At 61.2% G+C, this 57,671-nt stretch carries 49 protein-coding genes (1 of these 49 cut by a window edge); 13 read left to right on the top strand and 36 right to left on the bottom strand.

Annotation, left to right across the window (positions count from 1 at the left end; all coding sequences use genetic code 11):
- The 28 genes from GX515_10605 to GX515_10740 all read right to left on the bottom strand — a co-directional run.
- Positions 1 to 652, bottom strand: the beginning of a protein-coding gene (locus tag GX515_10605; protein HHY33440.1) for an ABC transporter ATP-binding protein. It extends 965 nt beyond the left edge of the window; 652 of the gene's 1,617 nt are visible here — the first part of the coding sequence; its start codon is at positions 650 to 652; its stop codon lies off the left edge, out of view.
- Between the two features lie 178 nt (positions 653 to 830).
- Positions 831 to 1,874, bottom strand: coding sequence for a BMP family ABC transporter substrate-binding protein (locus tag GX515_10610; protein ID HHY33441.1), 1,044 nt, complete (start codon positions 1,872 to 1,874; stop codon positions 831 to 833).
- 365 nt (positions 1,875 to 2,239) lie between these two features.
- Complete coding sequence (locus GX515_10615) at positions 2,240 to 3,499, bottom strand: Glu/Leu/Phe/Val dehydrogenase (protein HHY33442.1); 1,260 nt, start codon at positions 3,497 to 3,499, stop codon at positions 2,240 to 2,242.
- Positions 3,500 to 4,008: 509 nt separating this feature from the next.
- Positions 4,009 to 5,376, bottom strand: coding sequence for a 30S ribosomal protein S12 methylthiotransferase RimO (gene rimO, locus GX515_10620; GenBank protein HHY33443.1), 1,368 nt, complete (start codon positions 5,374 to 5,376; stop codon positions 4,009 to 4,011).
- 5 nt (positions 5,377 to 5,381) lie between these two features.
- A complete protein-coding gene (locus GX515_10625) occupies positions 5,382 to 6,260 on the bottom strand; it encodes a diacylglycerol kinase family lipid kinase (protein ID HHY33444.1) in 879 nt (292 codons plus the stop codon).
- 430 nt (positions 6,261 to 6,690) lie between these two features.
- The gene (locus tag GX515_10630) at positions 6,691 to 8,022 is read right to left on the bottom strand and encodes a 2-oxo acid dehydrogenase subunit E2 (protein HHY33445.1); all 1,332 of its coding nucleotides are present in this window, start codon (positions 8,020 to 8,022) and stop codon (positions 6,691 to 6,693) included.
- 157 nt (positions 8,023 to 8,179) lie between these two features.
- Positions 8,180 to 9,469: a TRAP transporter large permease gene (locus GX515_10635; GenBank protein ID HHY33446.1), complete on the bottom strand. Its 1,290-nt coding sequence runs from the start codon at positions 9,467 to 9,469 to the stop codon at positions 8,180 to 8,182.
- A gap of 164 nt (positions 9,470 to 9,633) precedes the next feature.
- Positions 9,634 to 10,149 carry a TRAP transporter small permease gene (locus tag GX515_10640; protein HHY33447.1) on the bottom strand — a complete coding sequence of 172 codons (516 nt, stop codon included), beginning with the start codon at positions 10,147 to 10,149 and terminating at the stop codon, positions 9,634 to 9,636.
- A 125-nt stretch (positions 10,150 to 10,274) separates the two neighbouring features.
- A complete protein-coding gene (locus tag GX515_10645) occupies positions 10,275 to 11,261 on the bottom strand; it encodes a DctP family TRAP transporter solute-binding subunit (GenBank protein ID HHY33448.1) in 987 nt (328 codons plus the stop codon).
- 153 nt (positions 11,262 to 11,414) lie between these two features.
- Positions 11,415 to 12,386 (bottom strand): alpha-ketoacid dehydrogenase subunit beta, encoded by a 972-nt coding sequence (locus GX515_10650; GenBank protein HHY33449.1) that lies wholly within the window; start codon positions 12,384 to 12,386, stop codon positions 11,415 to 11,417.
- On the bottom strand, positions 12,383 to 13,429 hold the full coding sequence (locus GX515_10655) for a thiamine pyrophosphate-dependent dehydrogenase E1 component subunit alpha (protein HHY33450.1): 1,047 nt from the start codon (positions 13,427 to 13,429) through the stop codon (positions 12,383 to 12,385). Before GX515_10655 ends, GX515_10650 begins: the two co-directional genes overlap by 4 nt.
- 201 nt (positions 13,430 to 13,630) lie before the next feature.
- Positions 13,631 to 15,682: a sigma 54-interacting transcriptional regulator gene (locus GX515_10660; protein ID HHY33451.1), complete on the bottom strand. Its 2,052-nt coding sequence runs from the start codon at positions 15,680 to 15,682 to the stop codon at positions 13,631 to 13,633.
- Positions 15,683 to 15,740: 58 nt separating this feature from the next.
- On the bottom strand, positions 15,741 to 16,250 hold the full coding sequence (locus GX515_10665) for a PspC domain-containing protein (protein HHY33452.1): 510 nt from the start codon (positions 16,248 to 16,250) through the stop codon (positions 15,741 to 15,743).
- Positions 16,251 to 16,316: 66 nt separating this feature from the next.
- Positions 16,317 to 16,472 (bottom strand): hypothetical protein, encoded by a 156-nt coding sequence (locus tag GX515_10670; protein HHY33453.1) that lies wholly within the window; start codon positions 16,470 to 16,472, stop codon positions 16,317 to 16,319.
- Between the two features lie 218 nt (positions 16,473 to 16,690).
- Positions 16,691 to 18,058: a dihydroorotase family protein gene (locus GX515_10675; GenBank protein HHY33454.1), complete on the bottom strand. Its 1,368-nt coding sequence runs from the start codon at positions 18,056 to 18,058 to the stop codon at positions 16,691 to 16,693.
- A 121-nt stretch (positions 18,059 to 18,179) separates the two neighbouring features.
- A complete protein-coding gene (locus tag GX515_10680; GenBank protein HHY33455.1) occupies positions 18,180 to 19,838 on the bottom strand; it encodes a carbon-nitrogen hydrolase family protein in 1,659 nt (552 codons plus the stop codon).
- A 348-nt stretch (positions 19,839 to 20,186) separates the two neighbouring features.
- Positions 20,187 to 21,437 carry an aminopeptidase P family protein gene (locus tag GX515_10685; protein ID HHY33456.1) on the bottom strand — a complete coding sequence of 417 codons (1,251 nt, stop codon included), beginning with the start codon at positions 21,435 to 21,437 and terminating at the stop codon, positions 20,187 to 20,189.
- 247 nt (positions 21,438 to 21,684) lie between these two features.
- Positions 21,685 to 22,698, bottom strand: a complete 1,014-nt coding sequence (locus GX515_10690; GenBank protein HHY33457.1) for an alcohol dehydrogenase catalytic domain-containing protein — start codon at positions 22,696 to 22,698, stop codon at positions 21,685 to 21,687.
- Positions 22,699 to 22,708: 10 nt separating this feature from the next.
- On the bottom strand, positions 22,709 to 23,929 hold the full coding sequence (locus tag GX515_10695) for a pyruvate carboxyltransferase (GenBank protein ID HHY33458.1): 1,221 nt from the start codon (positions 23,927 to 23,929) through the stop codon (positions 22,709 to 22,711).
- On the bottom strand, positions 23,922 to 24,902 hold the full coding sequence (locus tag GX515_10700) for a C-terminal binding protein (GenBank protein ID HHY33459.1): 981 nt from the start codon (positions 24,900 to 24,902) through the stop codon (positions 23,922 to 23,924). Before GX515_10700 ends, GX515_10695 begins: the two co-directional genes overlap by 8 nt.
- Positions 24,903 to 25,044: 142 nt before the next feature.
- Positions 25,045 to 26,073 (bottom strand): alcohol dehydrogenase catalytic domain-containing protein, encoded by a 1,029-nt coding sequence (locus GX515_10705; protein HHY33460.1) that lies wholly within the window; start codon positions 26,071 to 26,073, stop codon positions 25,045 to 25,047.
- Positions 26,074 to 26,134: 61 nt separating this feature from the next.
- A complete protein-coding gene (locus GX515_10710; protein ID HHY33461.1) occupies positions 26,135 to 26,869 on the bottom strand; it encodes a FadR family transcriptional regulator in 735 nt (244 codons plus the stop codon).
- A 79-nt stretch (positions 26,870 to 26,948) separates the two neighbouring features.
- Positions 26,949 to 28,229 (bottom strand): DUF362 domain-containing protein, encoded by a 1,281-nt coding sequence (locus GX515_10715; protein ID HHY33462.1) that lies wholly within the window; start codon positions 28,227 to 28,229, stop codon positions 26,949 to 26,951.
- A gap of 232 nt (positions 28,230 to 28,461) precedes the next feature.
- Positions 28,462 to 29,331: a branched-chain amino acid ABC transporter permease gene (locus tag GX515_10720; protein HHY33463.1), complete on the bottom strand. Its 870-nt coding sequence runs from the start codon at positions 29,329 to 29,331 to the stop codon at positions 28,462 to 28,464.
- 188 nt (positions 29,332 to 29,519) lie between these two features.
- Positions 29,520 to 30,500 (bottom strand): branched-chain amino acid ABC transporter permease, encoded by a 981-nt coding sequence (locus GX515_10725; GenBank protein ID HHY33464.1) that lies wholly within the window; start codon positions 30,498 to 30,500, stop codon positions 29,520 to 29,522.
- 32 nt (positions 30,501 to 30,532) lie between these two features.
- Positions 30,533 to 31,228 (bottom strand): ABC transporter ATP-binding protein, encoded by a 696-nt coding sequence (locus GX515_10730; protein ID HHY33465.1) that lies wholly within the window; start codon positions 31,226 to 31,228, stop codon positions 30,533 to 30,535.
- Positions 31,229 to 31,278: 50 nt separating this feature from the next.
- Complete coding sequence (locus tag GX515_10735) at positions 31,279 to 32,034, bottom strand: ABC transporter ATP-binding protein (protein ID HHY33466.1); 756 nt, start codon at positions 32,032 to 32,034, stop codon at positions 31,279 to 31,281.
- A 388-nt stretch (positions 32,035 to 32,422) separates the two neighbouring features.
- Entirely contained in the window at positions 32,423 to 33,670 is a 1,248-nt protein-coding gene (locus GX515_10740; protein ID HHY33467.1) for an ABC transporter substrate-binding protein, read from the bottom strand.
- A gap of 675 nt (positions 33,671 to 34,345) precedes the next feature.
- Between GX515_10740 and GX515_10745 the strand changes: the two genes are divergently transcribed.
- Both GX515_10745 and GX515_10750 read left to right on the top strand, forming a co-directional pair.
- Positions 34,346 to 36,271, top strand: coding sequence for a methyl-accepting chemotaxis protein (locus GX515_10745; GenBank protein ID HHY33468.1), 1,926 nt, complete (start codon positions 34,346 to 34,348; stop codon positions 36,269 to 36,271).
- A gap of 413 nt (positions 36,272 to 36,684) precedes the next feature.
- Positions 36,685 to 38,619, top strand: a complete 1,935-nt coding sequence (locus GX515_10750; GenBank protein ID HHY33469.1) for a DUF2207 domain-containing protein — start codon at positions 36,685 to 36,687, stop codon at positions 38,617 to 38,619.
- Between the two features lie 223 nt (positions 38,620 to 38,842).
- Here the strand turns inward: GX515_10750 and GX515_10755 are convergent, their stop codons facing one another.
- Positions 38,843 to 39,559 (bottom strand): HAD family hydrolase, encoded by a 717-nt coding sequence (locus GX515_10755; GenBank protein ID HHY33470.1) that lies wholly within the window; start codon positions 39,557 to 39,559, stop codon positions 38,843 to 38,845.
- A gap of 288 nt (positions 39,560 to 39,847) precedes the next feature.
- Between GX515_10755 and GX515_10760 the strand changes: the two genes are divergently transcribed.
- On the top strand, positions 39,848 to 40,126 hold the full coding sequence (locus tag GX515_10760) for a hypothetical protein (protein HHY33471.1): 279 nt from the start codon (positions 39,848 to 39,850) through the stop codon (positions 40,124 to 40,126).
- A 16-nt stretch (positions 40,127 to 40,142) separates the two neighbouring features.
- Here the strand turns inward: GX515_10760 and dat are convergent, their stop codons facing one another.
- Entirely contained in the window at positions 40,143 to 41,015 is an 873-nt protein-coding gene (dat, locus tag GX515_10765) for a D-amino-acid transaminase (GenBank protein HHY33472.1), read from the bottom strand.
- A gap of 199 nt (positions 41,016 to 41,214) precedes the next feature.
- Between dat and GX515_10770 the strand changes: the two genes are divergently transcribed.
- The 3 genes from GX515_10770 to atpE (GX515_10780) all read left to right on the top strand — a co-directional run bounded on the left by GX515_10770 (position 41,215) and on the right by atpE (GX515_10780) (position 42,942).
- Positions 41,215 to 41,604, top strand: coding sequence for a hypothetical protein (locus tag GX515_10770; protein ID HHY33473.1), 390 nt, complete (start codon positions 41,215 to 41,217; stop codon positions 41,602 to 41,604).
- Positions 41,605 to 41,682: 78 nt separating this feature from the next.
- The gene (atpB, locus tag GX515_10775; GenBank protein HHY33474.1) at positions 41,683 to 42,342 is read left to right on the top strand and encodes a F0F1 ATP synthase subunit A; all 660 of its coding nucleotides are present in this window, start codon (positions 41,683 to 41,685) and stop codon (positions 42,340 to 42,342) included.
- Between the two features lie 6 nt (positions 42,343 to 42,348).
- Positions 42,349 to 42,942 (top strand): ATP synthase F0 subunit C, encoded by a 594-nt coding sequence (atpE, locus tag GX515_10780; GenBank protein ID HHY33475.1) that lies wholly within the window; start codon positions 42,349 to 42,351, stop codon positions 42,940 to 42,942.
- A gap of 369 nt (positions 42,943 to 43,311) precedes the next feature.
- On the opposite strand, the gene GX515_10785 is transcribed toward atpE (GX515_10780), so the two are convergent.
- Entirely contained in the window at positions 43,312 to 43,542 is a 231-nt protein-coding gene (locus GX515_10785) for a hypothetical protein (GenBank protein ID HHY33476.1), read from the bottom strand.
- 105 nt (positions 43,543 to 43,647) lie between these two features.
- On the opposite strand from GX515_10785, the gene atpE (GX515_10790) reads away from it, so the two are divergent.
- The 7 genes from atpE (GX515_10790) (at position 43,648) to atpC (ending at position 49,888) form a co-directional block, all read left to right on the top strand.
- On the top strand, positions 43,648 to 43,920 hold the full coding sequence (gene atpE, locus GX515_10790; protein ID HHY33477.1) for an ATP synthase F0 subunit C: 273 nt from the start codon (positions 43,648 to 43,650) through the stop codon (positions 43,918 to 43,920).
- A 30-nt stretch (positions 43,921 to 43,950) separates the two neighbouring features.
- Positions 43,951 to 44,466, top strand: a complete 516-nt coding sequence (atpF, locus tag GX515_10795) for a F0F1 ATP synthase subunit B (GenBank protein HHY33478.1) — start codon at positions 43,951 to 43,953, stop codon at positions 44,464 to 44,466.
- Positions 44,463 to 45,128: an ATP synthase F1 subunit delta gene (gene atpH / locus GX515_10800; GenBank protein ID HHY33479.1), complete on the top strand. Its 666-nt coding sequence runs from the start codon at positions 44,463 to 44,465 to the stop codon at positions 45,126 to 45,128. The genes atpF and atpH overlap by 4 nt, the downstream gene beginning before the upstream one ends.
- Before the next feature lie 6 nt (positions 45,129 to 45,134).
- On the top strand, positions 45,135 to 46,721 hold the full coding sequence (locus GX515_10805; protein ID HHY33480.1) for a F0F1 ATP synthase subunit alpha: 1,587 nt from the start codon (positions 45,135 to 45,137) through the stop codon (positions 46,719 to 46,721).
- 9 nt (positions 46,722 to 46,730) lie between these two features.
- Positions 46,731 to 47,684 (top strand): ATP synthase F1 subunit gamma, encoded by a 954-nt coding sequence (atpG, locus tag GX515_10810; GenBank protein HHY33481.1) that lies wholly within the window; start codon positions 46,731 to 46,733, stop codon positions 47,682 to 47,684.
- A 378-nt stretch (positions 47,685 to 48,062) separates the two neighbouring features.
- Positions 48,063 to 49,523, top strand: coding sequence for a F0F1 ATP synthase subunit beta (gene atpD, locus GX515_10815; protein HHY33482.1), 1,461 nt, complete (start codon positions 48,063 to 48,065; stop codon positions 49,521 to 49,523).
- Positions 49,524 to 49,624: 101 nt separating this feature from the next.
- Entirely contained in the window at positions 49,625 to 49,888 is a 264-nt protein-coding gene (atpC, locus tag GX515_10820; protein HHY33483.1) for an ATP synthase F1 subunit epsilon, read from the top strand.
- Here the strand turns inward: atpC and GX515_10825 are convergent.
- The 5 genes from GX515_10825 to GX515_10845 form a co-directional block, all read right to left on the bottom strand.
- Positions 49,875 to 51,641: a diguanylate cyclase gene (locus GX515_10825; protein ID HHY33484.1), complete on the bottom strand. Its 1,767-nt coding sequence runs from the start codon at positions 51,639 to 51,641 to the stop codon at positions 49,875 to 49,877. The two genes, atpC and GX515_10825, sit on opposite strands and share 14 nt — an antisense overlap.
- Before the next feature lie 64 nt (positions 51,642 to 51,705).
- Positions 51,706 to 52,755 (bottom strand): AAA family ATPase, encoded by a 1,050-nt coding sequence (locus GX515_10830; protein ID HHY33485.1) that lies wholly within the window; start codon positions 52,753 to 52,755, stop codon positions 51,706 to 51,708.
- Positions 52,756 to 52,812: 57 nt separating this feature from the next.
- Positions 52,813 to 54,159 carry a M20/M25/M40 family metallo-hydrolase gene (locus tag GX515_10835; protein HHY33486.1) on the bottom strand — a complete coding sequence of 449 codons (1,347 nt, stop codon included), beginning with the start codon at positions 54,157 to 54,159 and terminating at the stop codon, positions 52,813 to 52,815.
- Positions 54,160 to 54,167: 8 nt separating this feature from the next.
- On the bottom strand, positions 54,168 to 56,000 hold the full coding sequence (locus tag GX515_10840) for a sulfatase-like hydrolase/transferase (GenBank protein ID HHY33487.1): 1,833 nt from the start codon (positions 55,998 to 56,000) through the stop codon (positions 54,168 to 54,170).
- A 180-nt stretch (positions 56,001 to 56,180) separates the two neighbouring features.
- Complete coding sequence (locus tag GX515_10845) at positions 56,181 to 57,062, bottom strand: PHP domain-containing protein (GenBank protein ID HHY33488.1); 882 nt, start codon at positions 57,060 to 57,062, stop codon at positions 56,181 to 56,183.
- Positions 57,063 to 57,671 lie beyond the last annotated feature (609 nt).

Here is a 57,671-nt window from a genome sequence, read left to right on the forward strand (position 1 = left end):
GAACAGTGCCTACGACCCTGCCCCTCCGGAGCACGGCCACCCTGTCGCTTATCGCCATGACCTCCTTGAGCTTGTGGGTTATGAAGATGATCGACTTGCCCTGGCCTGCCAGGTTGCGCATGATCCCGGCGAGCTCTTCGACCTCTTGCGGAGTCAGCACTGCCGTGGGCTCATCAAGGATCAGGACCTCGGCGCCCCGGTACAGAGCCTTGAGAATCTCCACGCGCTGCTGCATCCCGACGGATATGTGCTCGATGCGGGCCTCCGGGTCAACCGCGAGCCCGTACCTGGCCGAGAGCTCCTTCACGTCCTTCACTGCTCGGGCCTTGTTGAGGACGCCGCCCGCGCCCACCGGCTCGGTCCCGAGCACTATGTTCTCGGCCACTGTGAAGGGCGGTATGAGCATGAAATGCTGGTGTACCATGCCGAGGCCAAGCGCGATAGCGTCATTCGGGTCCCGGATGACCACCGGCTTGCCGCGCACGCGGATCTCGCCGCGATCGGGCTTATAGAGACCATAAAGGACGTTCATCAGGGTAGTCTTCCCGGCGCCGTTCTCGCCGAGAAGCGCCAGGATCTCACCTGGATACACGTCGATGCTGACGTTGTCGTTTGCGACGACCCCCGGGAACGTCACGGTGATCCCCCGCATTTCAACCACGGGAGCCTCGTCTCGCGTTGACAGCGAACATACCCCCCTCTCCGAAGGCGCCAGATGCCTCCTGTACACGCGGCACCTGGCGCCTTCCTGCCTAGCTAGCCCGCCCCTTTGGGGCCAAATCACTCTTCCACGTCTCTTGTCACCATCGTCGCCCTTGTAGCGGCGTCGCTCAAATGGCTGGCGGGGTGAACGTCTCGAGCTCAGCCCTGGTGCCCGGGATCACGAGCTCGCCGGAGACGATCTTCTCTTTGTAGGCGTTGACCTTGTCCAGGACTTCCTGCGGGACGTGCTTGGAAGTCTCGTCGCATGGACCGACCCCGTCCTCTTTGAGGCCGTACTCATAGTGGGTAGCCTCGAACGTGCCGTCCTTCACCTTCGACGACACGTCATACACCGCTACGTCCACCCGCTTCATCATGCACGACAGGACGTTGTCGGGAGCCAAGTGGTGCTGACAGGAGTCCACGCCCATGGCCCAGAATCCCGGGCCCTTCTCTTTCGCAGCTTCGATGACGCCTATGCCGCAGGCGCCGGACGCGTGGTACACAATGTCAGCTCCCTGGCTGAACTGCGCAAGGGCAACCTCCTTGCCCTTGGCCGGGTCGTCGAACTTGCCGGTGTAGCCTATGAGCACCTTCACGTTGGGATTCACGCTGCGCACCCCTGCCAGGTAACCAACCTCAAACCTCTCTATGACAGGTGAATCCATGCCGCCCACAAATCCGACGGTTCCCGTCTTCGTCATGCTGGCGGCGATAATCCCGAGGAGGTAGGACCCCTCTTGTTCCTTGAAGGTGACGGACGCTACGTTTGGCTGTTCCACAACGCTGTCGATTATGCCGAACTTCAGATCGGGGTACTGTGGGGCCACGTTGTTCAGGGCGTCTGTCATGAGAAAGCCGATGGCCCATGTTATGTCATACTTCTGATCGGCGAGGCTGCGAAGGTTGGGCTCATAGTCGTCCATCTTCTTGGACTCCACCACGTTTATCTCCGCGCCCAGCTCGTCTTTGGCTTTCTGCAGACCCCGATAAGCCGCGTCGTTGAACGACTGGTCTCCGAGCCCTCCGATGTCAGTCACCATACCGGCCTTGAAGGCCTGCTGGGCTTCTTCGGCCTTCTTTGCTGTGGGAAGACCGCGCACCCCAAGATAAACCGCGGCGAGCACCACGATGACCGCCACTACCACGATCCAGGTGGTTCTCTTGGACATACCCGAAATGCCTCCTTTCGCATTCAGGGAACTACACGAACGCTACTTTAAAGGGAGACCGCGCACCACATCCCTCCCTTCAAGCGGGGATAACGGAACGACGCGAGAATCCCCACGGGATGGTCCGGTCGCGCCAGCCACATCCCGAATATTATGGATTCTACGTCCGCCCCCGCTCTTCCTTCCCAGTCCGGGGAATTGCCCCCATTTACACCCTGCATTGAGACGGCGCACAAAAACCCGCCCCACCCTGCCGCCGGGTGAGGCGGGCCAAGGTTACGCGCAAGCCAGCACCGGCCGCAAACGAGAGCGTCACGGGACACCCGCGGCCGCCCCGAGAAACGGTCGGGTCGGCTCCATGAGCTTCACGGATAGATCCCTCTCAGCTTCGCGGCCTCCGCGACCCTTGAGATCGCAAGCATATAGGCCGCGCTCCTCATGTGGACCTTCTTCTTCTGAGCCATGTCGAACACAGCGTCGAAGCTGCGATTCATGATGTCTTCAAGCTTCTTGTTGACTTCGTCTTCCGTCCAATAGTAAACCATGAGGTTCTGCACCCACTCGAAGTACGACACCGTCACGCCGCCCGCGTTCGCCAGGATGTCGGGTATCACCATGACGCCCTTGTCGAAAAGGATGTCATCAGCCTCTGGAGTCGTTGGACCGTTGGCCGCCTCGGCCACGACCTTCGCGCGGACCCGAGGCGCATTCTCCGCGGTTATCTGGTTCTCGAGGGCCGCCGGCACAAGCACGTCGCAATCAAGCTCGAGAAGGTCGGCGTTGGAGATTGGCTCGGTCCCCTCGGCTCCCACCACCGATCCTGTGAGCTTCTTGTGGGCGAGGACCTTGTCGGGGTCGAGCCCCTTCTCGCAGTACACTCCGCCCTTGGAATCCGATGCTGCGACGATCTTGCAGCCGTCTGCGTGAAGAAGAGACGCGGCCACGGAGCCCGCGTTGCCGTAACCCTGGATCGCGACCCTGAGCCGGTCCATGGGCATCCCCAGATGCTTGGCAGCCCGCCGTATGACGAACACGCACCCTCTCGCAGTGGCCTCATTGCGGCCCAGCGACCCGCCCAGTGGGATGGGCTTGCCGGTCACGACGCCTGGCACGAACTGACCCTTCTGGGTGCTGTACGTGTCCATGATCCACGCCATTACCTGGGCGTTCGTATACACGTCCGGCGCCGGAATGTCGGTATATGGCCCTATGAGGCCGCTTATCTCAGTAGTGAAGCGCCTCGTCAAACGCTCGATCTCGCCCCCGGACATCTCTTTGGGGTTGCACACCACGCCGCCCTTGGCTCCGCCGAACGGAATGCCAACCACCGCGCACTTCCAGGTCATCCACATAGCGAGCGCCTTGACCTCGTCGAGAGTCACCGCAGGGTGGTACCTTATGCCGCCTTTCCCCGGGCCTCTCGCCGTGCTGTGGATAACCCGGTACCCCTTCATCACTTTGATGCTGCCGTCGTCCATTCTCACAGGGAACGCCACTTCGAGGGCTGTCTCGGGGTGGCGCAGGAGCTCGCGTATGCCCGGATCGATATCGAGTCTCTCCGCTACGGCGTCGTACTGCTGGAGAGCCATCTCGTAAGGGCTTCTAGACCTCGTTTCCCCGCTCATCATGCACTCCTCTCCTCTCTTCGGGTCTCTACGGCTCGTTCTCCTTACCAGAAGCACCTTGCCTGCTAGAATATGCAATGGTCGCACGCGCAGGACATCTAACGATGTCGCCAAGAGTTCGCGCTACTTTCGGCGGGGCGGTCGGCGGTCCTGCCTAAGGCTATCGGCCTTGTCCTCCGGGGACGGCGCGCTTGCGGCACGCCTCGTTCGAATTCGGCGCTTAAGACAGCCGAATTCTCCACGCCCCCTCGTGCAAGCACCGGCGACCACAGCGCCGTCAAGAAAGGGGACGAAAACTTGTGGCGCCATAAGTACTCACGGTGGGCTCTGCGGCACGAGACCACGACGAGCCCGCAACCGTGCAGACTGAATGCGTATGCTTATCGCGCCGCTCGCGACCCGCGCGGCGCGTGCTGCCCGGACATGTGGGCACCACACACACCCGTGCTCGTGAGTCAGCGCCTGCGATGCTTTCGAGCCTGCTCGCTCCGCGACCTTTAGTTTTTCTTCTACGGCGCCTGCCTATTTCCTTCTAAGCTGGGGCCCATCGGCAAGATCTCGCCCACAAGGTCGTAGTCGCCTGCTTCCACTATCTTCACACGTCTAAACTCCCCGGGCATTGGGTGCTCGTTCCCAATGTAGATCAGGCCGTCTATCTCGGGTGCCTCTGCCTCTGAACGGCCCACCGTGACGAGCTCGCTCTCCTCTGAGCGCCCCTCGATGAGGACATCGAATACCCTCCCGACCCTGGCCTCGTTTTTCTGACGAGAGATCGCCCGCTGAACCTCCATGGCCTCGCGCCGCCGTCTTTCCTTGACTCGAGACGGGACCCGACCACGCAGCTTCGCCGCTGGTGTGCCTGGCTGCGGCGAGTACGCAAAGACCCCGACTCTGTCGAGGCGGACCTCCTTCAGAAACTCGAGGAGCCGTTCGAACTTCTCGTCGGTCTCGCCCGGGAACCCGACAATGAAGGTGCTCCTGATGGTAACGTCAGGCATCGCCCGTCTGAACGCCGCGATGATCTCGCGCGCGTCCTCAGAGCTCCCTATGCGATTCATGGCCTTCAGGATCTCATCGTCGGCGTGCTGGAGCGGCAAGTCAACGTACTTGCATATCTTTGGCTCGGTCGCCATGACCTCGATGAGTTCTTGCGTCACCCTGGAAGGATACATGTAGAGCACTCTGACCCACCGCGGGCCCTCAACCTCGCAGACCTCCCGAAGCAATTCCGCAAGGGAGGGATGCCCATAAATGTCCTCGCCATACCTGGTGGTGTCTTGCGCAATGAGAATGAGCTCTTTGACTCCCGCGCGTGCGAGCGCACGCACCTCGCTCACGACTGACTCCAGGGGCCGAGACCGGTAAGGCCCACGAAGCTCCGGAATCACGCAGTACGAGCATCGGTTGCTGCACCCTTCCGCGATTTTGACGTAGGCCATGTAAGGCGGGGTTGACAGGATCCGCGGAGCATTCTCGTCGTAAAGGTAGCACGGGGTCCCGACCAGGTGCACCCGCTCACCCGAGAGAACCCGGCCGACCACGTTCGCAATGTGAGGGAAGTCTCCGGTGCCCACCACGGCGTCGATCTCAGGGACCTCTGCGAGAAGCTCCGACGCAGACCTCTGGGCGAGACACCCCGTGACCACGAGGGCTTGACAGCGCCCCGACTTCTTGTACCGAGCGAGCTCGAGTATTGTGTCGACCGCCTCCTGCTGAGCCTCGTCGATGAAAGCACACGTGTTCACCACGATCGCGTCAGCATCCTCAGGAGAAGATACCATCCGATAGCCCGCCCCGGCCAGCACACCGGCCATGACCTCGGAGTCCACCAGGTTCTTCGCGCATCCCAGAGATATCAGCGCAACAGCCTTACTCATAACACTCATGGGTATATTGCCCGGAGTCCCCCAGGAATAAGAGTGAACTCCATCAAATCCGTCACGAATACCTCGCCATCCATGTGAAGCGACACGGGAGCCGAGGAGCGGATCGACACGTACCGTCCTCGCAGCATCGTAGCTTGCCGCAGCTTGGTGTGAGACCCTGTGAACACCTTCGGAAGATGGTACAAAGCCTCGAGGCTCCCCATAGATTCCACGACACATATGTCGTAAAGGCCGTCGTCAGGCAACGCATCAGGGACGATCTTCATGCCCCCCGCGTATGTCTTGCCGATTCCGACGGCCACTAGGAGTGGCCGCACTGTCATGACCTTCTCGTCAACGGTCAACACCATCTCGGATGCCTTGTAGTCGGCCAGCGTCTTCAGGACAGCGATCACATACAGCGGTGCCCCGCGCACGGGAAGCCACCGTAGGTCGTTGCTGGCAACCCTCGCCACCGTGGCGTCGAAGCCTACCCCGACAGCGTTGACGAAATACCTGTCGATTACGCGCCCGAGGTCGCGGTTGCGCGTCTTGCCGCTCAGGAGGACTCGGCATGCGCTCTCCACATCCTTGGGAATGCCGAGGCTTATCGCCATGTCGTTCCCGCTGCCGCACGGGATGACCGCAAGCGCCGCCTCGCATCCGGCGAGGCCGTTAGCGACCTCGTTTGTCGTGCCGTCACCCCCTGCCGCCGCGATGACGTCGTACCCCTCTTCAACGCCTCTCCTTGCGGCCGCTATGGCATCTCCCGGGCCCTTGGTTACGTAAACGTCGTAATCCGCCCCGCCCTTCTCTAGTGTACGGCAGATGGTGGGAATCGCCCTAACCGCCCGGCCCCGCCCGGCCATGGGATTCACGATAACCTTGACCCGCAACCCGCCAACCCCCTGCATTATCCAGACTGTGCTAAGTACGTCCCCACGGGACCGCTGAACTTCGCCAGTACTTACCAGTTTTGCCGGGCACGGCGATGGTTTTGCGTGCCGGCATCGGCGACCCTCGACTCCCCAAGAAGGCGATGAGGGGTTGTGACACCGTACCCCGTCGCGTGCCGCTCCTAGTTGTTGTCGTCACGTGACAAGCCCCCGCACTTACCTCGTCGCCCACGCACACGGCCGTGCTGCGAGACATATAGCGCCCCGCGGCACGAAACCGCGGGTCTACTAATTCTACACGAAACAGGACATTCCTACCTCAGGCGCGAAAATCCCAGGGCTATCGGCATCTGCCCGATGGCCCTGGGATGAAACGATCACGGTGGGGAGGAGGAAGCTCCCTCATCTTGTTGCGGTCCACTCAGCCCACTCAGCCCAACACGCCACCGGTGCCGCCCGGCTGGAGCGACTCCAGGATGCCCCTGACCCGCCCCAGGAACTTCGCGGCGCTGGCACCATCGAGCACGCGGTGATCGGCCGAAAGGGTCAGCCTCATGACCATGCCCGGAACCACGGTCCCTTCCTTCACGACAGGAACCTGCCGGACAGCGCCGACCCCAAGGATGGCCGCCTGCGGCGGATTGATCACCGCACACAGCTCATCCACGCCGAACATGCCGAGGTTCGACACGGTGAACGTGCCCCCCGAGACGTCACGCGGCTCGAGCTGGCCAGCCCTGGCGCGGCTCGCAAGCCTCCTCGTCTCCCGGGCGATCTCCAGGAGCGTCTTCCTGTCAGCGCCGTGGACCACGGGAACCACGAGGCCCTGATCCGTGGCGACTGCAACCCCGACATTGATCTCCTCGTAAACAGTGATCCCGTCATCAGCTGCCGAGGCGTTGGCGTACGGGTGCTCGGTGAGGGCCATCGCCACGGCCTTTATGATGATGTCGTTGATGGAAGGCCGGAAAGGCTGCCCCGTCTCGTCACTCGACGCGTCCCCGAAAGCCTTCTCTCTGAATGCAGAGAGTGCCGTGGCGTCAACGTCCATGGATATGTAGAAGTGAGGCGCCGTCCGAAAACTCTTGCTGGTCCGCTCAGCTGAAATCCTCGCGATGGGCGTGTACGTGACGGCCTTTCCGGAGGGAGGGGCGACCTCCGTCTGACCGGCGTGAGCTTCTTCGGCGCCCCGTGCCCCGGTCGCCTGGGCGATCACGTCCGCAGCCGCTGCAAGCATTCTGTCAAGGAACGCGCGCACGTCTCCTTCGACCACACGCCCGCCCGGCCCCGTGCCCGGGACTTTTGCGAGATCGATGTTGTGCTCTCTCGCCAGCTTCTTCGCTGCCGGTGAAGCGCGAACGATCTCAGCCTCGGCCGTGGCCGGCGTCGCGGGGCCCTGCTGGTGGCTCTCCGTGTCCACAGCGCGCCCGGGCCCTTCCGGCGCGTGCTGCTCCGCGCCCGGGCTCGGGCCCGTGGTCGGCACGGAGCCGCTACCGGCTCGCCCTGGCCCGACGAGACCCTCACCCACAACTTCTGCCCGTGCCACCACCGCGCCGACGGGGACCGTCTCACCCTCGTTCACGACGATCTCGATGATGGTGCCGTCCGTTGCAGCCTCGACGGTGAAGCTGATCTTGTCGGTCACCGCCTCGAAAAGCGGATCTCCCTTCTTGTAGGGTTCACCCTTTGGCACTATCCACCTGGCGAGAGTCCCCTCGCTCATGGTTAGCCCGAGTTTGGGCATTACGATATCCTGTACCATATACCCTTCCTCCTGTGCGGTCTCGGCCGCCGTCCCTCCCGCTCGGGGCGCCCAGGCGCCGGGCCGGTCCCCGGACCCGAGTGGGCGGCCGCCCCGGTGGGGGACGCTCATCCGTCGTTCCTCTGTTCCTTGGTCGCGTGCCCTCACGTGCACCCCATTAGTGCATGAGCAGGCTCGGAAGCCATGTGGAGAGCGCGGGAACATACGTAATGATGATGAGCGCCGCTATCGACGCAAGCACGAACGGCACGACGGCGCGTGAGATCTCGTCCATCGAGATCCCCGCGATGTTCGCGCCCACATACAGGTTCACAGCCACGGGCGGGGTAACCTGTCCGATCGCCAGGTTCACGCACATGAGCACGCCGAACCAGATCGGGTCCCACCCGAAGTGCGCCATGATGGGCATGAGGAGCGGCGTGAGTATGTAGTAAATCGATATGGCGTCGAGGAGCATCCCCGCGATGAGGAGGACGATGTTGATGATGAAGAGCACCACATACTGATTGGAGCTTATGGCGATCGCAGCCTCGGACACCTTCTCAACCACCCCAAGCGTGGTCATGGCCCATCCGAAGATCCCCGCAAGCGAGACAACCAGCATCACTACGGCGGACGACACACAGGACTCAACCAGGAGATCATATAGGTCCTTAAAGGTCAGTGTGCGGTATATGACGAACCCCACAAACAGCCCGTACACGACGGCGACCGCGGCCGCCTCGGTGGGCGTGAAGATGCCGCCGTATATGCCGCCCAGGATTATGACGGGTGCGATGAGCCCCCAAAACGCTTCCCTGAAGGCGCGCCACAGCTCAGCTAGTTTCCCGAACGCGCCGCCCCTGTAATCGCGCACAACGGAGATGATATACGCCGCGATTATCAGGAACACGCCCACCACGATGCCCGGAACTATGCCGGCGATGAAGAGCTTGCCTATCGAGGCCCCTGTGATGACGCCGTATACTATAAACGCTATGCTCGGCGGTATGATGATCGCGAGCCCGGATGCAGCCGACATGAGCGCGGCAGCGAAACCCCTATCGTATCCTGCTTTCACCATGCCAGGGATGAGGATCGTGCCAAGCGCTGCGACAGTCGCGGGCCCCGAACCGGATACGGCGCCCCAGAACAGCGCGGTTATGACCGTGACCACCGCAAGGCCGCCTCTGATCGGACCCACGATGAGCGAGATCAAGCGGATTATCTTATCTGATATCTGGGCCTTTCCCATTATCACCCCGGCCAGGATGAAGAACGGGATCGCCAAGAGAGAGAACTTGGAGATGTTCGCGAAGAACACGGGCGCGAACATCGCGGACCCGAGTCCGCTAAGGTATACCACGACCATGCCGGCGATGCCGAGCGATACGGCAATCGGCACCCTCAGCACCAAGAGCACGGCAAACAATCCCAAGAGGACAATCCCTGGATCAACTCCTGCCACAACATCACCCCCGCCGTTCCTTACGATTCTCCCGGCAAAAGCTCAACACCGCATCCGCCGTCGCTGTGACGCCCCACGCATCGGTCCAACTGAGGAAGGCGCCGCACCGGCCCACCCGCCCGGCAACGCCCGAAAACCTGCCGTGCCGTCGCCGCCTGTCGCCATCAGGCCTTCCCAGCTGCCTTCGCCCGCGGCTCGGGGGATGCGGCCATCTTGCGGCCGAGCTCACGTATTTCGCTGAGGCCCGCCTGGATCACCCTCAGGACCAAGAGAACGCTGCCGACCGGCACAGCAAGCCCGAAGCACCACATGGGCAGGCCCATTGAATACGTTGTCATCTGAGACCTGTACTCGGAAACCACGAGATTGACCCCATGCACGAAGAGCAGCGCGAACAACGCGGTACCGCACACCATCGAAATGACAGCGATCACCTTCTGGTAATTCTTCGGCAAGGCGTTTGCAACCATTGTCATGCTGAGGTGCGCGCCTTTGCGCATGCCTATCGCTGCGCCGAGCATCGTGATCCACACGAACAGGTTCACGAGAAGCTCCTCGGAGAACGCGAAGGACATAGTTGTGAGATACCTCACGATGACGTTCACGAAGGCAAGAAGCGCCATGAAGAGCAGCATAGCCGCGCACGTGTACTCCTCAAACTTGTCAAGAAACTTCAGCACCGTCCTCCCCCTCCATGCCGCGCGCGGGCGCCCCATGTGCACCCATGGTCTGCCAGCACCTAAGCGGGCGAACCAACAGGATGGGGCGGCCCGCGCGGTCAGTACCTAAGCACACGAACGCTCTCTCACTTCACTCCTGCGATCGCATCCTCGAACGCTTTCACAATATCAGGGCCGACCTTCTCAGCCCACTTGTCATAGACAGACTTGGTCTTCTCACGGAAGGCTGCGAGCTGCTGCGGAGTGAGGTCGGTCACGACCATCCCCTTGGACCTTAGGAAGTCGTTGCCTTCCTTGAGGCCTTGCCTGCTTATGTCAACCTGCCACTTCATGGCGTCAGTAGCCGCCCTGCGAAGCTGCTGCTGAATGTCCGCGGGGAAGCTCTCCCAGACGTTCTTGTTCACTGCTAGGACGAGTGCGTCATAAGAGTAGTGCCAGTTGGTGAGGTACTTCTGAACCTCGTAGATCTTCGTGGGAATGATGATCCCGACCACGGGGTTTTCCTGCCCGTCGATGACCCGTTGCTGCAGGGAAGTGAAGACCTCCCCCCAGTTCATGGCGATCGGGTTCGCCCCGAGGGCGCGCATAATATCGACGTATATGGGAACGGTTACCCTGATCTTGAGCCCTTTCAGGTCATCCGGCGTGGTAATGGGCCGCACGTTGTTGGTGAGCTCGCGGAAGCCGTTCTCGCCCCACCCCAGGCCGACCATGTTGTACTTCTCCAGGACCTTGAACAGCTTTTCGCTAGCTGGTGAGTTGACCGCCGCGTCCACCGCTTCGTAGCTCGGGAAAAGGAACGGAAGCGCGAACACGTTGAATTCACCAATCATGGGCGAGATGTTGATGGTCGAGTTGAGCATGAAATCGATGGCGCCGCTCTGCACCATCTCCGCCTGGCGCATCTGGTCGCCGCCCACCAGGACGGCATTGGGGTACACCTTGATGTTGACGGCACCGCCGGTATACTCCTTGGCGAGCTCGGCGAACTTTACGGCCCCCCTGCCCCACGCAGTCTCGTTGGCCACGTTTGTGGTGAGCTTGTACTCGGCCTTCAGCTTCGCAGCCCCGAGCGCAGCCCCGCTTGTGACGAGCGTCAAAAGGGTCAGCATCACCGCTCCAACAAGGATAACTTTTCTCATCGACGTGCACCCGGCATTCCCGGGCGCATCACCTCCTCGTCTCCGACTGTTTCGAAACGATCTCCGGTAGGTGACATCAACCGCGTCCACCATCTTCGACCTTCAACGCCGGACGATTCGACACTATGCGATCCTGCGCACGGCTTCCACTATCTCTTTCTTTCGAGGCACCACGCGCGCCTCCAGAGGCGGGCTGAACGGTATGGGTACGTCGAGGGTCCCAACCCGTACAACTGGCGCATCAAGGTAATCGAACGCCGCTTCCGCAATGGTCGCAGCGATCTCCGCTCCGGCCCCGCCGCGACGGCAAGCCTCGTGAGCCACCACCACCTTCTTGGTCTTTTTCACTGACTCAATGACGGTATCGATGTCCATTGGGACGAGGGTGCGTAGGTCGACCACTTCCGTCTCGATCCCGTCTCTCGCGAGTTCCTTGGCGGCGTCGAGAGCTTGGTGGACCATGATGGAATACGTGACGCACGTTACGTCCTTTCCGGGCCTCTTGACGTCCGCCTTACCTATCGGAACGATGTACTCCTCTTCAGGCACCGGGCCCTTCATGGCGAAGAGGGCCTTGTGCTCGAAATAGAGCACGGGGTTGTCGTCCCTTATCGCGGCCTTGAGCAGCCCCTTCGCATCGTATGGGGTGGATGGGATAACGATCTTGAGGCCCGGCACATGCACGAACCATGACTCCAGGCTCTGCGAGTGCTGCGCCGCCGCAGATTTCACCACTCCGTCCGGTGCCCTCACGACGAGGGGAAGCCGGGCTTGTCCGCCGAACATGTAGTGGATCTTTGCCGCCTGGTTCGCGATCTCGTCCATGGCGCACGTCACGAAGTCCGCGAAGTGCATGTCGGCCACGGGCCTCATGCCGGTAAGGGCCGCGCCGACAGCAGCTCCTACTATCGCTGTCTCCGATATCGGTGTGTCGAGCACCCTCTCGTATCCGAACTCAGCCGGGAGGCCCTTGAACTGGCCGAAGATTCCGCCCTGCCGGGCTATGTCCTCGCCGAGGACGAACACAGTAGGATCGCGCCTCATCTCCTCGCTCATGGCCTCAAGCGTCGCCTGCGAAAACGTTATCTCCCTCATCTCCCGCACCCCTCCCCTTGTGTGTCCAACACATACAAGTCAGAGAACGCATCATCGGGGTCAGGGTAGGGGCTCTCCTCTGCGAAGCTCACGGCCTCGAGGATCTCCTCGCGCGCAGCGGCTCTAATGGCCTCCATCTCACCTTCGGTGAGCACGCCCTGAGCCCTCAGCCGGTCCTCAAAGCGCAGGATCGGGCACCTCGCCTTCCACTCCTCGACTTCGGAGCGGTCGCGGTATTTCTCTGGATCCCCGACGAAGTGTCCCTTGATTCGGTAGGTTTTCGCTTCCAAGAGCGTGGGACCGCCTCCCCGCCGCGCGCGGTCTATGGCCTCGCGCGCGGCCTCGTACACCGCGAGCACGTCGTTTCCATCAACCGTGACGCCAGGGATCCCGTAGCCGACGGCGCGGTCGGCCACGTCCCGCACGGACAGGGAATACGTCGCCGGCGTCGTCGACGCGTATTGGTTATGCTCGCAGACGAAGACACACGGAAGATGGAAGACGCTCGCCATGTTGAGAGCTTCATGAAACGTGCCGCGGTTCGAGGCGCCGTCACCGAAGAAGCACACCGCGACCTGATTGGTGCGCCTCATCTTCGCGGAAAGCGCAGCGCCGACTGCGATGTTGAACCCTCCTCCCACGACGCCGTTGGCACCGAGCATCCCCACGGAGAAGTCGGCGATGTGCATGCTTCCGCCCTTGCCCTTGCAATAGCCGGTGCTCTTGCCCAGGATCTCCGCCATCATCCGCCGCGGGCTGGCGCCTTTCGCGATGCAGTGCCCGTGGCCCCTGTGCGTGCTCACGATGTAATCCGAGCGCTCAAGCGAGGCACATACGCCCGAGGCAACCGCTTCCTCACCGATGTACAAATGGACGAACCCAGGAATCTTCCCAGCAAGAAAAAGCTCCTCCACCTTTTCCTCAAATGCCCTGATCCTCACCATCGTCGTATAAACCCGGATAAGAATGTCGCGGTCTGGCAACTTGCTCCCTCCCGTCAGCGGCTCTCGTCCGCCGGGAATGCGCGGTCCATCCCGGCTCATCTGACGGTCTTTGCAAGATCCTTGCCAACCACTCCGACACACAGCCGCAGTACAAACCGCGGGCCGTAGCTCAGAGTCGACGCATGACAAAGAGGAGCGGGGTTTACCCCCGCTCCTCACATGGTGTTCACAATCAGGACACCACACCATAGCTCACGTGCGATCACGAGGCCAGTGACTGTCCTAATTGTGCACACTGTCCTAAATGACGACACCCGTGGCTTCGCCGCCGATCGCGCCCGGCAAATCGCCGGTGGAAATGCCGAACTTCCTCATTTTACAGTATAAGGTGTTCCTGCTGATGCCGAGGGCCTTTGCTGCGCGGGACACGTTCCCGCCGTAGGCTGCGAGAGCTGCCTCCACGGCGCGACGCTCGGCCTCTGCAAGCGACCACACCTCCAGGGCCGCCGTCGCGGAAGCTTGATCCGGCGCGCCTTGCGGTGCGCCGTGACGTTCCCGCAGGTAACCAGGTAAATGCTCAACGTCCAATGTATCGCCCGATATGACGGCAAGCGTCCTCTCAACGACGTTCTCAAGCTCGCGCACGTTGCCGGGCCAATCGTGTCCCACGAGGATGTTCATTGCCTGCGGGGTGACCTTCACAGACTCCTTCCCCAGCTTACGCCCGACCTTCTCGAGGAAATGCCGGACGAGGATGGGGATATCGCTTTTCCTCTCTCTGAGCGGGGGCACGGTGATGGTGAACACGTTTAGACGATAGTAGAGATCCTGCCTAAAGTTGCCCTCCGCCACGTCGTGGGCGAGATCCCTGTTGCTCGCAGCCACGACCCGGGCGTCAACCGGCAGGACCACGTCCCCGCCCACCCGCGTGATCCGCCGCTCCTGCAGCACGCGAAGGAGCTTAGCTTGCACGTCGAGGGACATCTCGCCTATCTCATCCAGGAGGATCGTCCCTCCTGAGGCCAGCTCGAACTTGCCCGGGTGCCCCGATGCCCTTGCCCCCGTGAAGGCGCCTTTCTCGTACCCGAAGAGCTCGCTCTCCACAAGCTCGCGGGGTATCGCCGCGCAGTTGATCGCCACGAACGGGCCATCCTTCACCGCGCTCGCGTTGTGGATGGCTTGAGCGAACATTTCCTTACCTGTGCCGCTCTCCCCCAGGATGAGCACGTTCGAGGAGGTCTTTGCCGCCGTCTCCGCAAGCCGCTTGGCCTCGCGCATAGCGGGAGCGTCCCCGATTATGTCGTCGAACGTGAAGTTGGCGAAGGCTCCGACCATGTAGTGGACGAGCCGGCGCACCCTGCGGATCTCGCGGAACACGTCCACAACCCCGGTGAGACGCCCGTGCTCGTCGCGAATGGGGACAGCCGACTTTATGAAGTGCAAGGCACCGCGCTTGCTATTCACGACGAACTCGCGATCTATGTATCCCTCGCCGGTCTTGATTACATTGAGAATGACCGGGCGGAAATCCACGATATCGCTGACGTGTTGCCCCACCACCGCCTTGTGGTCGACCCCGAGTATCCTACCGCCGGCCGAGTTCATGTAGGTGACGCGGCCCTCAGCGTCAACCGTGAGAAGACCGTCGGAAATATGCTCGACTATCGCGGCCTGGTACTTTGAAGCAAGCGCCAGGTCGGCAAGGGCTTTCTCGACCCCGAGCTGGTTTTCAATGGCTCTCGCCGTGGCTACAACCATTCCGAGCGTGTGCCGGTGCGGCCTCGTCCCGAGCCCTGAGACGTTCAGCGCCCCCAAGACGCCTCCCGCCGGGTCTCTTATGGGCGCAGCCGAACACGTCCACGCACGATGAGCCCGGCAGAAGTGCTCCTCGCCAGCGACCTGGGCGGGACGCCCGCTCGCAAGAGCGATGCCTATGGCGGTTGTGCCGACCAGCCTCTCCGTCCACCGCACCCCGGGCACGAAGTTCACGGCACGCGCCGACTCCAGCACGCTTGGGTCGCCCGTTGCGGAAAGCACGTACCCGTCGGAGTCCACGAGCACTATGACATGGCCCGAGCCCGCAACGACCTCATAGAGGCTGGACATGAGAGGCTCGGCTACCCTGAGAAGCCGCGAACTCGCAGTCCTTCTCTTCTCGAGCTCGTCCGGCGGAAGTATGACGGTGCTTATGCCCCCTTCGGGATCAACGCCGAGCGCCCGGCAACGTTCCCAGGAGGCAGTGATCAAGTCTGGTGCGCCGCCGGAGGATTCGGCCCGCGCCGGTCCGAACCAGTGGGCGTCCAATTCCCGTTCCACGCGCTGCTCGTCAGGGCGCAATTCGAGTGCCGACATGTTGTAACCGCCTCCGCAGTGGCTTTGCGCTCGGAGAACCCGCTGCTCGCGGCGTGGTCTACCTCCCTCGCCCTCCGAGCCCGGTTGCGAGCAGGATCGCGCCTGCGATGATGAGCACGACCGGCCACAGCGCGCCGAAGTCGAACCACGGACAGAAATTGCGCGCAAGCAGCAGCCCGCCCACGCATACGAGCGCGATGCCCAGCACCTTTGCACCGCTCATGTCACGGCGCGCCCGGCTTCCTTCAGCGGCCGCCCGTTCCACCGGGGCAGCGGCAGGGGGAGGCGTCTCCCCTTTGAGTCTCGCCTCGACCTCTTTGGCTTTGTCTATCACTTCTTGACGGATACCCTCGGTCTTCTCGAACCTCTCGCTCGGTTCCGCCTGCGGATTCGCTGGGATCACGATCCACGCAATGATGTACGCCAGGATCCCTATGCCGTCGGCTAGTGCAAACAGCACCCAGAGTATCCGTACTATCGTCGGATCGATGTCGAAATACTCAGCGATCCCTCCTGCAACGCCGCCGATCACGCACTCGCTCTTCGAGCGATACAGCCGTCTCGCCACCGGCCTCATCCCCCCAAGCCGCACTTCTCGTCAAGGCGAATCAAATGAGGTTTGTCCTTTGGTATATCAATTCGTAACGCAAGCCACCATTTCCTTCTCGTAATCCACCTCCACTGCAAACTTGACGTCCGCTCCCAGTCTCCGATGCATGAGTATACACCAAGCGCGCAACCGCCTGCCCGCGCGCAGGGTGGCCTCGACGACCACCACCAGGCCCAACAAACAGCAGCCTGAAGGCGCTCCTCGCGATATGGGATGCGAAAAAACAAATTACTGTGAAGATAGATCTTCACAGTAATCTTGGCGCCCACACCCCGCGTCACGCTCAAGGATTACGTGGCGCACGTACGTGCTTTCTGATTGCCGTCACCACTACGCTGTGCCCGTACCCTTCGACCCGGGCCCATGACGGGTGCACTCTAACGAGAGCAGCCCGGGAGTCACACAATGGTGCCCCACCTGCTGCCGCGTGGCACAAACCGGCCGAAGCCGGGTTTGCCTATGACCTCGCGATCCCGAACTACGACCTTGCCCCTGACTATCGTGGTAAGCGGGATTCCATGTACAACAGTGCCCTCGTACGGAGTCCATCCGCACTTCGATTTCACGTCCTCATTTGCGAGGGTCTCCGAGGCATTCATGTCTACAAGCACGAGGTCAGCGTCAGAGCCCACAGCAAGGCTGCCTTTTCTCGGATAGAGCCCGTACAGGCGTGCAGGATTCGTGCTCATGCACGAGATGAGTGTTCCCATGTGGATCTTGCCTTCGAACACTCCGGTCAGCATGAGTCTCAAGGATGTCTCCACCCCGGGAATGCCCATCGCGCCCGCCCACATGTCATCGAGGCCCTTTTCCTTGTTCTCTTTTTCAAAAGGACAATGGTCCGAAGAGATGATGTCCACGAGCCCGCGTGCCATGGCATCCCACATTCGCTCCTGGGTCCCCGGCGGCTTCACGGGTGGAGCGAACTTCACCCACGGTCCCTTGGCCCGAAGAGTCTCAGTGCTCAGATAGAAGTAATGCGGACACGTCTCAGCGTACGCTTTCACGCCCCTCGCTCTGGCCTGCCTGATGATCGACAGGTTCTCCGGCGTGCTCACGTGAGCGAACACCACCCGAGCGCCCGTCCTTTCCGCCATGAGCAAGGCCTGCTGGATGGCGAGCGTCTCGGCAAGCTCGCTCCTGGCTTCGTAGTGGGTCATGTAGTCCTTGCGACCCGCAGCCTTCAGAGCCTCTTCATTGGCAGAGACGATTGCGTCGTCCTCGGCATGGATCAGCACGGTTCCATTCATGGCCGCGACTTCGGCGAAGACAAACTGCTGCAGTCCCACATGAATCGCATCTGCATTGTGAAGATGGCACGTGAACATCTTGAACGCCGTGATTCCGTGATCCCACATCTGCCTCAGTTCTTTGAGGTTGTCCCGCGAGATCCCGCCCTTCAGTGCGAAATCCACCAGGCTTCTGCCCTCGAGGTACTGTCGCTTGCGTTCGAGCTCTTTCCAGTCGAAGACTTGGGGATTGGTCCGATGATGCTCGATCACAGTTGTGGTGCCGCCGTAGGCCGCTGCGGTGGTCCCGGTGATGAAGTCCTCTCGGGACGTGTAACCCGGGTCCATCATGTGCACGTGACCGTCGACCACACCGGGCAAGACCACAAGGCCCCTGGCATCGATGGTCTCGTCTGCTTCAAAGCCTGTCCCAAGGCCTGATATGGTCTCTCCAGAGATGGCGATGTCTGCGTCAACCAGCGAGCCGTCGAGCAACGCGATCTTTCCACCTTTAATGACCAGGTCAGCATGGGTCATCAGAGAGTCGCCTCCTGCCGGACACCTAATCCAAGACTTACCACCCCAATGTCGTCTCCGGCGCACGCGGTTCACGTTCCGCCGCCAAAGCAGGCACTACACGCCGCACTCCTGCCGAGCGTCAGGCTCCAGGCTCCTCGATGAGCGACCGATATGATCCGGGCTCGCGCCCACGAATGGCGTCCGTGCCCGGGACAATCGCCTTGCAACGCGCATCGACCGTGGGCAGCATTGCGGAGACAGCCTGCTCCCGGTCGGTGAAAGCTTGCGCCAGCACGGCCCCTGCGGGGCTCGCGATCAAGCTCCCGCCCGCACCGTGTCGACCGACAGCGTTCGCTGCCGCTACGAAAACGCGGTTCTCCGCGGCGCGTGTACGTGCAAACAATTCGTGACGGTCTGTGCCCAGGCAGCATGGCCAGACGATGACGTCGGCCCCTCGAAGTGTGAGGATTCTCGCTACTTCAGGTAAAAAGCCCTCGTACCCGAGCATGATCCCGAAATTGCCGCGCCTGCCGCGGACAACGCAGTAATCTCCGTGACCGGCGGTGTACCGGCCCCTTTCGTTCGCGTCTAGGTGCAGCTTCCGATATGACGCCACGACCCTCCCGCCTTCGATGAAAAAGGCCGTCCTGTAGCGTCTGCCGCCGTCCAGCTCGTCCCCTGTGAGAACCACAGCGATGCCCCGTTGCGCCGTGGCCTTCTCCACGACACGCACCACCGGCTCATCATGGGCCACAAGCCAGCTCGGCACAGCAGGTTCTGGAAGGACGACGATGTCGACCCCCTGCACGGCAAGGTCGCTTAGATATCGTTCAAGCTTGAGGGCCAGGTCGGGGGCGGCCTGTCCCATATCCAGCTGCAGCGTGGCAACCACTGGGACCATTTCTTCAGGAACCACGCTCTCCCCCATGATTCGGGCCAGCTGGAGCTCTTCAAGCGGGCGCACCAGGTCACCGTAGGTCTCGGGACGCCGATCCTGCGTGGGCGCGAAGACGCCGTCGACCGGCGCGGGCCGGTCGAACGGCAATGGAATGTCCGCCGTCACGAGCTCAGGCAGATGCGCGCAGCCCTGCGCAACCACGTCACCCTGTGGCGATACGACGAGGCTTCGACCGCAGTACACGACGCTATCGGCCTCCGTCCCGACTTTGTTGGCCATGACTACCCACGCCTGGTTTTCGATGGCCCTGCACTTCAACATGTACTCCACCTGGGGGCTGGTCAAGCGCGTTTCATCCTTGCCGGTCGCGACTAGATTCGTGAGATCTATGAGAAGACGTGCGCCTTTCAATGCGAGTGCGCGCGGAATCTCGGGGACGCGTCCATCGGCGCAAATGAACATCCCTATGCGGCCCCAGGGCGTCTCAATCGTGTCGCCCTCGTTTCCGGGAGTGAACCAACGGGAGTCGAAATGCCACAGGAATTGCTTTCGCGCCATTCCAGCAGGCCTGCCTTGTGCGTCGAAGAGGAAGCCGGCATTGTACGCGCGCCCGTCCGCGGACTCTTCAGCCACGCCTACCGCCAGATAGAAGCCATGTTCCTTCGCCTTGTCCGAGAACAGCGCCAGCACTTCTGCAGTTGGCCTCAAGTGCGGGCGTCTAGACGGCCAGTTTGAAAGGTAGTAGGCTGGATAGACGCACTCAGGCAGAACCACAAGGTCGGGGTTGTCACGCGCTGCTCGATCGATCATATCCAAGGCGTGGGTCAGTCCTTCCTCCGCGCGTTCCAACGGATATGCGTTGAGCTGCACACAACACACCCTGAGACTCGCCTTGGTCATCCTTCGAACCTCCTTTGCCCAAGTAGATCGCCGCGAATTCGCGCTGGTTCTTAGCGCAAGTCTCGTGCGCGGTTGCCGGTCCTGCCCTCCGCGGACTGCACGCTTGCGACGCGCCTCGTTCGAATTCGCCGGGCGTGTGCCACGCGGGGCGGCCGCCCAATTAGGCCCGAGCGCCTTTCGTGCAAGCACCGGCAACCCCGGCACGCCAAGAAGGGGGCGAACACTCATGGGGCCATATTTGGGTGCCGTGCCCTGCTGACGCAGCGCGCGAACCCCTCATGAGGAGTTGGAGGCGGACGGTAACGACCGTGCCGCGCCCGCCGCCTCCAACAAAACGCGTGTTTACTCCTAGAACTCGTCCCAGTGTTCAAACATGGTGAGCCGCTCGGGGCCCTTGTCCGTAACAACGACGTCCTCTTCCAGACGGACCGTTTGAGGGAGACCAGGATGCCCGGCGAACGTCTCGATCGCGAAGCACATGTTCTGCTTGATCTCGACCGGATAGTCCAGCGAGTACGCACGAGAGATCCACATACCCTCATATAGAGACAGACCGATCGAGTGAGCGAACTGCTGGAGGCTCACGCTTCCGAACTTGTCATCGTCGTATACGGGGAACTTCTCCGCAACATCGCGTGTGGTGTTGCCGGGCTTGAGTTCGGCCAGCGCGGCGTACAACGAATCGTAGCACTCTCTGTAGAGGTCTTTCTCCTCCTTCGTCGGCTTCGTGTCGACCTTGAAGCAACGAACGAAGTCAACGAAATACCCACCCGGGCCGATGGCATTGATGTCCACTATGACAAGGTCTCCCTGACGGATCAGCTTGTCGGTATGCCATCGCCGGTACGGGCTGGTGTTCCCGCCCGACGCCACGATGATGTCGTACACGAAGTCGAATCCCTCTTCGTAGAGGAATTCGTTAACCTTGGCTGTTATGTACGACTCCTTGACCCCGGGCTTGAGCCACTCGTACTTGATCTTCCACATCGCCGCGTCTCCAAACGCAGACGAGATCTTCAGGCACTCGATCTCGTCGCGCGTCTTGACCACACGCGCCTCGGAAAGCGCAGGCCAACCGTTCACGATGTTGAGTCCCTTACGAGACAGGGCCTGGTACGCCCTCATATCCATGATGTCGATCCCGATTTTCTCCTTCTCGACGCCGCTTTCCTTGAGGGCCTGGTACACGCTCTCGGCCATCCTGTCGGCCATCATCTCTTCGGCCGACTCCGCCCATTTCCACGTGATGGCGGGACGAATCCGCCCCTCCATCCAGGGAGCATCGATCTTCGCACACTCAAGGTCCGAGCCCACGGTCTCGAAAAGAATCGGCTCACCACCCCGAGGAAGAACGCAGTAGCGGATGAAGATATTGTTCTTCCAGTTGCCCTGCCAGACGCCTGTGATGTACCGCACGTTCTCTCCCACGAAGCAGACCAGCGCACCAAGGTCGTGCTTTTCCATCATCTGCTTCGCCCGTGCCAGCCGGTCCTGCCTCATGCGATCGAAGTTGACGCGCTCCTGCCAGTCCGTTGAGGTCGTGCTGTAAACGCGCCTAGGTGAGTACTCGTGAGGCCTCTTGATGAATGATAGTTCCATTACGCACCTCTCCTCTCACTGTAGAGTCTTTATCCCAAGTAGATCTAGATCGCCACAGGTTTGCGCTACCTCTCGGCGCGCAAGTCCCATCCAGGGCTGCCGGCCTTGCCCTCCGGGAACGGCACGTTTGCAGCACGCCTCGTTCAAATCCGCTTTGCTGGTTGGCCAAGTCCCGCGCGCGCCGTCGCGCAACAGCCGGCAGCCCCCGCGTCCTCTGGAATAGGGGGGACGACTTGCAGCGCCACCCCTATATCTCGACGACCACCCTTAAGACATCGCCTGGGCTGGTCTCCACCTTATCGAAAGCTGCTTTCAACTCGTCCAACGAGAACGTGTGGGTCACGATAGAGTCGAGGCTTATGAGCCCTCTCTGGGTGGCCCGGATGGCCGCTTCAAAGTCTTCAGGCAACATCGCACGAGTCCCAACCACAGTCAGTTCCTTGTAGTAGAGGTCGAAACCATCGAAGTCCCCAAGGCGCGACGGCAAGATGCCGAAAGCCAACACTGTGCCGCCCGGCCTCGTCATCTCCATGGCCTGGCGAAGGGTTTCCGCTTTGCCGGCACACTCGATGGCAACGTCCACGCCGAGCCCGTCCGTGTGCCTGAGGACTTCTTTCACCACATCACCTCCGCCGATGGTGACGTCAGCTCCCCGACGACGCGCAAGCTCGAGCTTCCAGGCGCTGCGGGACACGCCGAACACAGGGTATGCACCTGAGGCCTTGGCAAGCTGGGTATGAAGTATGCCTGCTGAGCCGAGCCCGACCACCGCGACGCTCGTACCGGGCCTAATGGTGATCTGCCTGTGCCCTGCAAACACGGTGCTGAGGACCACGAGGCTCGTCGCGTCGTTAAACCCAACCGTTTCAGGCAAACGGTGGCACCGGTAGTCCTCAACGGCCACGAACTCTGCGAAAGTACCCGGCGCCTCGCGGCCCATGAGCCCTCCGTTAACGCACAGATTGGGCTTTCCGGCCAGGCAGTAGGCGCACCGTAGGCAAAACAGAAGCGGGTTCAGGACAACCCGGTCCCCAACCGACAGCCCCCGGGCCCCCGGCCCAAGAGCGACGACAGTGCCGCTAGATTCGTGACCGGGAACGAGAGGAAGGTTGGCTCGGGACTTGCCCGTGTATATCCCGAGATCCGTCCCGCAAATCGCGGTGGCCTTCACCCGGACCAGAACCTGCCCTGGTCTCGGCTCCGGAGCCTCGATCTCCTCTATGGAGAGATCTCGCACGTTTCTCAACACCGCCGCCTTCATTTGCAAGACCTCACTTCACGACCTTTGCCACGAGCGCCTCGAACTCCGCCTGGGTCATGAGTCGTTTGTGCTCGTAGGCGAAGTCCTTGACCTGCCACAGGATGGTGTTCACTTGCTCGTCGGTGGCGTCAACACCGATGCGATCGAGCCACATCCTTATCGAGTCCGCACCACTGTTCTTACCAAGGACGACCTCGGCAGGCTCCTGACCCACGACGTCCCATCTGAACGGCATGAGCTCAACGGCGTTCTCAAGCCCGCAATTCTTGAACCAACTCGAAATGATGCCCGATTCGATCTTGAATACCATGTCCCCAACGATCGGTCTGTTAGGTCGGACTTCGATCCCTGCCAGTTTCCGGACGAGCTTGGAGAGCTCATACATCTTCTCGGTCTTGATTCCCGTGTCCACCCCGTAGAGCACCTTGAGCCCGAGGGCGACGTCCTCATACGGCGTATTGCCCGCCCTTTCGCCGATGGCGGTGACAGTCGTATGTGCCACGTCGGCGCCGGCTGCAAGCGCAATGATGGTGTTCGCCGCGCCAAGGCCGAAGTCGTCGTGGAAGTGGACCTCGAGAGGTTTCTTTATCCTCTCCTTGACTCTCTTGATGAGGTAGCCGACAGCGTGTGGGGAAAGGCCTCCGAAAGTATCCACGATGCCCAGGGCGTCCATGTGCCCGTCCCTGGCCACGGTCTCTATGAGGTTCAAGAACCACGGGAACTCCGCCCGGGTGCCATCGATGGGAAAGAATACCGTGTAGAGGCCCTGTTCGCGCGCGTACCGGGTGGCCTCCACCGATAGGTCGATGGCTTTCTGCAAGGGCCACTTGTACGCGTACTGGATAATGTGAGTGCTCGATGGGATCTCGACGACCACGCCGTCAACGCCGCAGTCGCGGGCCCGCTTCACATCCTCGACCATGCAGCGCGCAAACGCGAAGATCTTGGGGCCCAGTTTCCTGCGTGCGATCTCCTTGATGGCCTCCTCGTCCTGTTTCGACACGGCAGGCATCCCGGCCTCGATACGGTGGATACCAGCCTCAGCAAGTTTCTCCGCTATGCGCACCTTGTCGTCCTTGCTGAACGTGATGCCCGCTTGCTGCTCACCATCACGGAGCGATACATCGTGGAATTGTATTTCCCTCTTGAACTCCATTCCATGGCGAACCTCGGGCTCGAAATTCCACGGACTCACGAACCACTTGTCGCTTTTCCACGGCGTCTCACTCATTCCGCCATACCTCCTTGTTTAGCAAGTATCTCGGGCGCACTCCCTTCAAGGCTGCAAGCACCTGCTCCGCAGCCTTTCGCTGAAGCTCGACCGTGGACTCCTCTGAATAGAAGGCCGCATGCGGCGTGATTATGATGTTATCGAAGCGCAGCAGTTTGTTCCGGGAGACCGTGGTTTCGTCCGCAAGCACATCGAGGGCTGCACCCGCGATTTGCCCCGTTTCGAGGGCTTGCGCGAGAGCTTCCTCATCGATTATCTCGCCCCGTGCCGTGTTGATCAGATATGCGGTGCGCTTCATCTTCCGAAACGCCTCCGTACTGAAGGCGTGACGCGTTTCCGGCGTTAGAGGAGAGTGAATCGAAATGAAGTCCGATTCAGAGAGAAGCTGGTCCCAGGTGACGAGCTTTACGCCGAGTGAATCCGCAACCGCCGCAGGCACGAACGGGTCGTACGCGATCACCTGCAGGCCCAGACTCTGCGCTTTCGGCGTGAGAGCCTGGCCGATCTTGCCCAGAGCCATCAACCCCAACACCTTGCCTCTGAGCCTAAACATCGGTCGCCATGCTTTGAAGTCGAACAAGCCGCTCTTGACCGTCCGATCAAGATGAGGGATCTTTCGGGCGAGGGCCAGCAAGAGGCCCAGCGCATGGTCTGACACCTCATCTATGCAGTAGTCAGGGACGTTCGTGACGAGGATCCCCTTCTCAGTGGCCCTGCGGACGTCCACGTTGTTTACACCGATTCCGTACCGTGCGATGATCTTGCAATGGTCCAGGCTATCTATGACTCTCGCCGTAACCGGTGCGTAGCACACCAGAACAGCGTCGGCTCCTTTGCAGAGCTCGATTACTTCGTCCTCGGTATGACACTGCCCTGAGACGATGTGAGCGCCGATCTCCGAAAGCACACGATGCTCTTCCTCAAGGTCGGGAAACACGTAATCAGTGATCGCAACTCTATACTTGCTTTCCACCTGCAAGCCCCCCCATCTAGACCGCGAAGAGCTGATGATACGCTAGTCTGATGATCTGACCGCATCTACCTAGGTAGGCTTCGACGCCATTCCCTACATTCCTGCTTGCCGCCGCATTTGAAGACATGACGAGACGTCCCAGTCAACGAGGCATCTCCAGGACCACTCTCCCGTTCACGTTTCCCTCGCGCAGCATTGACAGACCCCTGTTGGCATCCTCGAAACCAAGGATCTCGCCGATGACTGGCTTGACAGTCCCTTTTGTAACCAACTCAAGGCACTCCTCGATATCTCTCTTCGGCGCAGCTCTGGAGCCGAGGATGTCGACCTCCCCCAGCACCGCCTTGAGGCTGTCGATGCGGAGTTCGGCGGAGTACGCGACCAGCACAAGCTTGCCCCCGTTTCGAAGGGCCCTGACGCTATTCATGAACGTCTCAACGCTGCTCACGAACTCGATCACGTTGTCCGCGCCCATTCCTCCCGTCATCTGGACGATCCTCGTGCCCCATTCGCCCTCTTCGCGCGCGTCTATGACCTCGTCGGCCCCATAACGCTTCATCAGCGCAAGTTTCTCGGGTTTCGCATCCACCCCGATCACGACGTTCCTGAAGGCCTTAGCGATCTGTATCGCGTGCAAGCCAAGGCCTCCGCCGCCGCCAACCACGACCGTACGATCGCCCTCCGCAACGGCCGCTCTCTTCCGTAAGGCGTGATACGGAGTAGCGACGGCGTCCGAGATTATGGCGGCCTCGGCGAATGAGAGCGACGGGGGTTTCTTGATAAGACACGCCTCGGGCACAGCGACGAACTCCGCGAGCCCGCCATCCATCTCGAACCCCAGTCTTCCTTTGAGGTTCTCGCAGATCGTGTGCCTTCCGCTCAGGCACCACTTGCAATGGTTGCATGGAACGTAGAATGATACAAGTACCTCGTCCCCTACCTGGAAGTCCCGGACTCGCGCTCCCCTGTCCACGACGACGCCTGAGAACTCGTGGCCCAATGTTAATGGCAACTGCTTCACCGGTATTTTCCCAGCCTGGATCTTCAGGTCGGTCCCGCACATTCCAGCCGCTCGGACCGCGACTAAGACCTCGTCAGGCCCGCATTCGGGCGTGCTCACTTCCTCCAGGCACAGGGGCTGCCCTACCTGCTTCAAGCGCATCGCTCTCATCGCAGTGTCACCTCGTGTTCGTCACCGTCACCGACCAACCAGTGACCTCATGGCATAGGTGTTAGCTATCAGCCGCACCCACCTCGCCGAGTTCGGCAGCGGAGGCGAGGGCCCTCTCATACGCCTCCATGACGCCGTCCAGGTGCCGCACCGCCTCCTCACGGGCGAGATTAGGGTCCCGCTTGGCAATGGCCCTGACTATGGCGAGGTGATCCTTGAAGGCCTTCTCCATGACGCCGGGCAGGCGCACTGTGAGGCGCTCCTGGGCAACGAGCATGTCGAAGACCGCCAAGTAGAGCCTGGATAGGACCGTGCTGCCGGACGACTTCACCATAGTAATGTGGAACGTCATATCGTTGGGAATGAACTTCGAGGGATCGTCCAGCGACTCACCGATCCGTTTGGCTATCCTCTCTAGCGCCTCGCACTCACTGTCCTTTGCGTGCTCTGCGGCAAGCGACGCCGCCTCGGCCTCCAGGATCTTTCGCACGTGCAGAAGCTCCCGCGTCTCGCGTGGGCTGATGCGGAGGAGGCTCGTCACCGCGACCGGCCTTAGGAAGTAGTCCACGGACAGCTCCCCTGCGAAAATCCCCTCGCCGGCCCTCACCTCGATCAGGCCGTCTGCTTCCAGTAGCCTCAGCCCCTCACGCAAAGAGGTCCTCCCCACCTTCAGCATCTGGGTGAGCTCACGCTCGGTGGGAAGCCTGTCACCCGGCTTCAGCTGACGCTCTTCCATGAACTGCCTGATTTGCTCGGCCACAAGGGACGCAGTACGATGTTTCTGCACCGGCTTCATGGTTCTCCTCCTGCTCACTCACGCGGCTCTCACCTTTGGGTAGCGAGTGTCCCGCTCTCGTCGCATCAGATAACACGTGTCACGGGACGAATCCCTCCGGAAGCCGCCTCCTATACTTGGCGACTATCTCCTCATCGCTCAGCCCGATGAACGGCATGAGTCCGTGGAGGCTGAGCGAGGGACACCCGGGAAGGAAGATCCCCCTGTCTCTGTGACTCCTCGCGCAGTCACCTATGACAAAAACGTATGACTTGGGAGGGTTATGCTCTGCCCGGATATCCAACGGATTATCTTTGCCAAGTATGAGGGTGATCCTCTCGACGGCGTCGAAGTCTTTTATTTTCTCCTCATCCGCGAGCCAAGGGTCAAGGCCGGTCCGCGTGAAGTGGCAGCATCCTTTGCAGCTTCCGCTCATGTACACGTCGATTTTCGGATGCAATCCAACAAGGCTGATGTCGCCCCTGCGGAAGTTCCTGCTCAGGCGCTCGACCCTCTCACCCTTCACCTCGATCCTGTCGGGTCTCCCTTCCCCGAGCCCTGCCACCGTGGCCTCACGGATGTACGCCACCTCGAACATCGGGTCGAAGCCCATGAGCCTCGCGCACACGGAGTCAACCGCCACCGGATCTTGGCCCACGACAATCGTGTTGAAATCCTTTATCAGATCGTGTCTGTACGGTGACCCCGGCCCTTGCCCTTGCATCGGCCAGAGAGCGTCCACGATAGAGAGATCGGGTTTGACCAGCCTCAGGAGGTCAACTATCTTCTGGTCTATGTCGTTTCGGTGGTACTTGATTTGTTCGCTCCAAGGAAGCATGCCCTGGCTCAACTTCATACTCGCGGTCATGCCGCACACCTTATGGGTCTTCATCTTGGCCAGGTACACAATCTTGTCTGCCTGAACCACGCACTGGGGCAGGTGAACGTCGCCACGCAACACACTGGCGCCAGGTATCCTCACGGTCAGCCTCACATCTCGCTCGAGGGGGACAACCTCGTCCACCCCCTCCCTCACGGCTGCATCATAGATCCCAGACCGCTTGAGAGACTCGAACGAGTCAGCCCTGATGCTAGACCTCTCGACCAGCGTGACGCTCCTGACCCTCGCCGCGTTCTTAAGGTACCTAACGACCGCTGCGACGACCCGCGGGTCGCTGGTAATACCTGAGTCCGCCGATACAGGCCAACACGCGTTCACTTTCAGGAGCACCCTGTCTCCAGGCTTGATGATGGAGTCGATGCCGCCTATGTGCACCAGACTCTCTTCTAGCATCTCATATACAGCGCTGACGGCGTCCTCCCCGTACTCCGCCGGCGAACCAGGTATCGCATCGCGATGGACCACAGCAACCACGGGCATTCCAACCAACTCCGCATCCTTTGTGATCTCTTTCCAGGCGCCCCCCGCTCGCCAGGCACCGCTGCTCACTGCCCCAACTCGCGACATGGGCCCGGACGCAACCGCCGCTCCAGCGTCAGATGGGCAAAGCCCCCGGCCTGCTGAGCTTCCGCATCCTGGGGCACGACCCGCTCGCCCAGATGCACGCCGCCCGCCGGCGCGCTGCCGTGTGCCGCTCGCGGGCGATTTCCGATCACCGCTTCATCAGTTCGCTCCCGTACAAGCCTGTGGGTTTGACGAGGAACACGAGAAGCATGATGACAAACGGCGCCATGTCAGCGATCGGGGCCCAGATCAGAAAGCCCAGCGAGACAACCTGTCCAATGATGAGCGACGATATCAGGGTGCCTTTGATGCTTCCCAGTCCCCCGATGATCACTATCATGAACGCCGTAGACATCAGCCTCAGGCCCATGTGCGGGTCAACCATGATGAGAGGCGCGTGGAGCCCACCCGCAAGCGCTGAGAGTCCGGCCGCTATGAGGAACATGATGGTGAACATCTTGTATATGTCTACGCCGAGTCCTTCTGTCTTCTCCGCATCCTCGATCCCGGCCCGAATCGCCTTGCCTATGATGGTTTTCTCGAGGAATAGCCACAGACACACGTACAGGACAACCACGAGACCCACTACAAAGAGCCGGTAAGTCGGCACCTCAGCCCCGAGAATGCTTATCTGGCCGGGAATAGGCGTAGCAACCGGGCGCGGTACCAGACCCCAGATATACTTGGTGATGCCTATGCCGGTCAGGAGAATCCCGAACGACGTGATCATACTGAACATGATGCCCTTTTCGTATATACGCCTGAAGACGACCTTCTCAACTATGAAGGCCACCGCGCAGCTGATCCCGATGCCGGCGAGGGTCCCAAGCCAGAAGTTACCCGACACCGAGCATATAGTGAACGTCAGGTATGCGCCGATAGTGTAGTACAGAAACTGGTCGATGCTGATTATCCTCATGAGGCCGTAGCATAGCGACAGACCTATCGAAAGAAGGAAGTAGATGCTGGCCATGCTAAGCCCGAACACGACTGAAGATATTACCTGACTGACACCCATTACTCATCCACCCTCTCTGCCACGCCACAGTCCGCTTGGGTCACGGTATTCCGTGACGCCGAGCCGCCCTGCTACAGGTCTCGTTCTAGATGATTATCGCGGGGAGAGCCATTTCTCAGAAGGCACGTCCGCACGACGTCGCCCGCACTCCCACCGCCCGCGAGCCCTCATTCCCACCTGCGTTTCTGCTACGGCTTCCGTCCCTCCGCGCCAGCAAGCCCAGGTGCGCGCCTTCGCATGAGCCGGTTCACCAGCGGACCCAGCGTGCCCACGATTCCCCTCTCACCGGCCAGCATCACGAGTACCAGGAGGAGCCCGACGACGAGTTCCCAGTACATTATGAACTTGCTGATGAGGTCCTTCATGCCAATGTAGACGAACGCCCCAACGAGCGGCCCCAACAGGGTGCCGACACCGCCAAGCAACCCAACGATGACGACCTCTGCTGCTCGCGTCAACTCAGTTAGGCCTGGGGAGACAAAGCCGAAGTAGATCGCGTAAAGTGATCCCGCAAGGGCCGCCACGGCGTTCGCGATCACAAACCCCAACCACTTGATCCTGAACGTGTTGTATCCAAGGAACTGGAGCTTCGGCTCGTTCACCTTGCCAGCGAGGCAGCACGCGCCGTACACCGTCGTATCTATATACCTGAAGAAGACCCATACCAGAACCGCTACGGCAAAAACGAAAATGAACAAGTCATTGGGATTCTTCAGGTCAAGCAGGGCTCCCTTCGTCATCCTAGCGAGATACCACAGGCCCGTGTCGCCCCGGGTGATCGAGACAAGTCCCTTCTGGAAGAGGAAGAACACAATCGCGCAGAACGCGAGATTGGCTAGAGTAAAGTAGCTGCTGCTTAGCCTCACCAGAAAAACCCCTACGAGCATGCTCACGACTATCCCGACCAAGACTCCCGCGAGGATGCCCACGTACGGGTTGGTCCCGACGTAGCTCAGGTACAAGGCGGTGCCGTATGCCCCGAGCCCGAGATATGCAGGCTGACCGAAAGAAACCAACCCCAGGTGGCCCATGAGGAAATTGAACGCCATGGCGTAGACTCCGAAGATCAACACATCCATGATGAACGGCCGCGGGAGGATGAACCTCAGTATCAATACGGCCACGAAAATCAGCACGATGCTCCCGTATTCCTTGAGCAGCTTGGTCATTCCACCTATCCCCTTCATCTCACGGCATGAATCTACAGCAAGTGTTTCTCAAAAGCCAGAGTCCTGATCTCGTTCGTGTCTGTGATCTCGGCGCAGATTTTCCCTTCCCTTATGATATAAAGCCTGTCCGCGACTTCGGCCACAACCGAAAGGTTCTGCTCAACCAGCACAAGGGTCATGGTCTCTTTCAGCTCGTTGAAGGTTCGTGCCAGGTCCTGCACCACGCTCGGCGAGAGCCCCTCGGTAGGCTCGTCAAGAAGGAGCACGTCGGGCTTGCCCAGGATAGCCCGCCCGATCATAAGCATCTGCCGCTCGCCGCCGCTTAAGTAAGCCCCCTTGCGGTTCATGAGCTGTTTTAGCTTGGGGAAATAGTGGATTACCTTGTCCCAGTCGTAATCCTTCATCGCATAACTGGAAAGCTGAAGGTTCTCCATCACTGTAAGGTCTGAAAACACGCCCTTGTCCTGAGGAATATACTTGAGGCCCTTTCGCACTATTTCGAATGAGCGAAGCCCGACGATGTCTTGTCCTTTGAAGACCACCCGCCCGCTGGATGGCTTGAGAAACCCGCCTATGGTCTTCATGAGGGTCGTTTTGCCAGCGCCGTTTCGTCCAACGACGCCGACGACCTCCCTTTCGGCCGCTTCTAGCGAGACATCGAAGAGCACTCTCGACTGCCCGTACGACACGTTGAGGTTCTTGACTTCCAGAATCGGATTGCCGGCCATGTTTTTCTCCGTCCTTATCGTAATATCGCCCAAATGGCTTGTCGCTGCCCCTAGTCGATCTGCCAGTAGCTTTTCCGCACTGCCGGGCTTTGGAGCACTTCTTCGAAGCCGCCGTCAGCTATGATCTGGCCTTCGGCGAGGACGGTGACTCGCTCGACGAACGTTTTCAGCTTTGTGATCTTGTGCTCCACGATCAGAATCGAGATCTTGCCAACATACTCCCTAAGGATGTCAATGGTCTCATCTATCTCTCTCTCGCTGAGCCCGGCAAAAGGCTCATCCAGCAACAGCACCTCTGGGTTCCCAATGAGCGCCATTGCCATCTCGAGCTTGCGCTTGTCACCGAGCGACAGGTTCTTTGTCTCCGTCTCTGCCACGCCTGCGAGGCCGAATCTCTCGAGTTGATCCCAGATCACCTTGTCGGCCACGCAATCCATCTTCGTGCAGAACATGTTCGCGATGGAGCTCTTTCTATGGGTCCTGAAATACGCGACCTTGAGGTTGTCAATCACCTTAAGGTTATCGAACGTGGAGGCGAGTTGAAACGTCCTTCTCACCCCAAGGCCTACTCTGTTCTGCGGAGGAAGCTTCGTTACATCCCTACCACCGTACAACACTGAGCCTTGGTCGGGAATGTAGGCTCCGGTAATGAGGTTGAAGAAAGTTGTCTTCCCGGCCCCGTTGGGCCCGATTATCGCTGCGGTCTCCCTCTGTCCGAGCCTATAGCTGACGTTATTGACGGCTGTGAATCCACCAAACCTTTTGGTTATGCCTCTTGTCTCTATCGCCGCGTTGTTCGTGCTCATTCACTAAACCCCTTCTCCGGCCCATCCCAGGGCGACTTGTGAGCTGTATCTGGATCGAATAACGTGTCACGCCGACGCTTCTCAAGCCGTCCCCTTCGCGGTGAAGATGCACAATTCTGCGTCCCCGCCGCCGCGCTTACGAGAAATCCACGCACAGGCCCTGACGAACCCGTGCACTGTAGGCGGGCGCACCCGTGGGGGTGCACCGGAGCGTCGGTGCAAACAAAGTGTCGCGACCCGCCCCAGTGCAGCCCCACGTCTGTATTCATGCGCCCCCATGGCGCATCGCGCTCAGGCTAGGCGAGTTTCCCGCCCACCGCAAGCTGGACCACCATTACGGCCCGCTTCGTTAGCATGTCTCAGCCCTGTCTCGCTGTGTGGCTTGCGGCTAGTAGCCCAAGTCCTTCAGAGGCGGCATCACACTGTCTCCGCCCTGCGATCCAACTATCGTGAACAGATCCCAATCGCTCTTCCGTTCCTTGGGGCTCTTGCCCTTCACGAGGAACGCAGCGTACTTGAACACCGCAGAGTGGTCTTCGCGCCACTTCGCCGGACCCTTGACGGTCATGAAGTCGGGGTTCTTCTGCATGTAATCTGAAATCTTCGCAGCGTCGAAGGTTCCAACCTTCTGTACCACATCAAAGAGGTGTTTAGCAGCAATGTAAGCGATCGTGGCATAGCTGTCAGGCGGATAACCGTATTTCTTCTTGTACGCCTCTACGTACTGGGATGCAAGCTTGGCTACCTCCTTGTCAGGGAAGCCCGTCATGTCCCAGTAGAAATAGTGCATACCGTACAGGCCGTTCACTGCTTCGGCAGGAAGACCCTGCGCAACCACGTTCGTGAGGAAGCTGTTGAAAATGGTCATTTCCTTGTAGAGACCCATGTCGTAAGTCTGCTTCAGGAGCGCGATCGCGTCCCCTGCGAATTGGGCAGACATGAACACGTCAGGCTTGGCTGCTCTCACTTTCTGGAGGATGGTCACGAAGTCGCTCGTACCGAGGGGAGCTTCCTCATAGCCCACTATCTCGCCGCCATACTGTTTCGCGGCTGCCTTGACACCTTCCCAAATGTCCCAACCCCAGCTGTCGGAGCGCGCCAGGAAAAAGATCTTCTTCTTGCCCAGGGTATTGATGGCCGCCGAGCCAGCCATGTACCCGACAGTCCAGGGGCTGTATGCCACCGCCCAAGTGTAGTTGGACAGCTTGCCCTTCATGAACGCCTCTTTTGCCAGCACGGCCACGGGGAAATACGGCAGCGGGTACTGCTTCACCATTTCATTGATGGAATAGGCGAGAGGCGCCCAAGTCTGGCCGACCACGGCGTTCACCCCGCCGCCAGCCATGTACATGAACCTCCTCACGCCTACGTCGAGGCTGGCCTCATCGTCCGCTACCTGGTACTTCACTGGGACCTTACCCCAGGGCATGTTCAAGCCGCCGGCGGCATTGATCTCGTCAACCGCCAAGAGGACGCCCTCTTGCTGGGTCTTCGCGACCGCAGCAAACGTACCAGTGAGCGGGAGCAATATCCCCAGATTGAACTCCTTGGGTTGTGCCGCTGAAGACGCCACTGAGCCGACGCTTATTACCAGGAGGCATACGATCGACAACGCAAGTACGAACGCTCTCTTCATCTGGGCATGACTCTCCTTTCAACCCTGATGTACCTGGACCATATACGTCTGCGATTCCCACACCTTCAGCTGGCTCAGTCACCACTGGATTCGCGTGCTCTCGCGCTCAACGACTTGACGTGTCACCTCCCTTCAGCGCACGACGCTCCTGTCTATTGGCCGGTGACTCCGCTTCAAGCAGGCGGTCGGCACGTCGTCGAGGACCGTTCAATGGCAAATGAGGGCGAGCGATTGCTTGATCGCGCTGAATCGCACTGACATGAGGGACCCCCACGCGCCATGTGCAGACCGCTCACGCCAACCGGCAAGACCACGCTCGCGGGCGACACCGCCCGAGGGGAGCGAGGTCTTGTGCCTCAGCTAGCCTAGCAGCCTGATGGTCTGACAAGATGCTGTGCAGCACACCCCGCGGTGTTTATGTATTCTACACCCGCCCCCGAATTCCTCCAACGCAAGACCGATATTTCGGTCGGGCACCGGAACACTCAGGTCTGCGGTGTTCCGTTGGTGCCCGGTACCTCTCCCAAGCTCTTCCGTTCCTCCGGGGTCCCTCCCGAGTCACCTGCGCATGCTTGGGGCGACATCGGTCTAAACGTTTCGTGGAACGTGCCGATATGAACGAAAGGGATTTGCCACGTCGACGCACAAACCATATGTCAAAGAGGAGGTCCCGAAATGCGGACTCAAATGCACTTCCGTTTGGGTTTCAGGATTCTTGCAGGCTACGGCCTACTTCTCCTCCTCATGGCTGTGGTCGGTTTCTTTGGTCTCCGGGGAGTCTCTGGGGTCAACTCCGTGCTCAACGACATGCTCGACCGCGACGTACCGCAGCTGGTGCAGATCGAACGCCTGAGTGGCGCGATAGACAAGTTCGCGCTCGCGCTCCGCGGTTACCTCTTCATGGGCGACCCCAAGCTACGCGAGACCCTGGAGTCCGCCGACGCCGAGATCCAAGAGCTGTTCACTGCGTTGTGCGGCGACACAGGCTCAGGCACAGGTTCACAGGAGTCGGACACTGCCGCCGCTTCGGCACCGAATGGGTCGGAACCTCAAACCGAAAGCGGTCAGGCCCTCGTTGAGATACGCGACGCCTGGGAGAAGTGCAGGAACAGCGTGTTCGGCTTCCTCGACAACGGCCAGCGAGGCGAAGTCATGGCCTACATGACGGACGAGGGCGATGCCGTTGTGGCGAAGGTGCAGAACGACCTTGCTGGCGTCGTCGCAGCCCTGCGAGACCGCACGGCCGCCGCTGAGGAGGCGGCGAAATCCACGGCCGGGACCGTGCAGGTGCGCACCCTTGCAACGTTTGCAGCCTCCATCGTGGTGGGGCTGATCCTGGCCCTCTCCCTTGCCGCAAGCATCGTCCGCCCGACAGCAGCGCTCGCCCGTGTGGCTCAGCAGGTCGCCGCCGGTCATCTTCAGATAGAGGTGCCGGGCATCGGGAGACGTGACGAGGTGGGCGCCACCGCCCGGGCCTTTTCCGAGATGGTAGGAAGCCTGCGGACGGTCGTTGAGGAGCTGCTGGGTCATGCGAAGCAGGTGGCATCCACGGGACAGGAAGTGGCGGCAAGCGCGGATGAGGCTGCAGCTGCCACCGAGCAAGTAGCAGAGACGATAGGGCATGTCGCCAAGGGGGCAGCGGAGCAGAGCACGAGCGCCCAGGCGACGTCCAAAGCGATGAACCAGCTTTCCGCCGCGATAGAACAGATAGCCAAAGGTGCTCAGGAACAGACCGCCTCGGTGAACCAGGCAAATGCCGTGGTCGCGTCGATGGCGAGGCTGATGGAGGGCGTCTCGAGCACGGTGCAGTCTCTCATCTCAGCAGCTGAGAAGAGCCGCATCGCTGCAAACAGCGGTTCGAACGCCGTGAGAGACGTGATCGTGGGCATGGACGACATCCGAAGCCAGGCCGAGGCCGTTGCGTCCAGTATCAAGGAGCTCGGCGCGCATTCGAACGAGATCGGCAAGATCATCGAGGTCATCGACGATATAGCCGAGCAGACCAACCTTCTCGCGTTGAACGCCGCCATCGAGGCAGCCCGCGCAGGCGAGCACGGCAAGGGGTTCGCAGTAGTCGCTGACGAGGTGCGCAAACTCGCCGAGCGTTCCGGCAAGGCGACCAAAGAGATCGCGGGACTCATCGGGACCATGCAGAAGGGCATCGAAACCGCACGAAACGCCACGGACCTCCAAGCGAGCCGGGTGTCCCAGGGGACCGAGCTCGCGGGTCAAGCCGGGGAGGTCCTCCGCGAGATAGACGCGACCATGAAGACCATGAATGCCGAGGTTGAGAAGATCGCCGCTGCCGTCAAGGAGCTGGAGTCGTCCAGCGCCCAGGTAGTGAGGGTTATGGATAACGTGGCCAGCATCACCGAGGAGAATACCGCGGCGACCCAGGAGATGACCGCGTCCGCCAATGAGGTACAGAGGGCCATACAGACCATGGCTGCGGTATCAGAGGAGACGGCTAGCGCGGCGGAGCAGGTGTCTGCCTCTACGGGTCAGATGAGCTCGGCAATAGAGCAAATCGCTTCGTCCGCTCAGGACCTCGCGAAGATGGCGTCGGCCCTGGAGAATCTGGTGGCGAGGTTCAAGGCCTAGTTGAAAGGTCGCAGTGTTCGCCTTTCTCGTGCTGCAAGCGGCTTGAGTAGTGGACCCACATGTTGTGCGTCCCTTGTCCCAACACACGGTCCCATGGACGTGGTGCGTCCATGCGGAACCGTGTGTTTGTCGTATCGGGTGAAAAGAGCGCTCGGACAGCCAGCCGCCAAGCCGCACCGCTCATGTTCTAAGTATGTCGTGGCCTCGGCAAGCTCCCTCCTCGAACGAACGACATGACAGTGTCCTTCAGGCTTCCGCGTGATGGCGCATGCGCAGGTCCGCCCCGGGCAACAGGGTCGCCATGTTTATACAAGGATAATACAGACGATTCGCGAATCATATGTTTTCAGATACTGGCGCGTGCCGACTGGCAGCGGTGACTTTGTCGGTCAGGGAAGAAGGTGGCATCCCCGATGGAGGACGTGGTGACAGGCAAAGGTGGGAACCGATGGCGCGGCGCGGGCCTTACGGGCTCTGCGGCCGCCTTGCTGGCGATCGTGCTGGCTGCATGTGCGGTAGTCTGGCCGTGGCAGACGGTCCAGGCCAAGGAGTTCTCCATATCCCAGGTTGACATCCAAGCGCGAGTTGAAAGCGATGGTTCCCTGGCCGTCCGCGAGCAGCGTACGTTCCGCTTCCAGGGGGAGTTCTCAAGGGTGAGGCAATGGATCCCCCTTTCGAACGGCGTGCGTATCATGGACATTGCCGTGAGCGAAGGGGGCAAGGCGTATTCCCTGACGACAGGCCCGGCCGATGAGCGTGTGCCAGGCACTTACAGGCTGCAGGAGACTCCCGACCACGTGGAGGTCGCGTGGCACTTCAGGGCGAAGGACGAGTCCCGCACGTTCACCCTGGCATACCGCTTGCAGGAAGCAGTCGTGGCTCACAACGATGTGGCCGAGCTCTATTGGAAGTGCATCGGCGACGAATGGGAGGTGGGCGCCTCCGAGGCCAAGGTGACCATCACGTTGCCAGAGGGAGCCAGTAAGCAGGACATAAGGGCATGGGCCCACGGTCCGCTGTGGGGCGCCATATCTATCGAGAGCCCAACCCTCATAACCCTCTCTGTGGCCCCTCTCCCCGCGAAGACGTTCGTCGAGGCGAGAGTGGTGTTTCCGAAAGCCCTCGTCCCCGCAGCCACGCGCACGTCCAGCAGGGACGCACTGCTCTCCATCATGCAGGAGGAAGGCGCCTGGGCGCGTGAGGCCAACATCGCTAGAGAAAGGGCAGCCGCACGCCTGGCCGCCATGCGCCGACTGGGAAGACTCAACGTGTACCTGGCGCCTGCCGTCGCCATCCTTGCGCTCATCCTTTGGTTTGCGTTGATATATAGACGGTACGATCGGGAATTCACCCCGGAGTTCGCCGGAGATTATTACAGGGAACTCCCTGCCACCTACAGCCCTGCGGAGCTGGGGGTTTTGTGGCGCTTCGGCGCGCCCGGCCCGGCCGACTTTGCTGCGACCATCCTGGACCTAGCAAGACGCGGCTACGTCGAGATCGAGGAGCACAGGGCTGAGCGCGAGCGCCCCATCAAGGCGGGCAAGACAGCAGCCCACGTGGAGTACGTCGTCAAGAGAACCGCCAAGGGCAAGGACGACGACATGCTGGAACACGAGAAGGCCCTCTATAATGCCTTGTTTTACACGATCGGGGACACCCAGGCCGTGACGTTCCGTGAGATCGAGGAGTATGCAAGAAAACTGCCTGGTCCCTTCCTCGCGCTGTACAACGACTGGCAGGCGAAAGTGCAGGCCTGCGCGGCCGAGCGCGACGACTTCTTCGACCCGACCGCGGCTACCGGCAGGCTTGCCGGGATCCTCATGGGCATTGCCCTCCTCCTTGCCGGGGCTGGTGCGATCGCCCTCTCCGTTGCGCTCCTGCCCACCGGGATAGCTTGGATCGGCACGGGTATATTGATTGTGATACTGTCCGCGAGGATAAAGAGACGTTCGAAAAGGGGCCAGACGGAGTTCGCCACGTGGCGCGCGTTCCGCAGATTCCTCGTGGATTTCTCCTCTCTGCATGACGCGCCTGTGCCTTCCTTGCGGCTGTGGGAGCACTATCTTGTGTACGCGGTCTCGCTCGGCGTGGCAAGGGAAGTTATCGACCAGCTAAAGATCGTGTTTCCCGAGCTCGCCACCGAAGGCTCTGGTTTGGTCATCGGTCACGGCTGGCTTACCAGCACGGCCGGCAGCGACCTTGCCTCGTGTCTGACAAATCTGACGAGCTCGCTCGAGCACTCGATTCTTACCGCAACGAGCGAGAGCGCGTCCGCGGCAGGCAGAGGCGGAGGGTTCTCGGGCGGCGGAGGGGGCGGCGTTGGAGGAGGAGGCGGAAGCGCTGACTAGGTGAGGTTGCCGCCGCCACGGCACTGGCATCCACACGCGAGCCCGCCGCGTGAGAGAAGGGCAGCCAGTTTGTGACGCAGTGCCCAGGAGGCATGCGCTCGCGCGTCGGGGGCGCGGGAACCTGGTCGGGTCCGGCTCGGGAGCTGGCTCGGGGGCTGAGGTGATGAGGCGAAGACCAACCGCCCTCGTCCTCGTGAGGCTGTCCACAAGACGACCCCGGAGTTCAGAACTTGCCGCGCTCCATGAAGCGCACGAGGTCCTCGAAACTTCCCCGGAAGTCAGGGTGATTCTGCGCCCGCCCGCGGTCGAGAAGGAAGTCCTCCACCAGATACGTTTTCATCCCGAGTGTCCCCGCAACGATGTCTTCCTCCACATCGTTGCCCACCATCAGGCACTCCTGCGGCGTGCGTCCGATGAGCTCGAGGACCTCTCCATAATATTCCCGGTTGGGCTTGCAGAAGTGCATCGTCTCGTACGATGTGACCAACCGGTAGGGAAGCCCGTCCAAACCTCCCCACCTCATCCGCTCCTCGATGGCGATGAGGGGAAACACCGGGTTCGTCGCTATGACCACGTCGAGCCCCCTCGAAAGCAAGGTCTCTATCATGCGGCGCGCCGCTGGATGCGCGCGGACACCCAGCCGGTGCTTGATGAGCGGGAAGTCACGCCGGTAGAAATCGTCAAACACCGGCATGAGAACGCCTTCAGGTATCCCTATCTGCGGGAAGAAGTCCTCGGCGAAAACCTGCTGGTTGGTCTTGGCTGGATCAAGGTTTTTCACCATGGCGTCTGTGGACCTGATGATCTGCGCGACCAGGCGCCTGGGCTCGACCATATCGGCCAGTCTTGTGCTGAGCGCAGCGAAGTATTCGTTGAGGAACGCGTCGAAGTCATAATGAACCAAGGTACCGTCGAGATCAAAGAGCACAGCGCGGACCATCTTATCACCTCACGCGATTGACATGATTCCCCAGGGCCTCCAGCGAGCCGGCGAGGCACCATCGTCGGCGGTCGTTTTTGGGTCGTTCGTGCGATCTCGCGCGGCAGCGGGCCCCCTTCCGCCACAAGACGGCTCGTGCTGAACCGCCTTGGCAGGATTGCGAAGGATTCTCGCCGAATCCCAGTAACAGGTGTCCGAAGGCCCATTCGGGCCTTGCAGATTCGCCTGCGGCGGCAACGACCGTCGGCCTTGTGCCACTTCGATTTGTGTAGGGAGAAGAGGCAGGACATGCCCTGTTTCTATTCCGAGCCCATCGACGTCATATTCGAATCCCGCCCAGGCCCGCCTCAAGCGTTCATTTGGCGGGGCGAGAAACACGTCATAGCCTCCGTCGAGGCCGAATGGCAAGACCACGGCATCGGTACCGTGAACCCCAGGCACGGCAACTGGCGCCTGCGCCGTCACCGAAACTACTACCGCGTCCGGACCGTGGAAGGAAGGGTGTTCGAATTCTACCTGGACCGCGGCGGAAGTAGGCACAGGTGGGTCTTGTACCGGGAGCTTTAGCAGTCCGGCGTGGGGCCTAGGCAGGCTTGGGCGCGTTACCCACAAGCCTTTCGACCTCGGCGGCGTATGCCGACGCAAGCGCACGCGTCACCGGTCCCGGTTTGCCGTCTCCCACCGGCAAGCCGTCCACCCTCACGCACGGAACGACCTCCAGCGTGGTGCTGGTTATGAACACCTCTTCCGCCCGGGTGAGCAGGCTCGGGGCGAAGAAGTCCTCGACCACGGGTATGCCGCTCTCACGCGCAAGCCTCAACACAACGGACCTCGTTATCCCAGAAAGGATCCTCGGGCCCTCCGGAGCCGTGTATATCGTCCCGTCCCTCACAGCGAACACATTGGTGCTGGCCCCTTCGGTGACATACGCGCCATCCCTTATCATGATGGCCTCAAGGGCACCAGCTCGCCTCGCCCTTTCTTTTGCAATGACATTGGCTAGAAGATCCGTGCACTTGATGTCGCACCGAAGCCACCGCTCATCTGGAACGGTTATCACCGGAACACCCAGGAGAAGTCGCTCCGGTGGGGCGGGCCTCGCAGGGCGGACTGTAACAACCAGGGTAGGCTTCGCCGCTTCTGGAAAGGCGTGCCCGCGAGGGGCCCATCCCCGGGTGACCTGCACGTAAAGAACCGCTTCAGGAAGCTCGCTCCTGCGAACCGCCTCGAGCATGACATCCCTGAGCACAGACCTTCCTTCCGGCAGTGACAGCTCGATGGCGCTCGCGCTTCTCTCGAGGCGGCCTAGGTGTTCGTCGAGGGCGAAAGGTGCGGCCCGGTAACACCTGACAACCTCGTAGACGCCGTCGCCGAACTGAAACCCCCGGTCTTCAACGGACACGCGAGCCTCTGCAAGATCCATGAACTCCCCATCGACGTATGCGATCTCAGGCATCGCGAGCGGGTCACCTCCTGGCGGCCTCACGTCGGCCTCATTTCTCTTTCTCCACGGTGGCGGAAATCCCTCCAAGCGGATTCCGCGCTCACCCTCGACACGTCCGGGCCAGTCGCTGCAAGCGCGCCCGGGCTCACGCATACCCGCGTCCGCGGGGCGCGTACACCCCTCATAAAACCGTGTGAATGGAGGACACTACGTGCGTGGGGAAAGCTGCGTGGCGGGAATGAAGGAACTGCGCGATCTCGAGCGGACAATCGCAAAGCGCGCGGCCATCGTCTTGGCCGTCGCCGGGCCGCTCTTGGCGGCAGCAGGTCACCACCGGGTTGCCCTGGGTGGCATCGCTGGAACGCTATTCGGCCTTGCGAGTTTCCATCTGCTTGGCACAGCCATCGGCGACGCGGTCAGCGCGGGGCCCGCCAAGGCACAGACGAAAGCGGGCCTGACATACTTGGCCAGGTACGCCTTGACCGCGGTCATCCTATACTGGGCACTGCGCAATGATATTGGGTTATTCCTTGGCACAGCGGCAGGCATGGTGATGGTCAAATTCGTCATCCTGCTTACAGGGATCCTTGGACCGCTGTAAACGGCTGATGCTTCGAGGACGCGTGCAGGCCGCCCGCCGAACGTGCCCGCCAAGAAGAGAAGAGGAGGATCGCGGGAAATGCCGTTCTTCGCAAGGACATACCATCTCCTAGGCTACGAAATACCCGAGACAGTCATCACCACGTGGGTGATCATGGCTCTGCTCGTCCTTGCCTCGCGTCTCGCGGTGAGCCTCTTGACATCACGCCCGCCAGAGGAACCGCCCTCGGCGAGGAGCCTCGTCCCTGAGCTTCTCTACGAGGCAGTCCAGTGGCTCGTGGACGGCACCATGGGCAAGGAGAACAGGGGCTTCATACCGTACATCGGCACGCTCGCCCTCTTCCTCGTGATGGCCAACCTCACGGGTTTGATCGGTGTCACCCCCCCGACCGCAGACCTCAACACCACGCTCGCCCTCGCTACCATCACCTTTGTGAACATCCAGTACTACTCGATCAAGCGTAAGGGCATCGCGGCGTACCTCAAGGGCTTTTTCGAGCCAGTGGCGTTCCTTGCGCCGCTGAACGTCATCAGCGAGATCGCCCTTCCGTTCTCCATGGCATTCCGCCTCTTCGGCAACATGCTCGGCGGCGCCATCATCATGGGGCTGCTGTATTCGGTCCTGCCAGCGTTCGTGCCCGTCGTTCCCCACATGTACTTCGACATCTTCTCCGGAATCATCCAGACGTTCATCTTCGTTATGCTTACGATGACTTTCATCGGAAGGGCAATGGACTAGAGCAAGATGCACGGCATCTTCGAGGGATTCGGTGTGCTGGACACGTTCGCTTTTCTGGGCAGGCTGGGACTCCAGGACCTGCGGGAAACCGTGGCAGTCGCGGCCGCCCATCCGAGGGCGGCGGTGTTGGCCGCGTCAGCGCTAAGTGCTGGTATAGCGATGGCCTCCGGGCTCGGACCCGGGATCGGCCAGGGTTACGCTGCAGGTGAAGCCGCGGATGCGGTGGGGCGTAACCCCGCGAGACGGTCTGACATCACGCTGGTAATGCTCCTGGGACAGGCCGTGGCTGAGACTTCCGGGATCTTCTCGCTTGTAATCGCGCTTCTCCTTCTTTTCGCGAATCCTCTCGTGACGCATGCGGGCCCGCCGCTCACCCGGGCATCGGCAACCCTTGGCGCCGGGCTCGCCATGCTCGCCGGAATAGGACCTGGTATCGGTCAGGGATACGCTGCGGGCAAAGGAGCGGAGACAGTTGGACGACGTCCGGACCTGCGGATAGACATAACCCGGACGATGCTCCTTGGCCAAGCGATCTCTCAGACCACGGGCCTGTATGGCCTCGTGATCGCCCTCGTGCTCATGTTCGCGCCACCTTTTTAGGGGCCCGGCCCCGGCCGACTGTGCGCGATGGGATGCAAGGTGACGGTGACGCGAGAGAGGATGAAAGCGCGCCCTACGACAAGCGAGAGCGCGCTAGTCACGCCCCATTTCCGGCATGCGCCTCGGTCACCGGCGCCTTTGTCGGCCGTGTAGACCGCCACAAGTTCACGCCACTCTTCAGTATCGAAGCCCTGGCCGAGACAATGGTATAGGCCTTGCCCTCCGGGCATGCCGACGGTACGCCTGCAGAGCGCCTTGCTCGAATTCGGCGCGCACCCTGACCAAATCCCGAAGGCTCCGTCGCGCAAGCACCGGCAACTCCTCGCGGAGGCCGGAGGAGACCCCTCCGAACTGCACGAACCCGCCGGGTTAGGCCTGGCGCACCCGAGACTCCCTGGACTCTCTAGGCAAGAGCTGGTTCAGGATGATGCCCACAATAGCCGCCAGGCCGATCCCGCCAAACTGCAGGTTCCCCCAGATCTTGATCATCGCGCCGCCGATCCCTATCACCAGCATCACGCTGGCGATTATGAGGTTCCTGGGCTGCTTCATGTCCACCTGGTTCTCAACGACCGTCCTCACGCCTATGGCCGCTATCATCCCGAAGAGCACGATGGATATCCCGCCCCCTGTGTCCCTTGCGATCTTGCGCGATTACAAAGCCCGAAGACTGGACAAAGTAAACAAAGGGAAGGGGGATCTCTCATGGATTCAACTCTTGCAGCAAGAGCGCTAGTACTTGCCGCGTCCGCCATCGGCGCCGGGATCGCCATGATAGCAGGCATCGGCCCTGGTGTCGGACAAGGGTTTGCTGCCGGAAAGGGCGCAGAGGCCGTGGGCAGGCAGCCGGAGGCCCAGGGCGAGATCATCAGGACGATGCTTCTCGGAGCGGCCATCGCGGAGACCACCGGAATATACGCCCTTGTGATCGCCCTTATTCTCCTCTTCGCCAACCCGTTCCTCAGGCTGCTTGGTTGATTCTCATAGGCCGACATCTCAGGAGGTCCTATGCGCCTCGATTATACGTACGTTTTTCAGATACTGAATTTCATAGTCTTGTTCCTCCTTCTTCGCCGGTACTTGTTTGGTCCGGTCAAGGCGTATCTTGACCGGCGAGAGCAGTATATCCGAGACCGCATATCGGCGGCAGAGAACGACAGGAACCACGCCGCGAAGCTCAGGGAAGAGCTTCAGACTGATCTCGCCCGCGCCCGGGCTAAGGCGGGAGAGATCGTGGAGCAGGCCAGGCGCGCGTCTGAGCAAATCAAGGCCGAGGCCCGCAGGATGGCTGCGGAGGAAGCGGCACGCATCATGACACGCGCCCGCGAAGAGGCAGCCCGCCAAAAGGAGCAAGCCCTTCAAGAGATCCGTCGACAGGCGGTGGACATCTCCGTCGCCGTCGCCTCAAAGGTCATCCGCAGCGTTCTCGACCGGGAGGCGTTGCGGCGGGAGGCATCCGCGGCCGCCCGGGATATCCTTGAGGCAACGCCGCGAACCAACGTTCACGGGGGTACAGCCTCATGACGTCCCTCGACCCGGCCACGCTCGCGAGGGCTCTTCTCTCGGTCGCCAGGGAGCAGCATGTGGAGCCCCAAACCGTTGCAGGGGAGCTTGCAGAGGTCGCCAACGTCCTCGCGTCGGTGCCGCTCCTAAGAAGGACGCTCGGCGATCCGGGCATCCCAGCCGACGAGCGGCGATCTATTGTATCGGACGTCCTGGGTGACATCCTCTCGCCTGTTACGCTCGGCCTTCTCGACCTCCTCATAGACGAGAACCAGGTGAACGCGGTCGGCACCGTGGTCAACACATACCAGAGGCTTCTCGATGAGGACAGAGGCGTGGTGCGTGCTCACGTGACCAGTGCCGTCAAGCTTTCGCCCGCCGATGTGGAAACGCTGCGCGCAGGGCTGGCCGAAAAACTCGGCGGGAACGTCATCATCGAGCAGGAGGTTGATCCTGGGATTCTGGGAGGCCTGATAGTGCGGGTTGGAGACGCCGTGTTCGACGGCAGCCTTGCCGCTCGCCTCCGTAAAGTGCGCGAGGAACTCGAGACGACCGCTCCTGTGACGACGGGCGAAACGCCCGCTCACCCCCAGACTGACTCGTCTTGCGGCGCAGCCGCGACAACGTCTGCAACCGGCGACCCGCCGCCTGCGGGGCCGTCCAGCGCTCCTTCCGGGGAGTGAACGCTCTTGGACCTCTCGCCTGAAGCTGTAGCAGCGGCCATCAGGGCCCGCCTTGCCATGACACGTCCTGGAATCGACGTGTATACCCAGGGGACCGTCATCGAGGTGGGTGACGGGATCGCACGTCTCTCCGGGCTTCGGGGTGCCATGATGGGCGAGCTGGTGGAGTTCCCCGACGGAGTGTTCGGGATAATCCTCAATCTCGAGGAGGACACAGTAGGGGTCGCGCTGCTGGGGTCTGACGTGGACGTTAAGGAGGGCGACATCGTGCGCGGCACCGGTCGCGTGATCGACGTGCCCGCCGGAAGCGCGGTGGTTGGGAGGGTGGTGAATGCCCTGGGAATTCCGATTGATGGGAAGGGCCCTATCGACGACTCGACAAGGCGGCCGATAGAGCATCCCGCGCCGGGTATCGCCATGCGCGCCCCCGTGTCAGAGCCCCTTCAGACGGGGCTTATCGCCATCGACTCCATGATCCCCATCGGGCGAGGCCAGCGCGAGCTCATCATCGGCGATAGGCAGACAGGAAAGACCGCCATCGCCGTCGACACCATCCTGAACCAGAGGGGCAAGGACGTCACGTGCGTGTACGTGGCGATCGGGCAAAAACGCTCCACGATTGCAAAACTCGTGAAGCTCTTCGAGGAGGAGGGCGCTATGGACTACACGGTCGTGGTCGCGGCTTCCGCGAGCGAGCTTGCGCCCCTCCAATACATAGCGCCGTATGCCGGTTGCGCGATGGCCGAGGAGTTCATGTACACGGGCCGCCACGCGCTCATCGTGTACGACGACCTGTCCAAGCATGCCATCGCGTACAGGGCCACATCCCTCCTGCTCAGGCGACCTCCGGGCCGTGAGGCCTTCCCGGGGGATGTCTTCTACCTCCACTCGCGGCTGCTGGAGCGCTCCGCAAAACTCGCGCCGGAGCTCGGCGGTGGCTCCATGACGGCGATCCCCATAGTCGAGACGCTCGCAGGGGACGTGTCGGCGTACATACCGACCAATGTGATCTCCATAACCGACGGGCAAATATACCTTGAGAGTGAGCTCTTTTTCTCGGGGGTGAGGCCCGCGGTCAACGTGGGGCTTTCCGTGTCGCGCGTCGGAGGCGAGGCGCAGATACCCGCGATGAAGAAGATCGCGGGCAGGATGCGGCTGGACCTCGCGCAGTACCGGGAGCTCGCTGAGTTCGCCCAATTCGGCACTGAGCTCGATCCCGAGACCAGCGCGAGGCTGGAGAAGGGCAAGCGGATCGTGGAGATCCTGAAGCAGCCTCAGTACCAGCCGATGCCGGTGGAAGATCAGGTCATGCTCATTTTCGCGGTGGTGCGCCGCCACCTGGACGACATTCCGGTGGAAGCCATAGCGTCTTTCAAAACGCAGTTCATCGATTACATGCACCAGGTCTATCCCGAGGTACCCCAGGCCATCGCCGCAGGAAAGGACCTCGACGAGGATCTCGAGAGGCGTCTCGCGTCTGCGATACGCGATTTCAAGGAAGTATTCTCGCCCACGGGCGTGCGAGGGCCTGTCGAGACCTCCCCGAGGAAGGCGCAAGGCGGCATAGAAAGCCAAGTCATCGAAGGAGCGTGACGGGTTCAGATGGAAGAGCTTCGCGACATTCGCCGGAGGATACGCAGCGTCAGAAGCGCCCAGCAGATCACCCGCGCGATGTCTTTAGTGGCTTCCACGAGGCTGCGCAAGGCCGAGAGGCTCGTGGAACCCGCTCGCGCGTACGCCGAGGCTCTCCATCGGGTCGTCGCCGACATCGCCGCGAGGACCCCATCATGGGCCCACCCACTTCTGAAACCCAGGGAGGGCTTGACCTGCGGCTGCCTCGTGATAACCTGCGACAGAGGGCTCGCAGGCGCCTATAACGCTGAGATCCTGCGGCAAGCGACCCACCTCATCAAATCTGGTGCCGCCGGCTCGGCCCGCGTCAACGTCGTCGCTGTGGGCAAGAAAGGGCGGGATTTCTTCCGAAAACATGGCCCCCGACCAGCAAGGGAGTACCATCACCCCGACGCGCCCGACGAGACGCTCGCGCAGCGCATCGCGCATGACTTACTTGCGGATTACCTCGAAGGCCGCGTGGACGCCGTTAAGATGGTATTCGCGAGGTTTGTGTCCCGAGGTTCGTATCGCCCCGAAACGCTGCAGCTGTTGCCACTTGAAGGTGAGGAGGACAGGGGCGTTTGCCCCAGCGGCGAACGTGATGTCGGCATACCAGGCGCTCCGGATGACGCGGGCCGCGGCCCCGAGGGTGCCGCCGGCGAGAGGGAGCCGGGCCGCCCTTACCTGCCCTTCTCGTATGAGCCCTCGCCTGAGTCCGTGCTCGACAGGCTCTTCCCTCACTACCTTACATCGGTGGTGTACATGGCGCTTGTGGAGTCGAAGGCGAGCGAGCTAGCAGCGAGAACGGTCGCCATGGATTCGGCAACCGACAATGCCGGAGAGCTCATCGAGAGGCTCACGCTCACTTACAACCGCGCGCGGCAAGCCGAGATCACTCAGGAGATCTCGGAGATCGCAAGCGGCGCGGAGAGCCTCCGTTGAGCACGCAAACGCATGCGTCGCGCGCGAGCGCGTGCCTCGCTCGGTCGCCCGACGCGCTCGAGGCGTAGGCTCAGCGTGCCGCCCACTCCGGGACGTCGGGGAGGGGAGCCGGCAACCAAGCCCGGTGCCATGGGTCTTCGTCTCCTTTCTTGTCTTGAGGCTTGAGGACGGCTGGGTTGGCGGTGTTTGCACGACGGGGTGTCTGGAACCTGGCGAGGCTGCACGCCGAATTCGGACGCTTTGCGCCGCAAGCGTGTCGTCGCTGGGGCCGGGGACCAAGGCCGGCGACCCCGGGTGGGACGTCGGCGCTGAATACCGGCGCCAATTCGTGATGATCGAGGAGTCGTGAGAAGATTGGCGGCCATCCCAAACGCACAAATCGAAAACGAGCGCCGCGACGGGGCGGGGCACGCGAAGGGGCGCGTGGTGCAGATAATCGGTCCGGTGGTGGACGTCGAGTTTCCCGAGAACGACATCCCGGAGATATATACCGCCCTCACCATTGTCGGGCCCCCGCGCCGCGCTCCTGAGAGCGGACCCTATGATGAGGCACCCGGCGAACCTGCCCGCGTGACGCTTGAGGTGATGCACCACATAGGCAGGGGCCGTGTCCGCGCCATCGCGATGTCCTCCACGGAGGGCCTCACCAGGGACATGGAGGTCATCAATACCGGCTCACCAATGAAAGTGCCCGTCGGCCGGGGAACCCTGGGCCGGGCTTTCAACGTCCTCGGGGAGCCGATAGACGGCCTTGGCCCGCTCGACAACGTGGAACTCTGGCCGATTCACCGGCCGTCCCCCGAGCTGACCGAACAATGGACCGGCAACGAGATCCTCGAAACCGGGATCAAGGTCATCGACCTGCTCGCGCCGTATCCCCGAGGCGGCAAGGTTGGTCTTTTCGGAGGAGCGGGCGTCGGGAAGACCGTGCTCATCATGGAGCTCATTCGCAGCGTCGCGGTGGAGCACGGAGGCTTCTCGGTGTTCGCCGGCATCGGCGAGCGCACCCGCGAAGGAAACGACCTCTGGCTGCAAATGAAGGCATCTGGGATCCTCGAGAAGACAGCGCTCGTGTTCGGCCAGATGAACGAGCCGCCGGGCGCGCGCTTTCGCGTGGGTCTCGCGGGGCTCACCATGGCGGAGTATTTCAGGGATGTGGAAGGCCAGGACGTGCTTCTCTTCATAGACAACATATTCCGTTACATCCAAGCCGGTGGAGAAATCTCGGCGCTGCTCGGCAGGATGCCCGCCGCAGTCGGGTACCAACCCACCCTCGCGGTCGAGGTCGGCATGCTCGAGGAGAGGATCACCTCGACGGCCCGCGGCTCCATAACGTCGGTGCAGGCCATATTCGTGCCCGCGGACGATATCACCGACCCGGCACCAGCCACGGCGTTCGCCCACTTGGACGCCACAACCGTGCTGTCCAGAGACATCGCCGAGCTCGGGCTGTATCCAGCGGTGGACCCTCTTGACTCGACATCGCGCATGCTGGACCCCCGCATCGTTGGCGACGAGCACTACGAGGTCGCCCGCGGTGTACAGGCCGTGCTCCAGCGTTACAGAGAGCTCAAGGACATCATAGCCATCCTCGGAATAGATGAGCTCTCAGACGAGGACAGGCTCGTCGTGAGCCGCGCTCGAAAAGTGCAAAGGTTCCTCACCCAACCGCTTTTCGTCGCGGAAGCGTTCACCGGGGAGCCGGGACGCTATGTTCCCATCCAGGAGACAGTGGAAGGTTTCGGGCGGATCATCCGGGGCGAGGTCGACGACCTTCCCGAGCAAGCCTTTTACATGGTCGGAACGCTGGACGAGGCGGTGAAACGCGCCAAATCGTGAAGGCAGGGGCACGTGAACGCAGGGCCGTGAGCGCGCGGCCCCGAGCCGACACGAAGGCACGGGACTGACCGCTCCTAGAGTGTCCTCATCGGGGTGACATGATGAGCCACTTCACATTGCGCGTTCTCACGCGCCGGAGAATAATCCTGGAGGCCAAGGCGGCCGCGGTCTTGATCCCGGGGTCGGAAGGTGACTTCGAGGTTCTCGGGAACCACGCCCCGCTCGTGACGGCGCTTCGCCCGGGGCAACTCACCGCGGCATGCCAGGATGGGAGGAAGCAGGTTGCAGTCCATGGGGGGTTCGCGATCGTGACGCCCGACCGCGTCGACATCCTCGCGGACGAGGCGCATCTTAAGCCTGGATGACGCGGTTGCGGCCTTCCCTCTTTCCACGGTAGCACGCCATGTCCGCGAGGTATATGAGCTCCTTTTGGGTCCTCGCGTCCACGGGATAGGTGGCCACCCCCACCGTGACGGTGATCTTGCCGCTCGGTATCTGGTCCTCGTTGGGGAACGGATACGCCTCTATCCGCGCCCGGATCTTCTCGGCCACCTTGAACGCCTGCGGTTTATGAGCCTCAAGGAGTATGACCACGAACTCCTCTCCGCCGTACCTCGCCACAATGTCGGTTGACCGCACTGACCTCGTGATGAGCCTGGCCACGGCCTTGAGCGCTCCGTCACCCGCCGGATGGCCCAGCACGTCATTGTATTGCTTGAAGTCGTCAATGTCGATCATCAACAGGGAGAGGTATCGCCCGTAGCGCTCGCACCTCGCGAGCTCCTCGGCAAGCCTCTCCTGAAAGTGCCTGTGGTTAAACAGCCCGGTCACGGAATCCGTGATGGCGAGCCTCTCCGCTATCTGGTGCAGCCTTGTCATCTCCGCCAGCTGTCTGTCCAGCTTGGAGTTGGCCCTTCTCAGCTCTGCCTCGCTCTTCTCGAGCAACTCGTTCTTCACCTTGAGTTCCCGATACAGCCTCGCGTTTTCTAGGGAGATGGCCGCCTGCGTGGCGATAGTGCTCATTATCCGCACGTCATCTTCGTCGAACCGCCGCGTATAGCTCTGAACGGACATGACCCCTATGACCCTTTTCTGAACTAGAAGTGGCACTGCAATGACGGACAGCGGCCTGTCACCTAGAGTGATGGCCTCCGCAGGCACCTGCCCCATGTCTTTGGATGAGTCCTTGATGAAAAGCGGGCTACCGGACTTGATGACCCATTCGGTGATGCCTTTGCCCGTGGGGTACGGCCGTGTAAAACTCGCAACCCGCACCCCATGGTCCACGAGCATCTCGAACCTGATCTGGGAAGCCTGTTCATCGAAGAGAGCCACGAAGAACGACTCATTGCCCATTATCTCAGCCACTTGTTCGTACATGACCTCGAGGAGCGCGGGAAGGTCGAGCACGGAGGTGGTTGCCACTCCTACTCTGTACACCGTCATCATCTCGGCGGCGGACCGGCGGGCCTCCTCGGTCTGGCGCCTCAGCTCTTCCTCCAGCCGCTTCCTCTGGCTCATATCGCGAACCACGCCCTGAACTGCCACAGGAGCGCCTTCCCTCTGGACGACGCTCATGTTGACCTGGCAGTACACGGACCTGCCGTCGGCGCCAGCAAGCTCCACATCAAGCATCTGACGCGCACGGGACACGCCGCCTGGCGCGAGGGCAGCCGCAACTTCCTCGCGGCTGCCCCCGGTGATCAACTCGAGGATTTTGCGCCCCACGAGCTGTTGGCCGTTGTACCCGAGCATCGCAGCAAGGGGCTCGTTCACAAACGTGATGGTGCCGTCGAGGTCCGCCACGAACATCCCGTCGCTGGCGTTCTCGATGAGCTCACGGTACTTGGCCTCCGACTCCGAAAGCTCCCTGATGGTGGCTCTCACCTTTCTGCTGAGAGCCTTGTTGGCAACGATCATGGCTAGCACCGCGAGGATGAGCGCCCCGACGACCGTGAAAGCCATGAGATGGATCATCGGCGTTCCGTCGTGGGTCGGAAGGACCGGGCTTTCCGCCGGCAAAGCGAAAACGGCGCCGAAGGCGGCGACGCCTCCACTCGCCTCACTGAACAGGCGGCTCAATCCGTGCACCCACCACATGGATGACCCGGGCCTCACCGTCACCGCTACCTCCCCCGTGGCCTCCGAAGCGCCCGAATCCTCGCGGACGCAAGCTGCCGCGTTATTCTGCAGGGAGCCTGCCGGTCTGCCTGAGATGATCGAAGAAGGATTCCTGGTCGACGAATACCTTTGTGCAGTGGAATTTCAGGAACGGGCTGACACGCTCCTTGAAGATGGCGTAAACCTCTTTATTATTGGTGGAGCCATAGATGATCTCGCAAAGCACGCCGGGAGACGTCTTGTCAGTCGGGTAGTATACGACAACCATGTCGCTCTGGTCAATCAGAGTGTAGTCGCGGATGACGGTCTGGTCAGCTATCTCGCCCCTCTCCGACGGCGTGATCCCGAATTCGGGGCCTATCTCGGAGAGATCGTAGCTCTTGGAGTCGTCTCTTCCAGCCCCGTATGAGAGCTCGGTGTCCTCTACGGCAAGGGGGTCGAAAACCTCGAAGTGCTCCCTCAGCTTGTCACGAAACTCCCTGACTTCGCGCATCTTCTCGGCGTCATTGTGCATCAAGGTTATCGGAAAGCTCAGGTACACCTTGGGGATCTCCGGCCTGAACATCAGGTTATACATGGTGCTCGGCGGCTGCCCCACCGCCACCACATAATGCGGCTTCCGCTGATAAGAAGCCATCATCTTGGTGACGAAGATCTCCTCGTCCCGCCAGATGAGGATATCTTTAAGCGAGAGCCGGCCCCTCCAAACCGGCGATTCATCGAGCCTTTTCGACACGTTCAGAACGCTGTCGATGATCGTCACGTAGAGGTCTGGTTTGAGCTCATTGAGGTAATGAACGTCAAAAGCAGGCATGAGATAGTTCTTCCAGCGAAAACAGCCATGGGTGGAAATGATGCAGTCCTCGACCTTCTCGGCTTTCTTGAGGATCTCCTCGAAGACCGCTGCTCGCAGCGACCTCAGCGTGGACGGAGAGAGATCCAGAATCTTCTCGGGACTCGTGGGGCTCTCCAGTTCATCGGCCTTTTTGAACATCAGGTCACCCACGTTGAAAAGGTGCACCTTCCTGCCGAGCGCCTCCGAGGCGGCAAGCGCGCTCTTGAGGTAATCAAGCTTTCCAGAACCGCTTGTGCCGGTGCAGATCACCTTCACCCGAACCCCTCCTCGCCAGAATCTTCGACGCCGCGACCATACACTCCTCCTCCGGCCTCACCTTGCGAAACGCTCCAGCACCAAGGCGATGAACTTGATGCCCTCCAGGAAATCCGACAGGTTCACGTTCTCGTCCGGACCGTGCGACCGCGACTCCGGGTTGCCGATGCCGACTCCCACGGCCGGCGTGCCGAATCGCGCCGCGACCTGGTACATCGGCCCTGTGCCCGCAGAGGTCGGATATAATGACGGCTCCCTCCCGAACAGCTCCACGCACGCCTCACTGATCACCTTCACTATGCGCGAGTTCGGGTCGGTCCTCGCGGGGTACTCAGATCCAAGCCACGTCACCCGGAAGTCGCCGCAACCCATCGCTTTGAGATAGTCCTCGAATTTCCTCTGGATATCCTCAGGGCGCTGGTCAGGCACGAGACGCATATCCAGCTTTGCTACGGCCTTGTTTGGCAAAACGGTCTTGGAACCAGGGCCCTCGTACCCTGCCGAAAGGCCGCACACGTTGCAGGTAGGCTCGAAGTAAAGCCTTCTCAACACATCCCTGCCCGCAAGATCGAGCACGAAGCGGTCCGTGCCGAACGCCTTCGCCAGGCGCTCGTGATCCTCGGGAAGCTTCTCGATGAGCTCGATGTCGTACGAGCTCGGCTTACGGACGTCGTCGTAGAAGCCTGGGATCAGGATCTCCTCCCTTGCGTTCTTCAGGGAACTCAAGGCCCAGATGAGCCTCCATACAGGGCTGGGAACAACCGCAGCCAGGGAGGAATGCAGGTCGTGGCTGCCCCCCTCCACTTCTATGTTTGCGTAGCACAGCCCCTTGCAGCCGAGAGTAACCTCGAGCCTGCCGTCTTCCTCGCGGCCGCCCGTTTCCCATATGCACGCGTCCGCCCGGAAAACCTCGGGATGTTCCCTTGCATAGTCATCCAAGGCCGGGCTGCCGATCTCCTCCTCGCCTTCGGCAACGAATTTCACCGTTAGCGGAAGCTTTCCCCTGACGGCTAGAAGCGCCTCGACCGCCTTCACGCGCGCCACTAAGTCCCCCTTGTTGTCAGCCGTTCCCCGTCCGAACATCTTGCCGCCCTCGATCTCGGCACCGAACGGGTCGTGATGCCATCTGTCGAGAGGCTCCGGAGGCTGCACGTCGTAGTGGTTATAGAAAAGCAGGGTTTTCTCCTGCTCACCCGGTATCTCCGCGGTGACAAGCGGCGCGGCACCCTCCTTGCGAAAGACCTGTACTCTCGCCCCCAGGCTCGACAGCATCCTCTCCACGGTCCGAGCGGCTTCGTCCACGCCCTTGGCCTGTGCGGAAACGCTGGGCTGCCGCACGAGATCTTGGAGCTCCCTGACAAACCTAGGTCCGTGTCGGTCAACATAGTCGAAGACTTCCGTCATCCGAATCGTTACCCCCTTGCCAGCGAGCGGCGCCCCCGCCTGCGCGCGCCGACCCGAATAATCCCAGCGTGCCGGCGAAGCCACCACACGAAAATCGAAATCCCCGCAAGGACCGGTGATGAGACGCCCACCACCGTGGTCTGAAGGAGATCGACATAGTACTTGAATGCAATCCGAAAGTCGGGCAGGTACCGCGTGAACCTCACGCCATCGAGCACCACAGACACCGCAATCTGAATGACGAGGGCCAACATTATGAGATAAATGCATGCCAAGCCGCTCATCAACACGTCAGCAGGCTTCTTGCGACCTTGGCAAGCAAGCCATCCCGAGATCGCCGACGCCAAAAACGCACACACCATGGAATCACCCATCCTCCAAGTAAAGAAGGGCACGACATCACTCTCGCTGTTGAAAACGCTCATCGAAAGGGTGATCCCGCGTGCCATCAAGATAGCATAAAACGCACCAAAGTAGACCGCCGCCCCGATGACCGGGATGCGCATGTTCGCCGTTCTGAGCTGAGCGAGGACCGCGAGCCCCCACGCAAACCCCGCGATGACCATGACGGCCGCTGGCACGGTCGCGAACCGCTGGCGCGCGAGGAGCCTCTGACGTCCGCCGGACATGGCCTCAAGCGCGGCGGCATCGATGTCGCGAGCGAGCTCAGTCGCCTCGTCGTACTTGCCATCGTTGTGCAAGAGCGCCGCATTGGACACCGGCTCGATCGCTGGGGCTTTCTCACCAAGCGTTTCAAGATATCGGCGGGCGAAGGCCACCCTCGCCTCTGCCTGTCGTATCGCTCGTTCAGCCACGGCATAAGGGGGCGCGTCGAGCATCTCGAACAACACCTTACCTTGGGCGTGCGCGGGAACTGAGGTACCCAGGAGGGCGGCGCACGTGGGCGCCACATCTTCGTGACGCGCTGCCGCCCACGAGATCTCCGGCGCCGGACGTTCGGGCGTCACTATCCCGGCCCCGGCGGCAACCAGCGGCACCGTGATGACGTCCTTTTCCCAGCCGCCGTGGCCGCCTCGCGCCGTGTGCCCGTGGTCGGAGGTCACGACTATCGTGTCGCTGGTGAGATCGAGGCTCGCCAGGATCTTTCCGATCATCGCATCCGCTTCAGCCGAGGCGCTCTTGTATGCGGGGCTCGCGGCGCCCGTGGCGTGCCCGGCTGCGTCCACCGACGAGAAGTGGACCACCACGAACCTGGCGTCCCCTTGCTCGAGCTCCCGAAGGGCCGAGTCAAGGATCTTGGAGTCCGCCTTCGAGACCGCAGCCATGTCCGCGGAGTCCGTGGCCACGTAAGTGGCCTTGGCTACGGACGCGCCGAAAAGGGCCTTCCAGTCCTCGCTCGCGTAAAGCGCGGTTTTCAGCCCGGCCCGCCGCGCCGCGTCGAAAAGGCTGTCAACGGGAACCGGCCCGTTGAACGCGTTCGTGCTCACGCCCGAGATCTCCGGTGGCGCGCCGGTAAGGAGGGTGGTCCACCCTGGGTACGAGAAGGACGGTTGATTAACCTGAAGGGAGAAAGCCACGCCGCGGCTTCCTATGTCCTTCAATACAGGCATGTCATCCACGGCGCCGAGCCCAAGACCATCGACGATCACGAGAACCAGCCGACGCGTCAACCGCGCCGTGGCCTGCCCGGCGTCTATCGCGAACGCGTACGGGGTCCGGTAACCTACTACGTCCTGCAGCCCCCACGTGGCAAGGCGCCAAGAGGCCGCGCCCGCTGCCATCGCCGCGATGCACGCGAGCACGATGGCCTTTCTCCTCCCTCTCAGCCAGCGGCCTATTGTTCGGCCCACTCCCGTCCGCGTCGCACCGCTCACCCTCATGCGATCCCTCTCCTCACCACACCAGCAGCTGTCGTCTTCTCCTCGCTAAGTGAGGATGCGCGAGACCGTTGGTCCCCTCGCGCCATGCCATCTCGGCCCACTTGAAGCCCGCAAAGCCTTCGCCGGGGCCGCGGAGATCGGCAGTTACTGGAGAAGTTCAACAGCCTCTCGCACCTTCACTTAGGGTTTCGACACGCCGGGTCTGTTCCCTCCAGCGGCTCCAGCCGCCCCTGCCGCGAGACGGCGCCATCTCTCATCCAGGTCGGCCACCACATCGTCGGGCACGCGCACCCCCCCGATCGGGGCAGGTTCATCCGGTGCGACCCCATGAAAATCGCTTCCGCCAGTCACGATGAGTCCATGCCTCTCGGCAGCCTCGACCCATCGCCTGGTAAGCTCGGGACCATGGGTTGGGTAGTAAGCCTCGATGCCTTCGAGCCCGGCGGCGATGAGGTCTTTAAGGAGGGCGTCTCCGGCCGTCCTCCCAGGGTGGGCAAGCACGGGCACGCCCCCTGCCGCGCGCACGAGGCGAACGGCTTCCGTCGGGGTCAATCCGTAATGCTCCACGTAGGCAAGGCCCTCCTTACCCAGGTATTTCTCGAAATCTCCGTAACGCCTCTCGGGCCTCGCATAGCCAAGGTTCACCATGGCTCGGAAGATCTGACTCCTCCCCACGAAACCCTCTTTGCCTAAGCTCAGGACGTACGGGAGGGAAATGTTTATGCCAAGCTTGCCCAGCTTCTCCAATATCCTTCTTGCCCTCGCAAGCCGCCCTTCCCGTAGCACGCGGAGGGTCTCGAGGAACGTTGCGGAAGTCGCGTCCACATGGTAGCCCAGGACGTGAACCTCCGTGTCCTCAATGTCAGCGGACAGCTCGATCCCCGGAATGACCCGCACGCCACACCCAGCTCCGACGGACTCCGCCTCCGGAAGGCCATCAACCGTGTCGTGATCGGTGAGCGCGATGGTCGTCACACCGCGCTCAGAAGCGAGCCTCACAACCTCTCCTGGAGAGTATCGCCCGTCGGATGCCGTCGAGTGAACGTGCAAATCTGTCCCCACTTGAAAAGCCTCCTTGTGCGCCTTGCGGGACCGCGATACCCCACGTCGCCGGGGTTCCACACATGGAATTATGGCCCGCAAACGCCCGTTTATTTCTCGCTCCCGTGGACATAATAGAGATGCAAAGGTCCTCGCTGGGCCGAGCTAAGACCGTCGTGCGCCTCTTCCTGGGCGCTGCAGGCCCAGAGAGCCTCACGGCGATCGAGCGAATGGCGGCACCCCGCCTTGCATCTGCAACGCTCGTGCCGCTCTAGCGAAGGTTAGCGTGCGGCCTCCCAAGGATCCGTCCGGGCCGAAAGGTCTTGCCGGGTTCGAAAGAAGTCGCATCTGGCCGAGCCAAGACTTGCACTGGTCTGAAGGTAGTCTGTGCACGGTTGAAAGATCGTGTATGGTCTGCCCAGGATCTGTGCCGGTCGGTCAAAGGTTGCCATCCGGTTCTGTAATGTACTGCAGCTAGAGGTTCCCTCGGCCGGAAGGTCGTTGTAGCCTCATTAGGGACTGGACGCAGCCGGCGAGAAGGTCTGCGAGGGCCTCTGCGCTTTCACTTGCGAGTCTCCGACCCGGCTCCGATGCGGATTGCCACTCGGCGGCGGCCGACCCCACATGGGA

The sequence above is a fragment of the Bacillota bacterium genome, assembly GCA_012842395.1.
GTDB lineage: Bacteria > Bacillota > SHA-98 > UBA4971 > UBA4971 > UBA6256.

Coding starts and splice junctions, on each gene's coding strand:
- GX515_10610 (HHY33441.1), bottom strand. CDS start 1,874: ATGTCCAAGAGAACCACCTGGATCGTGGTAGTGGCGGTCATCGTGGTG.
- GX515_10615 (HHY33442.1), bottom strand. CDS start 3,499: ATGAGCGGGGAAACGAGGTCTAGAAGCCCTTACGAGATGGCTCTCCAG.
- rimO (HHY33443.1), bottom strand. CDS start 5,376: ATGAGTAAGGCTGTTGCGCTGATATCTCTGGGATGCGCGAAGAACCTG.
- GX515_10630 (HHY33445.1), bottom strand. CDS start 8,022: ATGGTACAGGATATCGTAATGCCCAAACTCGGGCTAACCATGAGCGAG.
- GX515_10645 (HHY33448.1), bottom strand. CDS start 11,261: ATGCTGACCCTTTTGACGCTCGTCACAAGCGGGGCTGCGCTCGGGGCT.
- GX515_10650 (HHY33449.1), bottom strand. CDS start 12,386: ATGAGGGAGATAACGTTTTCGCAGGCGACGCTTGAGGCCATGAGCGAG.
- GX515_10655 (HHY33450.1), bottom strand. CDS start 13,429: ATGAGCCGGGATGGACCGCGCATTCCCGGCGGACGAGAGCCGCTGACG.
- GX515_10660 (HHY33451.1), bottom strand. CDS start 15,682: ATGTCGGCACTCGAATTGCGCCCTGACGAGCAGCGCGTGGAACGGGAA.
- GX515_10675 (HHY33454.1), bottom strand. CDS start 18,058: ATGACCCATGCTGACCTGGTCATTAAAGGTGGAAAGATCGCGTTGCTC.
- GX515_10680 (HHY33455.1), bottom strand. CDS start 19,838: ATGACCAAGGCGAGTCTCAGGGTGTGTTGTGTGCAGCTCAACGCATAT.
- GX515_10685 (HHY33456.1), bottom strand. CDS start 21,437: ATGGAACTATCATTCATCAAGAGGCCTCACGAGTACTCACCTAGGCGC.
- GX515_10690 (HHY33457.1), bottom strand. CDS start 22,698: ATGAAGGCGGCGGTGTTGAGAAACGTGCGAGATCTCTCCATAGAGGAG.
- GX515_10695 (HHY33458.1), bottom strand. CDS start 23,929: ATGAGTGAGACGCCGTGGAAAAGCGACAAGTGGTTCGTGAGTCCGTGG.
- GX515_10705 (HHY33460.1), bottom strand. CDS start 26,073: ATGAGAGCGATGCGCTTGAAGCAGGTAGGGCAGCCCCTGTGCCTGGAG.
- GX515_10710 (HHY33461.1), bottom strand. CDS start 26,869: ATGAAGCCGGTGCAGAAACATCGTACTGCGTCCCTTGTGGCCGAGCAA.
- GX515_10715 (HHY33462.1), bottom strand. CDS start 28,229: ATGCCCGTGGTTGCTGTGGTCCATCGCGATGCGATACCTGGTTCGCCG.
- GX515_10720 (HHY33463.1), bottom strand. CDS start 29,331: ATGGGTGTCAGTCAGGTAATATCTTCAGTCGTGTTCGGGCTTAGCATG.
- GX515_10725 (HHY33464.1), bottom strand. CDS start 30,500: ATGACCAAGCTGCTCAAGGAATACGGGAGCATCGTGCTGATTTTCGTG.
- GX515_10730 (HHY33465.1), bottom strand. CDS start 31,228: ATGGCCGGCAATCCGATTCTGGAAGTCAAGAACCTCAACGTGTCGTAC.
- GX515_10735 (HHY33466.1), bottom strand. CDS start 32,034: ATGAGCACGAACAACGCGGCGATAGAGACAAGAGGCATAACCAAAAGG.
- GX515_10740 (HHY33467.1), bottom strand. CDS start 33,670: ATGAAGAGAGCGTTCGTACTTGCGTTGTCGATCGTATGCCTCCTGGTA.
- GX515_10745 (HHY33468.1), top strand. CDS start 34,346: ATGCGGACTCAAATGCACTTCCGTTTGGGTTTCAGGATTCTTGCAGGC.
- GX515_10750 (HHY33469.1), top strand. CDS start 36,685: ATGGAGGACGTGGTGACAGGCAAAGGTGGGAACCGATGGCGCGGCGCG.
- GX515_10755 (HHY33470.1), bottom strand. CDS start 39,559: ATGGTCCGCGCTGTGCTCTTTGATCTCGACGGTACCTTGGTTCATTAT.
- GX515_10760 (HHY33471.1), top strand. CDS start 39,848: ATGCCCTGTTTCTATTCCGAGCCCATCGACGTCATATTCGAATCCCGC.
- dat (HHY33472.1), bottom strand. CDS start 41,015: ATGCCTGAGATCGCATACGTCGATGGGGAGTTCATGGATCTTGCAGAG.
- atpB (HHY33474.1), top strand. CDS start 41,683: ATGCCGTTCTTCGCAAGGACATACCATCTCCTAGGCTACGAAATACCC.
- atpE (HHY33475.1), top strand. CDS start 42,349: ATGCACGGCATCTTCGAGGGATTCGGTGTGCTGGACACGTTCGCTTTT.
- GX515_10785 (HHY33476.1), bottom strand. CDS start 43,542: ATGATAGCGGCCATAGGCGTGAGGACGGTCGTTGAGAACCAGGTGGAC.
- atpE (HHY33477.1), top strand. CDS start 43,648: ATGGATTCAACTCTTGCAGCAAGAGCGCTAGTACTTGCCGCGTCCGCC.
- atpF (HHY33478.1), top strand. CDS start 43,951: ATGCGCCTCGATTATACGTACGTTTTTCAGATACTGAATTTCATAGTC.
- atpH (HHY33479.1), top strand. CDS start 44,463: ATGACGTCCCTCGACCCGGCCACGCTCGCGAGGGCTCTTCTCTCGGTC.
- atpG (HHY33481.1), top strand. CDS start 46,731: ATGGAAGAGCTTCGCGACATTCGCCGGAGGATACGCAGCGTCAGAAGC.
- atpC (HHY33483.1), top strand. CDS start 49,625: ATGAGCCACTTCACATTGCGCGTTCTCACGCGCCGGAGAATAATCCTG.
- GX515_10835 (HHY33486.1), bottom strand. CDS start 54,159: ATGACGGAAGTCTTCGACTATGTTGACCGACACGGACCTAGGTTTGTC.
- GX515_10840 (HHY33487.1), bottom strand. CDS start 56,000: ATGAGGGTGAGCGGTGCGACGCGGACGGGAGTGGGCCGAACAATAGGC.